Below are 52,647 nucleotides of genomic sequence, written 5' to 3' on the forward strand. Positions count from 1 at the left end.
AACAGAAGCTTCTTTTAGTTTAAAAAAATCTTTTATGGAACCCGTGAGTAAAAAAACATTCAAAGCTCCAAAGGCAAAGATAGCAATGCTCGTGTTTCTTAATTTTTTGTCTCCGGTCCAAATCTTTTCTGTAACAGTTCGAAACCAAATGATAAAATACTTTTCAAAGAGCCCTACGGGTTCTTGTTTCATACATTTCCCTTAACTTTTAAATCCACTTCAAACGAGTGGAGAAAATTCCTTCATATGGTCAATTCCGTGGTAACGGAGACCAGTATCCAAATTATAACCACCGAGAGATTCCAGAATTTTCGATCTGCTTTCCGGAGAAAAACTATATTCGTAGGCTCTCGTTAAAATTTCTTTGCAGGCCTGGCTTGCTTGGTTCAAAAGATCAATAAAGGAGTCATTGAACTTCCGTTTTGGGTCTGCGGGATAAAACCATTCCCTTTTTTCCTCATTCATGATCTTGGGGTTGATGGCTTCAATGGCAGGAAGCATCAGCACACTGGCATTGTATTTATGAAAGGTAAGTGTATCCACTACACTCACAAGGCCCCGCATCAAGGCACTCCTTGAATCCAAAGTGGAGGTAAATCGGTAAAAACCTAAGTAAGATTCATTTAAGATATCACCGGGGATGATTTTTTTTTCGGAACCCAAATAGGAAGTCGCAAACTCTGTTGGAAAGGTATCTTTGAGAGACTGTAACCAAAAATTCCAAAGTACCGGATCCATTTTGTTTTTAATTCCTACAGTTCTGTGCCGGATATCGATGTATTGGGGGAAATCGTATTCTCTGGCACTCATTCCCCAACGATGGTTAAGAAGCAAGGTATCGAGTCCAAACTCCACTTTCATATGGTTTACTTGTGCTTGGTAAGAAATCTTCTTATCGTTGTTATAGTAATCCCCAGAGATATAAAAAATATAAGGATGGGTTTGGATGTCCACAACGCAGTGGCAGATATATCCTAAAGTGAAGGCAAGAAAACGGTCCCGGTAAAGACCCATCTCCGTATCATACACTTGGTCAAGAAAACTAAGTACAAGTTCGGCCACTCTATGGTGGTGGGCAAGATCACCAAAGAAAGCCGCTTTTTTTGTCAGTTTTGGTTGTAACACATGATAGAAGTAGAATATATCAGGAGCTACCGCTCCAAGGTTGGCATAAGAGGCAACATCGGGCCGAGAGAGTAAGGCAGCCATTCTACGTTGGGTTGCGTTTCCATGTTCCAAATGTTTTTTCACTTGGGAGAGTGCTTCAATATGTGTAATCTTTCCTGCCATTTTCTACTTTTTTGACTTTATGGAATGGAACCTATTGAAAGGTTTATCTTAAATCCTATGACATCAATCGAAAAACTAAAGTTTTTGAAAGAAGACCAAGTACGGTCTTTAGCAAAAGAATTCGGCACGCCACTCTTTGTCTATTCCGAGAAAGAAATTGAACAAAAATGTGACGAGGCTTTGGCATTTCCCAATGCTTTTGGCTTACAAGTCCGTTATGCCATGAAGGCAAATCCCAATTCCAATATCCTTCAGATCATGAAAAAGAAAGGTATCCTGATCGATGCTTCCTCGGAACATGAAGTGGTGCGTGCCCTCCACTTTGGATTCAAACCAGAATCCATCATGCTCACTTCCCAAGAGTTTCCCAAAGCCTTCACCGAACTGATAGGAAAAGGGGTAAAGTTCAATGCTTGTTCCCTTCGCCAACTTGAAGCCTTCGGAAAGGCCTTTCCTGGAAAATCGGTTTCCATCCGTTTCAATCCGGGACTTGGTTCGGGTCATACCAAAAAAACCGATGTAGGGGGAGTTACATCTTCCTTTGGAATTTGGCATGAAAAACTCAACGAAGTCAAAGCCATCGTAGAAAAATACAAAATCGTTGTGGAAAAAGTCCATACTCATATTGGTTCGGGAAGTGACCCAGAAGTTTGGAAGGCCGTAGCCAAATACACTTTAGAATATGCAGAAGCGTTTCCCACAGTCACTGTTGTGAGCCTTGGTGGTGGTTACAAAGTTGGAAGAATGGAAGATGAAAAATCTACCGACTTACAAAAGATTGGTGCTCCTGTAAAACCCCAATTTGAAGAATTTGCCGAAAAACACGGAAGAAAACTCATTTTAGAAATTGAACCGGGAACATACCTTGTTGCACTTTGTGGGGCACTTCTTACAACCGTCGACGACCTAGTGGACACTGGCCCTAAAGGTTTTCGTTTTATGAAACTCGATGCAGGTATGGATTCCAACACAAGACCATCGTTATACGGTGCAAGACACCCTCTTGTCACAGTAAAAAAAGATGGGGGAGTTCCTAAATCTAACGAAGAATATGTGGTGGTCGGTCACTGTTGTGAATCAGGAGATGTGTTTACCCAAAAAGAAGGGGGAGAACCTATCACTAGACTCATGGGAGAAGCCGAAGTCGGTGACTACGTTGTGATGGAAGCTGTGGGTGCGTATTGTGCGGGAATGTCGACAAAGAACTATAATAGTTTTCCAGAAACGGCAGAGGTTTTACTTCGCACAAATGGAGAAACAAAACTGATTCGTAAAAAAGAACCAGTTCTTGAAATCTTTCGCAATGAAATCCTCGTAGTCGAATGATTAAATGAACAATTTGTACGGTGTCCTACTGGCAGGTGGGACAGGCACTCGCATGGGAACGGAAGTTCCCAAACAGTTTTTAAAAGTGAGGGGAGAGTCTCTCCTTAGGCATTCGGTCAAACGGTTTCGAAAGTTTGGACTGATCAAATCCATCACTGTGGTTTCTCATCCCGATTGGATTTTGGAAACGGAAAAAGAGTTGGACGATCTATTGGAAGGAAATGATCGGATAGTTCTGGGTGGGGAAAGTCGCCATCTGTCTACGTTATGTGGGCTCCAGTCCATTTCTTATGATACAAAGGATATCATTTTTATCCATGACGTGGCAAGACCTAACTTCAAACAAAACGAACTGTACCAGTTAGTGGAACAAACAAAAATTTTTGGTGGAGCCAGTCTTGTTGCTAAATCTACAGAGAGTTTAGTTCGGGTTCGCCTTCATACAAACTATACAGAAGAACCATTAAAAAGAGACGAAGTGTATTCGGTGAAAACACCGCAGTCCATTGCGGGCTTTATGATTCAGGAATTGTTAGCGGAAGGATTGGATTCTGATCTCAAAAAACATCCGACAGACCTTTGTACTTGGATGGGCAACCGAAGGGTAGGGATTGTGGAAACGGATTTTCACAATATCAAAGTCACAAGTCCAGGGGATGCTGAACTTGCTGAATCTTTGTTTTGGGAAGATTTACCTTCCGTGGAATAGTTTAAAACGTTGTTTCCAAATCCAAATGCGAAATAAGTTTTTGTTTTCGATGGTATCAATTTGAATTCCAAATCCTTTGGGTTTTCCATATTTCCCTTGTGGGTTGGACCAACGAACCACACCTGATACAGAAATTTCTCCCGACCGAGTTTGGATTTTAACATTACAATTTTGATTTTGTTCTAATACGGAATCGGTTTCAATATACAAACCTTCCATCGAAACATTGAGTAAAGTGCCTTGGTTCACTTTGTTGTCTTTTCCAAAAAAGTTTACTGGATTAGAAACAGGATATCTCGGAGCAAATACGCGAGCTAAAAAAGCCTCGTAAATTTGTTTTTCTTCTTTTTGGTGGATAGGAAAAAATAGTTGTACACCTGCAATTTCACCCCCATCACTTTCTTTGTCGATTCTAACAATCTTTGCTTGGACAGAAATCGAAATGGGTTCTCTATTTTCCTTTTCTAACTTTAAGAGAAGATTGATTGGGTCTCCTACACTAAGAAAGTGATGTTTGGGGATGGGGATTAGGATTCCGTTGCGAGAGATATTGATGGTTTGTCCGTCACCTTCTCGTTCCCCGTCTGAATTGGTCCAATGGAAGGGAACGGGATGTGTTTCTCTATACTTGGTTCTCCAACCGCGTCGTATTCCACTTAAGTATGGTGCTGCGATTTCTCGACGTAAAAAATAAAAAATAGTCCCTAACAAAATAGTAGTAGTGACCATATTCCAGATGATGTCGGCCGTATGAATGCGAATCCCTGCTAGAAAGATTTTTTTACCGAGTGTTACGGAAAGAACCATCCAAACATTGTAAGTTAGAATCAGTAAGGCAAAACATAAGAAAAGGTAATAACCAAACTTTCTTTTGGCAAAAAGTCCGTAGGCGATGATGGCACTGAGGCCCGAGAGTACATATTGTAACGGTTGGATTCGAGAAAGAATCATTGTAAAATGGTCTAAATCCAAATCATATAAGGATGCCGTAATATAAACATTGAGAAAAGGAACCGCTAGAAAACCAAGGGTTACGAGTAAAACGGGAATGGGATAATTGAAGAACCGCAAAGTCACCCGCAAATGGAACTCGATTTTAGGGATTTAGTCAACTTATTTTTAAAAGGAAACTCTAGGAGGAATCAGGATTCCTCCTAGATATTGACTTACCTTTATTCAGAATCCTGTGTTTTCTCCTCATTGGTTATGACAGATTCTGTGGAAGAGGGATCCATTTGGAGAGAGGCCATCCCATTGATGATGGTATGTAACTCTTGTTGTCTTTCGGTGATCATGTCTTCGACAGAAGTTAGGCGACCAATGATGCTATGTAAAATGACAGATAAAAATCCAGGGCTTTCTTTTCCCATTGCAAAAAATATCTCTTTGGTGATGGTTCCCACTTTTGTATCTTCGGCAGTCGCCACAACAGTAGCAGCTCTTGGGGAAGGAAAAACCAGTGCCATCTCCCCAAAAAATTCTCCTGGTTTGATATTTCGGACAAAATGGTCTTCACCGTTTGCTTTTCGTTTGAAAACTTTTAGTTCCCCCGCAAATACAAAAAACATTTTTCCATTACAGTCTTCGCCCTCCGAAAAGACCTTTGTTCCTTCAGAGAAATGATCAATCCTTACTTCGGTGATGTACTTTCGTAAATGTTCGACGTTCATTTCTCTTCTTCCTTTTTGATTTCTTCTAAAAGTTTATCTAGTTCTGTTAGCCTTGCTTCAGCTCTATGAAGTTTTTCTACGGTACTTTTTGTGAGTTGGAATAAAAAATGTGTGTTGATGCGAGCCAATTTTTCAAATTGGTCCTCTCTTAAAATTCCGACCCTTGCATTGGTGGATACCACACTAATGGTCATGGCCCTCGGTCTTCTTGTGAGAAGCGAAAGTTCGCCAAAAAACTCTCCAGGGCCTAGGCCTTTGATGATCTCTTGGCTTCCATCTGGCAGTCGTTTGGTGACAGCAAACATTCCACTCATCACACAATACATACTTCCATCATGTGGATCTCCTTCACGAAAAATCACATCGCCCCGCAAATAGACTTGCGTAGAGATATTTTGCATAAATTCCAGAATGTTCATCGGGGTTGTCCTATGGGTATCTGACATGAGAATAAAAAATCAAAACAAAGGCAAGTGAATCATAAAAACTCACTAGACAGATTTCCCTAGTACAAAAACCTGCTTATACAACCACAATGCGGGCGTGGCGAAATTGGCAGACGCACCAGATTTAGGTTCTGGCGCCGAGAGGCGTGGGGGTTCAAGTCCCTCCGCCCGCAGACGATTATTGGGACAAAAACCCACCACAAGATTGTAGCCTAACAGTTAACCTTGCTTTGCAGTTTTCCCGTTAAGCGGCATTAAAAACTTCTTCACTGATAGTCGAATAACTTTAGATACATCCATTTCATTTGCCTGAGCATAACTCTGGATTTGTTGGATTGTTTCATTGTCGAAAATCACTGAAACTCTAGTTTCTTTGTTAGTTGCCGCCATATATACCTCCTTGAAGGATACCCGAAATATAAATCAAAGCCGAATTATGTCAATATTATTTTTGATTATTTTATCATATTTTATTCCCATGTCGGCATGTCGGCATTTTTAGAAAAACTTATCCAAACAGAAAAAATACTTTTTGAGACCATTCAGGGAAGAGAGAAGAAAAATCACTTTCCCGAAAGCCAAAATTAAGATTTCAATAATCTAACGAGGTATTCTACGGTGGATGAATCAAAATTTAAAGATGATAAGGGCTTTGGAAATTGGTTTCGTGCCCAAGCTATCAGAGACTTGTTTATGTTCGATGCAATGCAAGATTTGATAAGCTCTGGAGAGCTTAACGATTCATTAAAAACTTATACTGATTTTTACGACTTCTTTAAATCTGAAAGAAACCATGCCCATGTGATTGAATCACTCGATTCCGCTTTCTCTGAATACTGCAAAGCCAAGTCCAATGGAATTCCAAAGCTTTCTATTTCGGAATTTGAAACGATATACCAAAACCTGAGAGAAGGCCAAAAATCAATCATGGTTTCGTTCGATTCCATTAACTCATTGTTAATGATTGCCGATAAAGAAGACGTAGAAATCTATGAAAGTTACAATCGGATTTGCTCGGAGTTGGAGACTCTCAATAGCCTTCTAGTGGATCTTGCTCACAGAAAGTTTGATTCCTCTTCTGGCATTGCCGAAATCGAAAATAGGCATGATTACCCAGGAAAGGTCAATCGGGTCCAATTTGACGAAAGTCTCTTGGACGTGCCAAAATCGGTTTTTGGAAAGGGGAAAATGAGTTTTTGAGGATAGGGTAAAGGGAGATATAGAAAATTTTTCTATATTACATTCTTGACTTTTTTCATCATGGGTCGATTCTAATTACATGACCGGAAAGATTGAATTTACTATAGCGGCAGTTAAGGCCACAGAAGCAATCGGATATACAATGAATCCGAAAATTCAATATGTTTATTTTAAAGATGAAGAAGCGACTCATTCTATGGATATCATGGATCATTTTCTTTCGGATGTTCAAAAAGGAAGACAGGCTCTGAAATCTTCAATTGAGGAAATTAAAAGTTATTCATCCAGAAAGGCTAAAAAGATTCTTGCCGAGCTATATGCTTTTGAAGATCTGATTGAATCACTGTTAGATGTCGTTAGTCAAATTAACCCAGAAAACCAAAAAGAAAAAAAACTTTTGCATGAGTTCGCTTTATTTGGAAATGAATTCATCGGTATTATCGGATTGCTTGAAGTAATGAGTCTGGATTCCAAAAGAAGAAACCAAGTATTAAATAATAACGGAAAACCATCTAAAGGATCTATCGAGGTCAATCTTGACCTTCTATGAAATTCAATAAAACTGCATTAGATAACCTTAATGAAATTCAGAATCCGTTCAAGAAGCAAATAATTAAAAAAATAAAAGAGTTCGAAAATGGATTACGGACAAATACCAAATCAATTCAGGGTGTGAAAGGAGTCTATCGAATAAGATCTGGTGATTACCGGATTATAATCCAAAGTTTGGCATATGGAGAATTTGAAGTAATTGAAATCGGGATACGGAAAAGTATTTACGATTGATTTTAATAAACATTAAGACTTTACTTTCTTTACTTTCTTAACTTTCCTTGTTACTTTGTCTTTGGCATTTTTCAATAACGCATCAAAACAAACATCAAATTCTTCCTGGTTTAAAAGTATCTGAAATTTCATTGATACGATTTTTCCTCTCTGTTTCAATAATGGATTTATTTTTCCAATTGATTTTCGTATAATAGTCTTTCTGTTTCCCATATGAAAATCTTTTTGTGATAAAAATTAAGCGGTTTTCTTTTTCTTTGGAAGACTTCTGTGCTTTACAGGAGAACCGTCTGGATGTTTCGCCTTCTTATAATCCCAAACGACTTTCTCTTTATTTTCTTTCTCAACTTCTGCTAATAATTTTTTGATCTTCTTATCTTCTGCTTTCGATGGAATAACGACGTTAAAGCTGGCTTTAGTTTTCATGGTTATAACCTTCTAAATTTATATGCTCTAGTTCTGATAGGATATATGGGAAGGCAGTAATTATAAAAAGATGTTTCTTTTTCTTTGTGTTCATCTTTTTTCTATAAATCACTTTAATTTCCTTTGATCCTATTATACCCACTGCCTCAAAGCTACCATCTTTTCTATTATATTCCAAGTAATTTTCTTGTTCAAAAAATTGATAAATCTCTTTCAGGGAGAGTCCATGATCTTCGACGTGAGTCGTGTTAATTGCCAAGTCGAAATAAAAATCTAATATCCATTCCATTTTATTCTGCCATTAAAAAAAAGGGATCTTTCGATCCCCTGTTAAGTTACCAAATAGAAACTGCCAAAGCCTAAGCAGGTTTCAGAGGGGTTTGTTGAGTCTCAATGAGCTTCGCTAATAAACGATTGTTTTCGTTTAAAGCTTCTGTGTGTTCTTTTAAGACTTGTAGATCTATGTCTACTTTGATCGGATCGGAAGTGGTTCCAGGTCTAGAAACCGCTTCTTTGATTTCTGTCAAAAGGGTAACGATCCCTTGTGCAATTTGAGTAATATCCATTGTTTAATCTCCTTTTTGTAATTCATGGATTGCGTTTGTTATGTTTTGATATTGAGGAGTCTTCTTTACTGCAAAGGAAAAGAGTTTCTTCTCTTCTATAATATCCAAAAGATTGAATACTATAGTCTTTAGGTTCTTGTTGTCCGATTTTAATTTATCGATATCATTCATAATTCTTGTCCTTAGTTAGTTGCCTTGGATCTTAGTAATGAAAAAACTTCTGCAAAATCACCTGGATTCTCTTTTGCCCAAGCGATTGTTTCTTTAATTCCCGAACCGATCCCAACAATAACAGATTCAAGTAATTCGGTTTTCTTTTTTTGAGACATCTCTACTTCTTTGATTCGAAGCTCGATTTCTTTTCTTTGAAGTTCTGTGAAAACTTTGTCTCTTTCATCATACATAACTCTCGTAGCGTTCAATTGTTGGTTAAAAGAGTCTGTTAAGAGTTGAGTTCTTTGCCGATTGATTTCTTCACTAGCAGTAAACATCATTTTCATTTGAGTGACCAAACTTTCTAATGAGTTTCCGAAGTCTCCTGTAGGTGCACTTTGTTTTGTGGGAGTAGGATCTGTGTTTACCGTTTCAGTTTCTTCAAAAAGAATTTGTTTGTGTCTCAATCGATCTGAAATATAAACATAACCGATTAATTTTTTGGATCCTGAAAAAATTTCTTTGATTGCTTCAGAAGTTGGAACGGTTTCAAAGCTATATTCTTGAATTCCATTGTCTCCTTCTATTGTTATGGAAATTTCTTGGTCCGATTTGGACTCATCTAGGGCTTTTTTGATCCTTGCCAAAGTTGTTCGAAAACCTTTCCAACTGGAATCTAATTGAATCATTGCTTAAATCTCCGTTTCTAAGTTGATTTTAGTTAATGCTTAGTTGTGTTGTAGTACGATTCCAGTTATAAGTACAAGTATTTTATTTTGATTTTAGAAAATAGTACGTGTTAGGCTTGACTAAACAAGTTGTGTTTGGTTGTATACGTGCATGGGCATGAGTGCATTTAAGGTTCAAGCAAGTTTGAAGGAAGAGGAACGCCAAAAGTTTTTACGTGTTAAATCTAAATTGGAAACTTCTCTTATGCAAAAGATTTCGGATGGTGTAGCGATTCGTTATATTATAAACAATTTTGATCCGGACAAAATGAAGTCATCGATGCAGTGAACCATACTATGAAGGTAATTCAGGTAAAGAAGTACCAAAAAAATCCACCTTGCTTTAATTGTATTTATCTCTGTCACGCTTCAGTAAGAAAACCACAAGCCTATCCAAGTCTTATACCTGATGACCATGTAGTCTTCTGCAGATACTTTAGTGGGGATAAGGTTTCCTCGTTTGGTTTCGGAGGATCTCAAAACTTATTAGTTGAGTGTGATTTTTTTAAGGATCGAAAAGGATCCTTGGTTTACGGAGTTTTTATGAAACTTTCCAAGGAAAGGAAATCTTCTCTTTTATTTTATAACCGAATAAACAGACCATGCAATTGCTAGCGAGATAATTAGGTTTCTAATCCCTTTCCATTTGCCAGAGTCTTCAGACTTCTCTATTGCCATCTCCTGGCTTTTCACAGCTAATTTTTTCGAATCTGATAAAGCTTTATCTATGATCTTATCTTCTTGGATTAGATTTTCTTTAAACTTTTGAAATCGTTTCCTTTCTGGTTCAGGCAGATGAGCTTCGATATCTTCGATTAGTGATATTTGCCTTGATATGCTTCCCTCCTGTTTCTCTAGAGAAGAACAAAAGGGAAAGAAGACAATTGAAAATACAATGTAGCCAATTATTAAAATAGGTTTCATTATTTTTTCATCACAAAGTAAGCAGCTGCACCAACTCCAAACCAAAGAAGTAAGGAGGATCCACTTTTTGCCTCTGTCTGAGGTTTATCAGGTGTTACTACATACGGTGGCATTTGAACGGGTGGAATTGAAATCGGAAGGGGAGATGTAGGGGGACTGGTATTCGTTGCTGGAACTGGATCCGTTGGCTTTGGTTGTAACACCATTGTGTTATAAACTGCAGTTACTGGATTCACATTTGAAAGTTCGGATGTGATCTTACTATTTGTAGCAGGGCCAACGATTCCGTCTTGAACAAGACCGTGTTTTTTCTGGAATGCAATGACCGCTGCTTTAGTTGCAGTGCCAAAGATTCCATCTGGTTTTAAAATAAAACCTAAGCGAGTAAGGTTGTTTTGTAAAGTGGCAACTAATGGGCCTTTTGATCCAAGTGATAGTAACATTTTATTCTCCTTTAGAATTTTGTTTATCAATCCAATTCTTTGTTTCTTTTTCTTTCTTATAAATATCGTATCCCATTAGAATGTAAGGGATTATGAACATTATAAGGCCAACAACTCCCAAAGCTAAGAAACCTGGGAATGATATGTTTTCTGTTAAATGAACTTGTGAGGATCTTCCTAATAGTATGATTGTGAATTCCGCAATTATACAAAAAGTTAGAATAACTATTCCAGGGATTCTGAAGCTTAGATCATTAAAAGAAAACTCTGTTTTTTTATTTCTCTTTTTCATTTAAGTTATCCTTTCTGCATTAACTATAACCACAGGAAACTTCTGTAATTTATAAAGAGAAGTTTTGAATTCATTCCAATCAGTTGAATTCCAGAAATGCTTTAAGACTAGACATCCTGCAGAATTGCCATAAACTTTCCCGTCTCTATACATTGCATGGATATTAACTCCGAATTCACCTGGATAAGCTTCTGTAACTTGTAGGTCTGCAGAATTCCACTTACCATCTTTGTTTGAATCACGGGATCCAAATAGTTTCGACATAGCTCTGAAGGCAGGTTTGTTATCATGTAAACCAGGGCCAAAGTAATGTAATCCTTCACCTATTCGGAAAGTTCCTTTGGGATTCATTGGAGCATCGATCCATTTCTTGCCTGCGTCTAGTGTGCCTTGGTATGCTAAGGCAGTATCATTCTTAATTCGAATGATTGTATCATTCCACTCATCATTTGCATTTGAGTTTTGAATAATGATTCCATTCTCATTCGGAAGGCCACCTCTAATTCCGACAACTACCCACTCGTTAAAGTTTACATTATATTGATTGGCTATGAAAGATTTGATTCTTTCTCTTTGTTTAGGATCTATCACTTTGCGGATCCTCCTTTGTGAGTTTTGCAAAAAAAAAACAAGGAAACAATTCCTATCGGTATCCAAGCGTTCATTTATCTCTTTCCCTTCTTTTTAAATAATTTTTTTAAGTAAGGTCTTCCAAAGTAGAGACCACCAATAATGAGAATTGGAAACCCAAAGGATTTTAATGTGTTTGAAAGCTCATCCATTCCCGTTGCAGAAGTTATATCATCTTTGTTTGGAACTAAAGGAATGTCTGTTCCTGACTCATCGAATACATAGTAACTGATAAGGCTTGTTACTAGATTTCTTTGAGGAAGGTTTACTAGTTGAGAATCAATGAATTCATTAAAAAAGATTTCTGCAATAGGATCCTCTGTCATAAGTTTAGTTGTGAAATCACACCTTCTTGTAAGTTGAGGATTTACTAAAATTGACATTCTTTTTTTATCTCTATTGTCTACGAATCCATACCTTGATCTCATTGAAGAGGTAATCACTGGATTGAAAGGAAAAGATTTATAATCAATTGCAAATCTTACCTTTCTTCCGGTTTGAACCGCTCCGCCTGGTAAACAAATCCCCCATGATAAAGCCATTACTTACTCCTCCTCTGAGATTTATTTTTACCGATTCCCATCACTTCTTCATATATTTTTATAACTAACTCTCTTGTTGCCGAAGATTCGCCTGCAAATGTTTTGATTGAGTTTTCAGTTCTTTTTACATCATCTTCTATGTTTCCAAGTTTCGATATGACTCTTTCGTTTGATTTCTCATTCTCATTTTTGACCTCAATGATTAGGTCTTTGTTAGCTTGAATCTTTTCGTTTGTTTCTTCTTTTAATTTAAGGATTCCTTTTAGATTCTCGTTTCTTACAAAATAAATTGAGACTCCGATAATGATTCCGATTAGTTCTTTGATTCCTATTTCCATTTTATTGGTAAACCGGTGTTCCTATAAGATTTCGTTTTGTGCCGGCTGTGACATCTGCTTGGAGTGAGTTCCATTCTGCTAATGTTTTGTAACCAACATCACCACTGGGATTCCAATTGATTGTTTCAGGTATCCATCGTCTTCCCCACTGATTTGAACCTGGATAACCTGAGATAGTAGTAAAGATGGCCGGGTAAGCTCTCCATACTTCGAGTCCAAGAGAAGGGTCGTAAACTTCGTAAGGGGAAACTGTTTGAATGCCAATCGTTCCCATATTTTCACCAAAGGTTGTAAAATGGGTTCCTTGAACAGGGACAAAGTATTCGTAGTGTCCAGGGGTAACACTTTTACTTTCATAGGATACATTTGAATATCCGATTAATGCTTGTGATACTGTTAAAAGGGCAGCTAACATCTAAGACCATCCCTTCTTCCAGGAACCTAAATAGTTTGTTCCATCGAAATACATTGTAAGAATTGATTTCTTGTTTGCCCCAAGATCAGGAGCTTCACCCGTTGGAATCTCTACATAAGATGGAAAACTTATAGTTCTTCCTCCTGTCGAGTCCTGAAGGAAAACCATTAAATAAACATTTCCTTCTACTCCACCAGAGATTTCATCAAATGTTGTATTGCCTATAATGGTAGCTTTATACGTTCTATTAGAATTGAAACCCGCGAATAATTGAGAACCAGAAATATTCCCAGCGTTATGAATTGTATTATTCCATAGAGTTTTTTCCGAATCACTAACAAAGCGGTGAGTTGAGTTCTGATCGATTTCGTTTCCAGGAATATTCCCAAGCCCACGTTTTGCATCTAAAGCGATTTGTAATCCAGTGATGTTAGCTATTGTGTGGCCATGTGGATCGGGTGGAAAAGTTGTTGGTTTATCAATAATATTAAACCAGGATTGGATAATGTCCATTGCTTCCATTTCGGAAAGTTTTATCCAAGTTGTCGAAGTTAGTTCATAAAGATAGAATGCGCCACCTGTTAGAACAGTTGGATCAGCCGTTGCATTTTTTACATACACAGGAAGATTTCCTGTTGGTGAAAGTGCGTTTCGTTCGGCTATCGTATTTACGATTTGTAAAGTAGGATTAAAAATAGGAATCTGTGAAGCTGGAATTTTACCAGAACCATCTAACGAAGCAACACCGTTTGTTGCTCCTTTTTGAGTTAAAGGTATTTTTGCATCTAACAAAATTTGAAGATTAGAAATATCATCGATAACGTGATTATGTAAAATCGGTTGGTATGCAGCCGGTTTGTTTCTGATCTCATCCCATAAAGGTCTGTTTTGCGTAATTATAGGAAAGGCTGGATTCGATTTATCAATAATAATTCCAGTTACTAAAGAAGCAGTAATGTCAGAGATTTTCCCGTTTAAAACATTTGTAAAAAGTGCAAATTTCTGATTTAAACCGTCCACTTGATCCGTTGAGAATACTTCAATAAAATCACTTACATATTTTCTTGCACCATCCATGATATCTGAATTGTCAACAGGGTCATAAAGTAAGTTGTTTATTCTTTCATCTAAAAGGAATAGCTGCTCCTGAAGAAATTCATCTCCTTCCGAACGTGCTGAAATTTCATTTCCAAGAAGCGTTGAAAAGTCAGTAAGTGCATTTGCTAAGGATAGGTAGTCTGTTTCGTCTAGAATATATCCAGAAAAATCTCTACCAATTGGAGTTCCGTTTTTATCTGAAAAAACTAGATCTCCCCACTCAAAAACGTAAGGAATGCCTAGTCCTTCATATTCAAAGAATATCATCTTGCATACTCCAACATGAAATTTATTCTTCCCGAAAGTGTGATTTCTGTTCTTTGCAAAAGGTCTATGTATGGAACAAGATAGAGAAACTCAAAACCGTCTGTATTCTCTACTACAATGTCACTATTAGTGGAAAAGGTAGCCGATTGAATCTGATGAATACTTACAAGGTTTCTCTTTTGATTATTGTCTAAAACAATCTTACTTGTTTTTGCTTCCAATCGATTGTTAATTGAATTTGTGGGGAAGTCTGCAAATTCAGGAATTGTATTATAACAAACTATAAATGGTTCTTGAGATTGAACTACTTCAGGTTTTATTATATTTGGAAATTCTTCACCTGGATTTAGAGTGATTGCATAGGCTCCTAAATTTGGATCCAAAAGCTTTTGAAATGAATCGTTGAAAACTTGTTCTATATTCTCATTCGCTAAGAACATAGCTAGTTGAACTCCTGTTCTAACTGCTAACTTAGAACGAAAGGTGCTCACCATGAAAATGGGATTACTTACTCTGACTGATTTTGCTTTTTCTACAGATACTTTTGTTATTGAAGAAAATTCTGTATATCTAGGAAAATCATCGGGTGAAGGCAATTGGTCTTGCCTTCTGTAAGATTGACCGTAAACAAATTGATGTGAAACACTAGCTTGCATTAGATAGCCTCTACGATTAAAGCAATTCCTAATTCCAAAGCGTTCAATTGAGTTGTAGAGCTAGTAGTAACTTGAATCTCTAAACTATCGCTTGTTTCAAAAACAGGTTTTTTACCTGGTATAGGAAACATATCAAAAGCAGGGGATCCAAAAGGAGCACCGCCTACGGCAAATGACATTGGCCCTTCAATAATTCCGCCTGTTCTTTGTAAGTTTGATGAATAGATATCAAATTTTAACTTATCAAGGTTTTCTTTGTATCTCATTACCCATCCATGAATTTTCACGTCCGAACTAAAGTCGTTTGCAAGGAGGATTGCTTTCTTGTCGGTTTGATTTAATCCTACGCTATCGGAAATACCTGCTAGAATATAGAACGGGTTTTTCTTCTCTTGCTCTCCATCATCGTGAACAATTTCCTCGACTAACAAAGAACAAGAAACATCGTCTTCCTCGATGGCCTGGCCTTTTGTTTGGATTTTTATCTCAATTTGCTCGTTTCCTTTAATGATGGGTTTTCGACCTAGAAAAGGAAATATCCGAAAGCCTGGTGTATTAAATTGGGATCCAAGAACACCTAACGGCAAATATCCTTTGATTAAATTTTTGATAGAAAATGATTCTATTTGGACTCCACAAGTTTCAAGTCCTGGTTTGTAACGAATTACAATACCGTGAACTCTTTTCCTTATGTTCTTTGCACTACTTAGAACAATTGCCCTTTGGAAAGAATTTGAGTTTGCTGGAATCGCTTTCGATGTTCCAGACATAAAATTAAAATGATTTAGTGATTTTGAATTTGAGTCTTTCATATATCCTCGTAAAAGGTGAGCCTTGTCTTGACTCACCTAAGTTAAGTTACTTGTTTTCTGATTTCTCTTCGATAACAAAGAGTCTTGCTACCAAGAAAGTGTTTGCAAGAGCAGCTCCTGCTTGGATTCCTCCCAAGAGTTCACCCTCAAATTTAAGGGTAAGTCCATCTTGAAGTTTTAAAGGTAAACGAATGATGTTTCTTTCGTTTTCAATAGAACCAGGAGGCGGAAGAACGGCTGCAGTTGTTACGTTTGCAGGTGTGATACCAGCTCCAACTCTCAAGTGATTTACTACTTGTGGAATTGGATCGTGAGCTTCTGCCAAGAAGAATGAACGAACTTCATCCTTGCCAAGAGTCACTTTCACTTTTGAAAGGTTGAGAACTTTGTTGAGTGCTTTCAGTGGAGCAAAATCAAAACTAGGACCAGCTAAATCAAAAGGCTCAAAGTTTTCACCCATTGAATAGAATTTGATTCCTAATGTGGATCCTTTGTTCCCATCGAAAGGGTTTTTACCGCTCGTATTGTATAGAGCAAGTTCAGGATAGTTTTTACGGATTTCTTCACCGCCAAAAACGTTGAACTTTGAAGATGTCGCTTCCCATTTGAAAGCCGATTGTTTTGTATCAAACAGTTTTCCTTGTTCGATTACACTACGAACTTTGTCTGTGTTTTTTTTTTCTTGTGGATTCATTTTGTTACCTTACTAGGTTATTTGCAACCAACACCTAACACTTGAAGGGAACCGAACCGAAAGCGATTAAAGATCTATATCATTGAGGAATAGATATCTTCATCTTGTCCAACGAAATAGATATCATCATCACCATCTACAGTTGATTCAGATACTGAATCTGTAATTGTAGGTTGTGAATGATTTTGATTTTCTATGACAAAACCTGCATCGGTTAAAGCTTTGTTTGCAATTCGATGAGCTTCTGCACTTACCATTTGTTCTAGTTCACCAGAACCAACGACAACTGCATTGGAAGGAGAACTATCACCAGCTAAAAGATTTTGAAGTGAAGGGGGTAGGTTTGCTTTTACCTTCTCAACGTTTGCAATTGCAATACCTGTTGCAACACCAGTTCCGACGATAACGCCTGTTCGAATAGCACCATCTTTGATGTTTTTTCCCATCTTGACTGCACCAGCGAAAATTCCGCCAGATACCAAAGCTGGGGCCACACCAGGATATTTATCCTCACCCATTTTTCTTACAGCGTCGGCTTTGGCAATTGCTCTTGTAATCAAGAATGAGATAGTCCCTGAAGTTGCGAGTTTTACTGATTCAACTACTTGTTTGCTCATCTTATTTTACTGCCTTGGCCTTGTTGCCTTTCTCGATCAAAGATTTGATACGATCGTTTTTCTTTTTCCATTCGGAGTATTTTTTATCATAGTCCGATCGGAGTTCACTACACCGCTTTACCCATCGCTCAAGTGCTTCAGGATTATTCGATTTAGGTTTTTTGGGGAACTTTGGTGTTCTTGGTTTTCTAGCACTCATTCCTTGTGTCCTTTGTTTAAGATTTTTTTAATAGCAAGACACCGACTAAAGCCAATGCACCTAATCCACCGAACATGATAAGGTTTTTGTTATCATCTGATTTGGCTGGTTGAGGAGGAGGAAGAGCCGGTAAAGATCTTGAAATTACATTTGTATTTTGACTTTGAACTTGCGGTTGTATCCGAGGAGGAGGTGTAGGAGCCTTTCTCACTGCTACAGGTTGGTTATTTTGCTTAGCCGCTGTCAGTTTATTAAGAGTTGCAAGTAACAAAGCTGAGTTATCAGGCTTCTTTGGTTTTTGCACTGCAGTTTGAATTGCAGGCATCATATTTTGCATCATTGGCATTGCAGCCGACATCATAGGAAGTGCAGCCGCCAAAGCTGGAAGAAAGCCTAACTCAGCGTTTTCCCCGTAGAGGTATTGTGAATCAGTATAAATTTGCTCATAGGATTGATTTGTAGAGCCGTAAGGAGTTCCATCCATGTTAAACCATTCATTGGTCTGAGGATTGAGAAAACCCGTTCCATCGTTTAAATAATACATCCCATCGCTGGCAGTGTATCCTTGTTCGTCTTGGTATCCTGGAACTGTAAAGTCCATTGGCTGTTCCTGCGTTTGCCCTGCATAAGGATCTTCTGCGTATGGATCTTGGGCATAAGGATCTTCCTCTTCCATTGCTTGTTGTTGTCCACCTGGCATCAAATTGGATACGACATTCATACCAGTGGAAACGATACTGCTTGCGAATTCACCAGCCTTTGAAACAGCTTCGCCAACTTTTTGAAAATGAGTATCGACAGCTTGACCAATCTTACTTCCAACTTTGGAAATACTTTTACCAACATTTGAAATCCCTTTAGTGATTCCACTTGTGTTTAATTTTGGCATACTGATCTTAGGTAATTTTGGAATTGATATCTTTGGCATTGAAAACTTAGGCAGGCTAATTTTCGGAAAGCTCATCTTAGGCATACTGATCTTAGGAGCCTTAAAAGAAGGCATTTTAAGACCTTTAAAGAATCCGAGTTCATCAACACCGGAAAGCGTCACATAACGTCCGCTTTGGTCTGGCAAGGAATAACCTGCCATTGATCCATCTAAATTGAAATGGTAGAAAATTTCAGGTTCGTCACCTGCAAGAGTTTGATTGCTGACACAAACAGAACATCCTAAAAGAAATCCATTTTTGTCTGAATGCCAAAGAACTCCATCCTCATCCATAAAGGATTCTTTAGCTTCGACGTATCCATTGTTTGAAGGTAGATACTGACGATATAGCGGAGAGTATTCAAGCTGTTTGATAGAATCGCCATTAAGAGAAACTTTAAATTGTTTCCCTGTTTGGTTATCTCCAAATAGATAAACACCCTCCGCCTTATGTTCTTTGGTCTGAGGGATTAGAATCAAATCGCTTTCGGATCGATTCCCTTCAAGTGTCATTAGAGTTGGTTGCATGACTTAACATACCTATAATCACCAACACAAATAGTACAAGGAATAAAAAACCTAACAGCAGCTATATATAATTTTGATAAAAATAATTATTTATATAATCTATGTTTATAGATCGTTTTCGTAAAATATTTTTATAAAGCCGGGTGTGAAAGGTGTTACTCCAAATACATTATAAGGGTATGTCGGATCAAAAGGAATCCAATTCGAATCTGCTTTATTTTTGAACTCTATGTATATGTGATGAGGCCTATCTGTCTTGCCGACAACTAACACTCTATAATCAAACAACTCATCTCTTCCTAAAAGTTTTTGTGTATAGTTTCTTAGTTTGAAATAGGCAAGAGAAAGAATGGTTCTATCATCGCAATCGAAAGGATGACCGCTACCAGCTAATAACAAGGATATCTTGGGCCTGTTTACGAATTCAATTCCAGGAGGATCCTTTACATATTCGCAATCTTGAACGTATTTGAAAAATTCAATCGGTTCAAATGATGCAATTGGTTTTCCGTTCTTGTTGAACTCTAATAGATCTTTGAAATATTTATTCGAAAGCCTAAAGACTTCTTTAACAGTTTGAATGTAAGATTCTAGGGGTTTTTGTGTGAGTTTCATTTCCATTGCCTAAGTCCAAGGCAATGGATGAAATTCTGTCAAGTAGAAAGCTACTTTGGTTTGTTGTTGTTTAGATATTCATCTAAAGCTAAGATGAAAAAAACTGAAGCGATTAGGCAGGAAATACGGAAAGTATTCCAATTTAGAAGATCATTCGGCGACATTTATTTCACCTTCCTTTTTTGGTAATGTGAGCAAATGGAACTTCTCTAGAGTCTTTTTTACTTCATTATTATTTGATTTTAATTTATCAATTTTTATGAATAGGTTCCATTGTTTGTTCCTTTCTGCATTTTCGATAATTTTCTTTTGGTATTCGTAAACAGTCCTAAGTCCCAAAGTAATATGATATAACTCTTGTTCAGATAAATCGACGTTCATGCTTTTAAACCTAACCCTGGTTGTTTCCTTTCCTCTAGGAGCTTCGTTCTAAGTGCTATTAGCTTTTCAAGTTCAACCTGAGTTGAGTTGAGAGCATAAATCAAATTACCAACTTTGTTACGAAAGACTTCGATATTGATATTGATTCTTTCCAATTCATTGGCCCATACTGGTTTTAGTTCGGATGATTCCTGATAAGCCTGTTTGCTTTTAGTCTTTGTCATGCGTTACTCCTTAATGATTACTTTGAAAGTTTGTCCTATGAGACCGTTGTAATATTCGAACTTGCTTGGAGTATATCTCCGAAGGGTAGGAAACAAAGACCACCATCCTGATTTTTGAAATAGCAATAGCATATACTCGCCAAAGTCAGGAAGCGGATATTTCCCTTCTGGATGGATGCAATCAAATGTTTTGAAAGTCTTTGGAAGATCCTCAAGATCAATTCGAATAACGGCAAGTAAATGAGCCTCGTCTACATAGCCACCAAGAGTCTTTAGTTTAAAATATCGATGACTAAATCTGATTTCCTGTTTTATTTCCATTTTTCAAATCCTAGAGTTTTTCTGAAAATGCCGACATGCCGACATGGCTAATTTTTTTGATTTTGGATTGAAACGAGAAATTGTTTACCATTTGCATTGGTTCTTCTTTTCTCGAATTTTAGTTGCATCAATCCTCTTCCAATCCAGGCAGTGTTCATTTTAAAAGTTGGATGCTTTGAGTGGATGAATAAAAAGATATCTGTTGCACTCAACCATTGATGATTTTTGTTTTTAGAATCATATTGGTTTAAAGGAAGCATTTGGAAATATTTAAGAATGATTTCATAATCATTGTTATGATATTCGTATTGTAAGTTGTTAGCTGCAATGGCTAACTTCTCTTCTGGTGACATATAGATCTGAGAAGTTTTTGCTTTTTTGTATTTGCAGTAAACTTGTGCCCAAAACTTTTCAATCGGTATCTTTTGGAATTTGTTTATCTTGATAGCTTCGGCAAGTGAGAAGACAATAAACCTCCTGTTTCCAGTCTCATCGATGAGAAATTCAACTTTGTTACATGCACCTAGAAAATTTGATATCCTAGTCCATGATTGCATATTGCGACCGTAAGCCGCTCTTTCGATGGCTACCGAATTGGATAAGAACTGTTTAAGTTCAGCCGCTTCCTTTTTTCTTGTGATACTGTCGATTTCATCGAGGTTCCAAATGAAAACACTTGAAGCCATGATTACCAAGTCTTTTGATTTTAAATTCTCTGGAATTCTTGAGTTATAATAAGGTGCGAGTGCCTTTGGAATTAGTCCATCGATGAAAGTAGATTTAAACCAGCCTTGCGAACCTTGGAAGATCAAGCAGTATTCATTCTTAAATGGTCTCTCTGAATACAATGTATGCAAGGAAGCGAAAAGCCATTTTTCAAAGAATTGTCTAAACTTGATATCATTCGTTACATTGACACATGAGCAAACTTGACCTATGTAATCAGTCTTCCCATCCCATTGGTCTGCAATAGAAGGGAAGTATTCTCTAACTGGATGGAAAGAAGGAACAAAACTAGAAGTAAGTATAGCAAGGAGAGTATCTCTCGAAACATACTTAAATTCTTTCTGTCTTCTTAGGTTTAAATAAAGGTCGGAGAAATCCCGATCACTCCAAAGGATATAATCTTTCATTCCTTTTGGTTTGTGTTCGAGACATCGATTTAAAACATTATAACGAATCGTAAGATGATCTTTTAAATATGATTCTACCTTGTGAACTTCGCCGTCATAATCGATTTTATCAGATTGCTTCGGTGTTTTCGTTGTATCTATTTTTTCTAATACAAGGATTTCAATTTTCCTTTTTCCAACCGAAGAGGAAACGGCTGATTCAAGTTCATTGAAATATTTGTTTTCAATATGCTTCTTTGTTGTGGAAGCTCCCGATCCTTCTAATCCGAAAACAATTCTAGACTCATTCATTTTAACAAGAGTCATCCTTGAGAAAAAGCCTTCGTAATATTTGGCTGGGATCGATTTTTGAAGTTCTTTTTGTACGAGTTCAATCATCAGAATGTTACTCCATGCTTTGCAAATTCTTCTTTGATATCTTTGAAATCTTGATTCAGACAAACCCTACATAGATTGTATTGAAATAGGTTTGTTACTCTCTTACATCGAGAGCATGGCTTTAAGGCGTTATGTCTCATTGGAAAAGACAGAAGATTCCCGTTAGTTTCTATTTTCATTTTTTTTGTTTATCCTTTGTTATGCTATACGTTGGTATTGGTTCATGATTGAGTCTGCTTTCATAGATGAGTGGAGATATACCCTTACTAAGAGTTCAGGTGAGTTTCCCATAAATTCGGAGATTGCTCCGATATCGATACCAGCTTTGATTTGTGAGGTGGCAAAGGTATGTCTGAACAAATAGGGGAAAACTCTTCTTCCTAAGATCCTTACTCCATAACGAGAAAACATTTTGTTTAGTGCGTTCTGAGTAAGTTGTTCTCCCTTTAAATTTGCAAATAGATAGTCTTTGGATTGGAAGGTAGGGAATAGCTTTGCGACAAGTTCAGAAGGTGCTAAGATATGTCGGATCCTTTCTCCCTTGCCCTTTAATGTGAATTCTACAAACTCGCCTTTTTGAATTCCGTCTTTCCATTTTAGGTTTAAAAGTTCGTGAGGTCTAAGGCCAGTAGTCCATAGGAAGTATGCAATCAGTCGTAGCCGTAAAGGGGCTTGCTTCATAAATAATTTCATTTCCGATTCAGAGATTAAATCGGTTTCTCTAATTCTGGTAGGTGGGCAATGGAGTTTTACTGATTCATGCACAATGGATCGGATCTTAGTCAGTTCGAGTTGTGATTTTTCTGAACCAAGGGAGAGGATTTTTAGGCAGTGCAAAATAGCAGATTTGTCTGCCTTCAAAGTTTTAGAAGTGATACCAGCTTGTCTTCGTGTGAGAAGATAACGGATGATAGCTTCTGAGGTGATTTGTTTACCGTTAAGCGACTTATAAAAGGATAAGAACCTGTTGAGTTCTCTTTTGCTAACAGGAAGATTTAGAATATTAGAGAGTTTTAATTTTTCCATATTTAAAATACGGAAAAACGCTAACCATAGTTAACTTCAATTTTATGCTACATAATCCCAGCCTAGGAATTCAAGTCCCTCCGCCCGCATAACAACACTTTCTCAAAACAATTATAACATTCAAATTGGTACCAACTGAGGGAAGGGAACAGTGATGCGATCAGAAACTATAACGAACGATAGGAAGTCATAGTTTGTGCAAGTTTGCCAGGAAGGCAAACGAAAGGAAGTGTTTGCAGCGAAAGAGGTTAGTTCTGGAGCAAAATTGAAATGATACTTAAGTTCTATCATTTGCGAAAAGAAAAACCATTCCGCTTCAAACGGGAAGCCTAACTCGGTTGATTTCTTAATTCAGTAGAAACCTTACAGTCCCTAAGAAACCTATCTCATAAAAATATAGATCATTCCTTTGTGTCTTTATTCCATGCTCGGTTAAAGTTAAGTTGTTTTTGTGAAATTCCATTTTACCCGCATAACGAAATAATTTGTTGTTTTGTGTGTTAAAATGTTTGTCTTTGTGCGGAATCGTTGACATGGTTTCTTGTTCTATTATAGAATGAATGTTTTTTTAAATTCTATTGATAGTATCTGTTTTTAAAGTAAAAAGATATATATGTTCGGATTCAAATTGATACTGCTATTGTTTGTCGCTTTTTCTGTATGTAAGTCACCAGATGATTCAGGTGTAGGCTACTGGTCTTGTGCGGAAGCAATGAAATTATATTTTGTGAGTAATATCCTGAATGATAATAATTCGATTGTTCGTAAAGTTCAGTGGGATGGTGCCGTTTTATCTTGCAAAATGATGTAAGAATATTTAACTGAAAAGTGTAACTTTTAAAACATGAAAATTTTCCTCATAGCGAGACTTGTTTGATTTACGAGACATTTTCTCCATCACTTGATTTGAGTTCTTTGATAAAATGTTTTTGGACATTGGTTGTAGAGGATTCGAGTCCTTATTCCAAACAACGAATTGTCCCTGACGGTTGTATGGAATTGGCATTTAATTTTGGAGATCCAATTAAGCGGTTTACGAATGACTATGAATTTGTGATTCAACCGTGGGCTTGTTTTATAGGCCAAATCACGGAACCGTTTTATATAAAACCTACGGGATCTGTGAACACTTTTTCTGTGAGATTTTTTCCTTATGGCATCGCTAATTTTTTAGATAAACCAATGGATCATTATGCTAACCGGGAAATTACTCTTGATCAATTGTTTGGATTCAACTCTGCAAGAGAACTAGAGAATCAAATTCGTAAGGCTTACGATACACCCACTCGCATTCGAGTTATGGAAGATTCTCTTACAACAAAACTCCGAGATGAAATTACTTCAGATCGAATCCTAAAAAATACCATCGATACTATTTTAGAATCTAAAGGTTATGATTCCATTGATTCAATTTTGGGTGAAGGAAATTTAAGCAGAAGGCAACTAGAAAGAAAATTTAAAAAACAAATTGGACTCAGTCCCAAAAAGTTAGCAAAAATTATTCGGATGCAAGCAGCATTAAAAATTCTGATTCACAGGCAATCTGGAAAATTAACTGATATTGCCTATGAAAGTAATTATTTTGATCAGGCTCATTTTATTAAAGATTTTAAGGAATTTACAGGTTTAAGTCCAAAACAGTTTATTGGCGATGATGGAATGTTGCTTTCTTCATTATTTTATAAAAACGATAGATATGTCGTTTTTTTACAATTTGTAGATTACTTTCTATTGTATCATAATGCAATCAAAAGGATAAATAATTAATGAAACAATACATCACAACGACCATTATATTATTGTGGGGATTGGGATTGACTTCTTGTAAAGAAGAAAGTCAATTTGGTGCAGTTACAGAGAAAGTTGGAGATTACAGAATGAAAAATACAATATCAATTGTGGAAATTCCCGCCTCTGATTTATCCAGAGCCATAATCTTTTATCAAGCTATCCTCAGCGTTACTATAGAAAGAATGACTATGGGTGGTACGGAAATGGGTGTTTTACCAGCAGAAAATGGATCGGTCAATGTTGTAATTGTTAAAGGAAAAGATTATACTCCTACAAAAAATGGTGTATTAGTTTATTTGAATCTTGGTATGGATTTACAACCGGCTTTGGACCAAGTAGAGAAAAGTGGTGGTAAAATTCTTTTATCAAAAACCTTAATTGATCCAGAGATGGGGTACTATGCTTTAGTCATTGATTCTGAAGGAAACCGGGTGGGGTTCCATTCCAAAAATTAAGGATGATCTTGGTTTGAGGCCCCCGCCAGCGATTGCAGCGGAAATCCTTTTGCACTAGCAAAAGATTGGAGCGTAAAGCGCGGTCGCTTAAGCCCGGTGGATTAATGGACCACCAAACGACCGCGAGGCGGCCAGAGGACACGATGCAATCTACTTTTAACTAAATCCATCCGAAATATACTTTCGTTTTAGTTACCAATGCCCAAAGATAATCTTCTGCCTTGATTCTCAACTCTGCAATCGTATTTCCCAAGGAATTTCCTGCCGGTGGGGCGAGGGTTTGGCTTGTCACGCCCGTTGGTCCATTTAAGTTTTGGCTTGCGGGAACACCACCTCGTATGCTATGAAAAGTATACACTAGATTTGTGGTAAGTGGTTCTGAGATGACAATGTCTTGGAGGCCATCCGCATTGGTGTCTTGGAACTGAAGTCCCTGAGAAAAGTTACGATTCGCGATCGAACCTGAAAATAAACTATCTGCCGCTCCCCCAGCACTTAGATTCATATTGCGTAATCCTGTGTTTGGGTCATTTAACACTAAATAAACGTCACCGATCCCGGAACTAGCACCTGTGGCTCCTATTAGTAAATCGGGCAATCCATCACCATTGGTATCGCCGGAAGCTAGGTTACCTCCGAAGGAACAATTATTACCGTTACAACTATTTGTGGGAGGGCCAATGAGTGTTGCTACTGGTGGATTTGAATAGGGATTTGTGGCATCACAAGAGGAATGGTATACGAAGACAATTCCTTGGTTTGAATTGAAGGTAGGTGCACCAACAGCTAAATCAATACATTTGTCGGAATTGAAATAATCTAATGCGAAATTAGTTCCAAACCGACAACCTCCCGCACATCCTGGTGCTGGATTTGTGGGTGGGTATAGAAATTGTTGTGGTTGGTTCGGCAAAGTTCCTTGGTTGGATACAAAAATATAAATCCTACCTAAATCAGAGGAATGGGTTGCTGCACTGACAACTAAATCTAGGAAGCCGTCTCCATTGACATCCCCTGCATAAGCGTACGTGCCAAAATTATCATCTGGATTTGCTGGGAAAGGATTTTTAAAAACAAAATTCGCTGAATTCGTGTTTAGTGATGAAAATGCATTTGTACCTTGGCTATAGAAAATAAATAATTCGTTTTCCCATGGCGATGCAAAAATCCCGTCATCATAACCATCGCGATTGATATCTGCTCCGATGATATTTGTTCCAAATCTTCCACCACCAGTCACTCCATCCAGAATCGCATCGGCAGATCCCCCTGTATTTAGATTTTGAGAAGGGATGCCTTGCTGGCCCTTGCTTAAAAATACATAGACCCTTCCTATTGCACCAATAAAGGCTTGTGCACCAACTAAAATATCTGCATATCCATCTCCATTAAAGTCTCCTGATCCAATACGACATCCGAAATAGGTTGCAGTAGTTTGTCCGTCCGTTAGCGTAGTCACGGGTGATGTTGTTAGTTGCTTCGTTAACGAATTAGTTCGATACACATAACCATATCCTTGGACATTATTAGCAGGTGTCGCCGACACAATCAAATCGGGATACCCATCTCCATCGGTATCATGATTGGTTCCCATTCTTACTTGGATGGTTTTTGGTTTTTCGAATGGTAAATGAACTGAAATCGAATGGAGACTTCCGTAGGTCCAAAAGGTGTTTGTGACTGCTCTTGCTGGTAAGGGATAACGCCAGGTTCCATCGATAATGGGAACTTCTGTATGTCGAATATCATCGGTCCAAACATTGACGAAGGGATGGCCGGCCGGTGCTGTCCCCACAACAAAACCTGTTTCTACAATGGAGTGGTTTGTTAGGTTAGAGATGGTTACACTAGATTCAGGAAGTAGAGATAAAAAAATATAAGGTGACCATTTTTCCAAAAGATTTTTATCTGGGCAGAACGAATTGGAAAGTTTCATCAAACATTCGATTGGTGGATGAGTGAGGGGATTTGCCCAACAATTAAGCAGAAATAAAGAGATGCCTAGTGTTATTAGTCGTAAGTTCAGTATTTGGTTGGATGTTCTATATTTCATAATTCATTACAACTAACATTGGATTGATGTTTCGCTTAAGTGAGTGGGAATGCAATAAATTATTGGGTTCTTTAAAGAAAAATACTTAGGAAACTGCGCCGAAATTTTTAAAAAAGAACTTTCTTTTACAGATTTTTGAATCATCGTTTTTTCTATGAGTTTTTTTGAAAGTTTGAAAGCCGTCGCAGCTCAGGCAGTGGAGCTAGTCCAAAACAATCCTCAAGTTGTATCTGGAATCCAAAAGATCATAGAAGAGAATGGCGGAGTTTCTGGAATTGTCCAAAAGTTCAAAGACAAAGGGTTTGCAGAAGCCGCAACTTCTTGGGTTGGAACTGGGGAAAATGTGAATTTAAATGCATCCGATGTTATGAAGGTTTTGGGGAGTGACTCTGTTCAGGAACTTGCAAAAAAAGTAGGTTTGGATTCAGAAGCTACAGCAGGCCTCATTGGAAATTTATTGCCGATGGTGATTGATAAACTTTCTCCTGATGGAAAAGAACCAAGTGGAGATATAACTTCTCAACTATCTTCTTTGGCTTCCTTATTTACCAAATAGATCTTGCCATTTAATATTTAATATATACCACCTATTTAAAATTAGGTGGTATTTCTTCCGAAAAGGAAACACATTTTTTCTTGCCAAATTTTCTCACAAAAACCAATCTTTCCTTCATGAAGAAACTGTTTCTAATTTTTTTTACCTGCCTTTTTTTGTTTCAATGTAAAAAGTCTCCATCCATTGAAGTGGGTAAAAATGCTTTTATTTCTGCCACTGTCCTCAATGCGAGAAAAACACCAAGTTTAGATGGAGAAAAAGTGGGGAAACTAAAACTAGGTGATGAAGTAAAGGTTTTAGAACGTTCCGAAAGCGATATGGATATTGATGGACTTACCGCTTACTGGTATAAGGTGCAATCCACAGAAATCACAGGATGGGTTTTCGGTGGCTATCTTTCCCACACCAAAGTTGAATCACGAGATGCCATGATTGCGGCTGTGCAGGGAAATTTTGTTTTCTGTAAATTGCCCGATAGAATGGAATGTACAGATACTATTGAGTTTGATGGGGAAAGTTTCGTTTATAGAAAATTCAATTCGTATTCCGGAATCAACGAAAAGTTAGAAGGTGTGTTTGATGTTTATGCCGACCACTTAGTTTTTGATACAAAATCTAGGTTGATTCGCCCATCGGTTTTTATCCAATTTCCGCAAACGGAAGAAGAAAGAACCGCCTATAATAATGCTTATTTTGAATATACCGATTCTGACGAATATTTGGTTTCGTTAAGCACCTATCCTGTCGCTGGAAAAGAGGAGATTTACTTTGCGGTTTGTGGTGACAATCTTTTGTTGATACATGAAAAAAAGGAAAAAGAGGAAATTTGTAAAAGCGAATATGCTTTTGCTAAATCTTCTTATTCTTCACCTTAAAAGACTCATTGCGTAACATCGTACTCGTTCGATATGTATGCGGATTTTTCCAATTCAAAATTCTTTTTTTCGAATCGGCAGGAAGTTGTGTTAAAAACTCCTGCCAGCTACTTTCCTCTAATACAGAATAAAATCCAGGTAAATATTGAATTTTGGTTCCGTGAGGAAGATACTTTTTATATTCAGAGGCGGATACTCCATACGCGATTCTAAAAATAGTTCTATTTTTGTGTTTCTTTTCGGGTAAAAAATGAAAGGCATCTCCCGCCTTATTGTAACAAATAAAATAATCAAAACCTTGGTGAACGATGATAAGTGACTCTTTCGGAATCTGTAATAAGGGAAGGAGAATCGAATAGAGTTTATAGTCTTGGTTGTTAAAATCTTTTTCTCGGTTCATTGTGAACCATTGGTAAAAAAATAAGAATAAACACAAAACTCCAATGGCAGATTTCGATTTGATTTTTGAAAGAGTTGGGAGTAGGAGAAGGTTTGCAGGAATAAAAATCAAAAGAAACAAACGAAATGGAAAACTAAATGCCGTATAACTAAAGATAGGCAGTGAAAGGAAAAAAAATAAGACAACAACCTTGTCGTAAAAAACTTTTGATTCATTGTCTAAATTTGGTCTAGTAATCCAATATAGCAAAGGTGAAAAAAAGAAAAGAATTTGTTCCCACAAAAATTCGTGAAAAATCTGCGAGTACTTATAAAAAGGAGAAAGGAATTGAAATTCTAAATCTTCTAGTAAAACAGTTTTTAAGTCCTTCCAATGCAAAACATTGGGAAATAAAAAACTAACTCCAACCAAACAAAGAGGTAGTACCAAAAGGATGAGGATACGACTGTGTTTGGAAAGGGGAACTTGTTTCCAAACCCAAGGCAATAAAAGAAGTAAAGAGATTCCTGCTGTGATTTTATGGCTCAGGAAAACCAAAACAAAACAGAGTGCCAATCGTAAATAATTGATTTGTTTGGCTTTGTTCTTTTGCTTTTCTAAAATCCAAAGTTCTGTTAAAAATAAGATAAAAAAAACAATCCCACCTAGATTTTTAATAAAGTTAAAACTGAAATGGGGAATATAGGAAGAAGAGACAAGAACGAGTCCAAAAAGGACAGATAGGAAAAAATTCTGGCTGAGTGAGATTGCCAATCTATACCCTGCTAAAAACAAAAACCCAACGAGTAAAGAAACAAAAACTTTGTTTGTGATGACGATGTTTGTTCCCAGTTTGGAAAATAAAACCAGTCCATATAAAATAGGAGAGGAGTCGGGGCTAAAGAACCTTCCTTTGGTTAGATAGGAATTGACTTGGGCTGCATAATAATATCCATCAGCTCCGTAAGCAAATGGAGAACTTAGTTGGACTGCTAGTTGTAACGAAACAATCAAAAGAAAAATAAATAAAACAAAACCTGGTTTTTTATAATTTGTAATCATCAGAGGAACAAAGAATGGGTTTGTCATCTGTTTCTGAATGTACAAAAACTTGAACATTCGAAAATCCATTTTTTTCTGTTTGTTTAAAATATAATTTATTACGTTTGATGGGTAATGGAGATTGGATGCGAAACGTAAGTTCAGATTCGTTCAGATCCCAAGAAAAATACAGAGGAAAAGACAATGTATTTTTGATACGTAAATCTTTGGTCGGGTATACAACGGATGCATCCGTTCCCAGAGGTGTAAACCTTGTGTCTTCATTGTATAAATCGCGGGAGTGGGGGAAACGTTCTAAAATTTCTAAACCAAGTTCTAAGGATAAATAATAAATAATTCCTGACAATTGACAAAGGCCACCTGCAATTTCTGAACTGACTTGACCTCCTCGGATCACCCTTCCTTCTTTGAATCCTTTTTTGATTGAGGGTTCTCCCATTTCATACCAAAAAGAAAAAATTTTCCCTGGAAACAGAACCTTGTTGTTCATTCGTGTAATGGCAATTTGAAGGTTATGGAGTTTTCCTTCTTTGAGCGGAGAAGAAAGTATAGGAAGTGTGAGTTTCGATTCTTCGGACCAAATGCAAATGGTTCTACTACTGCTATATCTTTTTAATCCAAAGCGGAAAGGTCCTCCCTGCAAAAGAATTCCAAACCATCGGAGTACCACTTTGATTTTAAGTTTAATAAATGGAATCAAAGTTAGGTGTTATTCTTGGGAGTCTAAAAATACTTCTGTAAAACTTCTATCTGGATTCATGATATAAGAACCTTTGTAGGAATGTGGAGGATGGTTTCCCCAATCTTTGGGAGAAAGGAGAGAAAAATAAGAACCATTTTCTTTTTCATATAAATGAATGGTTTGCCCTGGTTTTTTTTCGAATTGGCAACGGGCTTTGTGAAGTTCAATGTCTTTTTCCGCACGTTTTAAAATGAGTTCGGCTTCTTCTTTTAGGCGACGGATTTGTCCTGCAATGACTTCCAGTTTTCCATGCAAATGAAGTTGGACAGATTCTTCTGCCAATTCAATTTCTTTGGCCCGGTCGACAAGACTGATTTTAGGTGCAAGCCTACTGGTTCCATAGGTAAGACTATGATGGGGAGTTTCCTCTGTTTCCATTCTAAGGATTAGACAATCGTGAACTTACGAATTGGCAATTCATTTCTCTTGGGAAGTATGAACTAGGATAGAAAAAGGCTCTCCTAAGATTTTTAGGAAAGCCGAAGGCCAAGGTTTTTGACGATCTCTATTTTTATGATAACGGTTGGTAACTCACCACCATTGCCTTGGATTTAATTTCTTTTGGCATGGAAGTTTTAGAGAGAACTTTGGAAAGAGATCCTTTGTCCTTGGATTTTCCCATTTGTACCACAAAGAATCCATTTTTTACAACGATAAAAGACTTAGCGGGCAACTTACCGTTGTTATCTGCTTTTAATTGTGATAAAAAAGTTTCCGCAGACTGTCTGCTAGTAAAAGCAGCCAGTTGGATGGTAAACTGTTTCCCTTCTGTTTTGTTTGTTACAGTCGTTTGCGACGAAAGTTTTTGTGATTTGGAGGCCTTAGAACTGGGAGCCAAGTTTTTAAATCTTTCTTCTTTGGCACTAACCACTTGTTTTTCTTTACGTTTTGTCAAATCAACAATTTGTTGTTTTTTCTCTTCTTCCTCATCTTTTGCAGTAGAAGTTTCTACAAAGTAAGGATGGTTTCCAACATCCGCCATTGGAATTTCTTGAGAAGCGATTGCCTGTTCTTTGGATTTGGTTCCTTGGACAAGAGACGAGGCTGCATTCGTTCCAACTTGTACTTCTGCGCCGTTTGTTGCCACTGGCGCAGGGATTGTGGTCTCCGTTGTCTCTGGGTTCGTTTGAGTCAGTTCACTCTTTTTTTGAAGAGTTTGTGCCTCTTCTTGTTTCCCTCGCCCTACAGAAACTCCAAGGAAAAAAATAGAAAAGAAAAGTGCAAAGAGAAAGAGGGATAAAACTCCAATTCTTTGTTTATCTAGGTTGATTACGTAAAATACTCTTTCTTTCATTTTTTAATCCTTTTTTTGATTTCTAAATCGATGATGACAATTTGTTCTTTTAACTTCTCCCTTTGATTATCGTTAGTTACGACAAAATCAGAGAGAGACTTTTTTTTCTCTAAATCCATTTGAGATTGGTTTCTTTTTTGGAAATCTTCATAATCCATTCCCCCGCGGCTTTGGACTCTTTCCCATGCCACTTCTGGGCTTACTGCCACAGTCACTGTAAAATCACAGATAGTATGAGCATCGGTTTCGAATAGAAGGGGAACTTCCCAGGCAATGATACTTCCATCCTTTCTGGAATTTAAGAAGTCTAAGAAAGTTTTGCGAACCAAAGGGTGGAGGAGCTCATTGAGAGCTTGTAGCTTTGATTTGTCGGAGAAGGCAAGTTCTGCAATTTTGGAACGGATGGGTGCGCCGTTTGTATCTAGGATAACATCTCCAAAAATTTGAACGAGTTCCTTAATGACAGGACTTGTTGGTTCTGTGAAAGTACGTGCGATGGCGTCAGAACTAATCGTTTCTGCACCTAACTCACCAAACATAGCAAGGACAGTGGACTTTCCTGATCCAATGGACCCGGTAATTCCGATTAATGTTTTATTGTTATGTTTTGGAGTCACGGGTTTATAACATAAAAAACCCGTGAAAGTACAAGTATTTTTTTATCCAAATTTAGAAAAAAAATACTAAAGTATTTTGTAAGTTATTTTGCCTGTCGACCCAGTTTCCAAATCCAGTCTTGTACCAGTTTGGCGGACAATTTCGGATCTTCAATCATCGGAGCATGTCCTATATTTTCTAAAAGGACCGTTTCAATACGGGGTTTTAGTTTTTGTTTTAAAACATCCATCACCGTATAATGAATGACTTTGTCTTCCTTACCCCAGATGGCAAGAGTGGGTGCTTGGATTTCGATTAGTTTTTTTTCTAAAAAATACCCTTCCTTTCTAATTTGTTTTAGGATGGAGGCATTCCATTCCCTGTTCGCAAAAGATTTGTTAGCAAAGTATGTTTTTAAAAAACCCGGAAGATAAGGTGGTTTGACAAAAGTAAAACTAAGAAGCCTGTCAAAGTCTTCGGGACTTGTGACAAGAAGTGGGCTTGGTTTTCCAGACAACTCGATGGTTTGCATTTCGCTCGGAGTCGGACTTTTAATTCCGGCATTGTCAAAGAGGATTAGTGATTTTACCTTTTTCGGGTATTTGGCTGCAAAAATTCCTGCAATCCCACCACCCATTGAATTTCCAGCGATATGAAACTCTTTTAATCCTAGTATTTCAGTAAATTGGTAGAGCCTATCTGCCTGTGCTTCTTGGGTATAGTTTAGGCCTTCAGGTTTGTCTGATTCCCCAAAACCAGGAAGGTCGGGTGTTATAACATGGAAATCTTCTGGCAGGTATCTAGAAAATCTGGTCCAATGGTCCTTGTCTCCGCCAAATCCATGTACAGCGAGAATGGTTTCTGTTGTTCCCGTTTTTTCTGTATACTTCCATTGTAAACCTTCTACCAAAACGGATTTGGTTTCTAGATCGGACCGGAAACGCTCTAAACTAATTCCTGTTTTGTGAAGGGTGGCAGCACAATGAATTTGTAAGAATATAGAAAGGATTAAGGTGGTAAATGGTTTCCAGTTTGTTTTCATAGTGTCCTCGCAAAAAATATAAAGGATCGTTGACAGAGGGATCAGAAAAAATACTTTGGTCGTAACCGAAGGCCCTGTAGCTCAGTCGGTAGAGCAGAGGACTGAAAATCCTCGTGTCGGCAGTTCGATTCTGTCCGGGGCCACGGTTGCCTAATTTCCAACCTTTCTTTCTTCTCCCATCGTCCAAAGACCCAAAAATTCGTTTTCCTCTACTTTTTTGCAGAGTTCCGGCTTATAGAGTTTTTTTACCGGTGGTTTGGGGTAAATATGGATCTCGTCATTGTCTGGGATAAAGGTGAGCATTCTTAAAATTGTATCCTGGCCTTCAATTTCATACATGGTGTAAGACATCCCTTTGGAGGGAATGATTTGAGATGTTTCCAAATACTTGCGTGTGTTTTCTGACATAGAATAGACCTTGTTTTCGATTCCTCTTCTGGCAACCAAAAACTAAAAAAGTCATTGTTTTCGTTTTTTTAAGAATAACTTGGAGAATTGTATTAGTTTTTCTCGAATCTTCGGTGAAAGACCTACGGATACATTGATCCGAAAATGTTTGTCCCAATGTTTGGAAAGCCCAAAAAGAGATCCTGGGGCAATGGCCATTCCGATTTTTTTAGATTCACTTAGTAATTTGTCACCATCTAACGGTGATTTGATCCATAAGACAAATCCTCCATCAGGTTTTTGGATCTCAAGTGTTTCGGCACTGTGGAAGGATAAAAGTTTTATATATTCATCTGTGAGTTTTTGGTATTCCGAACGTAAAAATTTGAGATGCCTTTCGTAGGTTTGTAATTTTAAAAATTGTAGGACTGCCATTTGGGTGGGGTTATTTTCTGAAATTTTATAAGCTCTTGTTTGTTTACTCAATTCACGAATTCCCGTTTTGGATGCCACCCAACCCATCCGAAGTCCTGGTGCAATGGTTTTAGAAAACGAAGAACAAAGATAAGATTTGGGACCTTTGGGTTCTGTGGGAAAATAACTCACTAAAGGTTTAGGCCTTGTGCCTGAAAAATATAAATCTCCATAAATATCATCTTCTACTAAATGAATCCCATACGAATAAGAAATTTTTGCAAGGTTTTGTTTTGTTAAATCACTTAAAAGAATTCCATTCGGATTATTGAAGTTAGCTGAAAATAAAAATACTTTAGGTTTGTGTCTTTTGATTAATTTTTCATATTCATCGCAAGAGATCCCTTCTTCTTTTCTATAGGGAATTTCTACAACTTTTAGCTTGAGCACTTCTAAAATTTGAAATAATCCAACGTAAATGGGAGAAGGAACAATCACTGTATCCCCCGATTCTGTTGTACTCAGTAAGGAAAAGGTAATGGCTTCTGTACATCCACTCGTGATTTGGATTTGTTCTGTGTTTGTTCTATACCCGTGAATGGAAGTGCGTTTGCTAATCCATTCTCGTAAACCAAGGTTTCCTTGTAAGTCACCATAGGTAAAAATTTCTTTGTACCTAAGTGCTTTTTTAAAAGAAGAGGTAAGGGCACCGAGTGGAAGATAAAAATCAGAAGGAATGGCGGCACCAAAAGAGATCAGTTTGGGATCCATCACTGTATTCATAATTTGCTGGATCCGATCATCCGCTTCTACTGCTGGATAAAATTCATTTTGTGGTCCAGAGATGACTGTGCCAATATTGGGATGTACGAAGTATCCTGACTGGGGAACCACAAAGATATAACCTTCTTCTTCTAAAATTCGATAGGCCTCTTTGGCAGTGGTGAGGCTACAGGACTTTAAACTTTGGATTTCTCTAAGGGAAGGAATTCTTTCTCCTTCGGAATAATACCCCGACTTAATTTCAGTTTTAAGATTGGTGGCTAATTGTTTGTATTTTGTCATGAAACTGTATACTAATAGATTGAACTAACTGTATATGGACAGTTGTCTCTATGTTTGATATTCTAATACTATGAAAACGGAAATGCCAAGTATTTTTTCTGCTAAACGAACTTCTTTTGTTCGCACTTCGGTCATTCGTGAAATTTTAAAACTGACTGTTGAAAATTCGGATATTCTTTCTTTTGCGGGAGGACTTCCCAATCCAAACTTACTTCCGAAAGATGTTTTAAACACAGTGATGGAGTCTGTGGTAAAAGAAAATATTTCGACTGCGTTTCAATATGGTGATTCCTCTGGGTATCTCCCACTTCGAACAGAAATTTCAAATAAACTAACTGATGTTTATTGGTCAACTCCAGAATCCATCACCATCACTCACGGATCCCAACAAGGGCTTGATATTTTAGGGAAAATGTTTATGGATTCCGATACCAATGTATTGTTGGAAGACCCAGTGTATTTGGGAGCATTGCAGGCATTTTCTCCATACAATCCTAATTTTTTTAGTGTTCCCATCGAACCCGATGGACCCGATTTATATCTATTGGAAGAAATTATATCTCAAAACAAAATCCATGTTTTTTATATTAACCCATCCTACCAAAATCCTTCCACTTACACTTGGTCTTTGGAAAAAAGAAAACAAATCGCAAAAATTCTAGATGATAATGAAATTATTCTCCTTGAAGACGAAGCGTACAGGTATTTGGATTTTAGTGGAATTGTTTATCCTTCCGTCAGTTCTTTTCGAAAACGAAGTGACCTAACATTTGTTCTTGGAAGTTTTTCTAAAATTTTATCTCCTGGGTTTCGGTTGGGTTGGACGGTTGTGCCAGAGGTATACAGGTCTCTTTTTACTGCGATCAAACAAGGAAACGATTTGAATTCCAACCAATTTTCACAAGTGGTTGTTTCTAAACTTTTGAATGTTTTGGATTGGAAGGGTCACCTTTATTCCATTCAAAACTTTTATTCAGAAAAAAAGGAAACCTTGGTTTCTTTGTTAAGGGAATATTTACCAGAAGCTCGGTTTACGATTCCTGAAGGAGGGATGTTTCTTTGGGTAGAATATCCGCAAGTTTCCTCCAAAGAATTTATGAACCGTTGTCTTGCCAGTGGTGTGGCGATGGTTCCAGGTACAGAGTTTTCACCCACAAGCCGATCTTCTTCTTTTTTTCGAATGAACTTTAGTTTTTTGGAAAAAGAAAATTTAGAACTGGGTGTGAAACGGATCACAAAAGCCTACCGAGACATAAATACGTGACAGGTGTTTAGTATTTTTCTCTTGACACTACTATTCGTATGTTTACTTATTGGGTATGAAGCCTGCTGTCACAAAAGCTTTGTATCCTAAATTTTCTGTTTTGAGTTTGGAAGAAAAACTAGAGGTCCTAAAAGAAGATCCTACCTTTCGTCTATTGGTAGACCAGATCTATCAAAACTATAAGGAAAACCGGTCCACTGTCATTCTTTGATTTGCCTAGACTAAGGATTCGCGCTTCTATGGAAACAAAGTAGGTAATCATGAATTTAGAACTAAATCCCCAAGAAACAAAACACCTTTTGAATGCGTTAGCTGTATTCGAATGGGTGAGTAATTCCCCGCATGAAGAAACAGATCCTTCTGTGGACGAGTTCATCCAATCCATCTTAAAAAAACTTTCTGCAGAAAAGGAAAGTCCCATCGTTTCTGAAAACGGACTTTATACCATTTCAGAAGAATACTTCCAAGAAGTTTTTGAGTCTTATATCGAACCTTATAACGACGATATATTCTGGACAGATCTTTCGACAGAACTTGCCCAAAGAGATTTGGAACAAAAAGTATCCGCAAAAGATTTGGAAGCACTGAGCCCGGAAGATTATGAAAACAAGGTGGCAAAAGAAGCTGAAAAGTATGATACGGAATTTGAAAAAAATGGCGTAGATAATTTATTCTTAAAAAAATAAAGAAAGTTTGGGAAAAGGTTTTATGAAGTTTTTTCCCATTCGATAAGAACCATCGTTTGGTCATCCTCTTGTTCTTCTTTTCCTTGGAAGAGGAAAAGTTGGATGACAAGTTCGGCAAGTACTCTTTCCGATTCTTTCTCTGAGTAATCCACAAGAATCTTTTGGATTCGTTCCATTCCAAATTCTTCTCTTGATTCATTTTTTTGTTCCAACATCCCGTCGGTAAAAAGTAAAATCCTATCTCCCATGGCCATCTGGAATTGTTTTTGTGTATAAGGTTGGTCTTTTTTGAGACCAATGATATTTCCTGTACGATCTAAAATGATTTGTTCGCCTGAAGATTGAAAGATTTGGTTCGGGTGACCCGCTGACGAATAGTAGACGGTCTTTGTTTTTGTATCGATGTCTAATAAAAATCCAGAAAATACAATTTTAAGACCAGAGAACTTATTCTGAATCTTTTGGTTGAGATGGTTCATTAAATCATCTGTTTTGGTGATAAAACGTTTGATGGCTTCATATTCAGATTTGATGGCCATTGTATATAATGCCGCTTGGATTCCGTGCCCTGTTGCATCAGCGACAAAAAAACGAACCGTTCCATTATCCAATTCAAAGATATCATAAAAGTCTCCACCCACTTCTCCTTGTGGTTGGAAATAAAGATGGATCTTTAAATGTTCAAATTTGATTCCATCTTCTGGTAGGATCTTTTGTTGGATTTTTTTGGCTAGAAGGAGATCTTTTTTAATTCGATTCAAAGAAGAGTTTAATTGAAACGTTCTTTCCGAAACAATTTGTTCCAAATTTTCTGTGACAGCAAGAAGCGATTCATTACTAATCTTTAAACTTTCCGCAAGTTCTTCTGCACGAATAAAAGCGTTGGCAATGCGACTCGAAAGAATCAGAGATTGGATAAAAATAAAACAGAGTAGGGCATAAGGGGTAAATCCAATCCCCCGGTTATTCAAACTGTGACGCAAAATATCCAAGGCAACAGAAAATGCTAAAATAAGAAGCCCTAAAAAAAATAATTTGGAATTGGGCCTTTTGTTAAATACAGCTTTTAGGTTGATATGAATGACATAACCGATGGTGAAAAATGCCAAAATTTGGAATCCATACAATAAAATCGTAAATACGGATATCGGTAAAAACAATGTTAACGCAAATGCAATGCTTGCAATGAGTACAAAACGTACATATTTGGGATTGGATTCTTTAGGAAACAGGGAATAAATAAAAAGTAAGAAGGTGGGAACTGCGAAATAAAAAGAGGCAAACTCGATCCGAAATGCAGTAGGCCAATGAAAGTTGGGAAAAAGTTCTAAAACATATCTTTCCCCGGTAAAGGCAAGCCGGATCCCCAGTAAAAAACAAAAGACAGCAAAATAAAAAATAGAAGTTTCTTTTCTTTTGTAAAAGTACAATCCAAAATGATAAAGACCAATGAGAACAAGAGCTCCGAGCAAAAAAAGTTCCCGTGCATTGGCGAGCATCTTCTCCCGGTCCAAAGCATTTTTATTTCCCAGGCTTGGAATGGCCCAAAACCCTCCAAAGTTGTTATCATAGTTGGCAATATGAAACACAAGTTCGATGACTTCTTTGTCAGGAATGAGGGTATAGTATTTGGATTTAATCCTTGGCGTATCATCAAATTGGTTGATTCCCGGTTTCCCTTGGCCGCCAATCAAAATCCCATTGGCAAAAAATCGATAGGAGGAAGCAACGTCGGGGATATAAATTCTTAATTCTTGCCCTACAGTTTGTTTGCTAATATGGATGAACGCGCGTAAGGTGACATGGCCCGTTCTTGGTAATTCCTCCCCACCAAATTCCTCATCTTGCCAGGAGCTGGGGATGGCCAAGTACCCTGTGAGTGGTTTTTCTCCGTGAAAGGGTGGGTAATGGAATTCACCAAAATACAATTCCCATTCCCCTTGTAAGTCTACAATGGTATCTTCTTTGAAGGTAATATCTTTTAAGTCGAGAACCCCTTGGCGGAACCTGTGAGGTTCTTCTTGTTCAGGGTTCTGACAGGCAAATTGTAAGACTAGGAGAGAAAAAACTCCCGTTAGTAGAATTAGTTTTCGCATAAACGGATTTTAGTTTTTTCTTTGTACAGGATAGAACTAATTTCGTCCAGAATATCCTATCACATCCATAAAAGCGGAAACAGAAAATACTGCCTTTCCGGGACCAGGTTCCCCGTATCCTGGAGGAGTGGGGAGACCATAGTGTTCAAAGGTTTCTTTCCAAGCCCGTAACAATTCGCAAAAATATACAAGAGGTGGGCCTGCTTGTTGGCCAAGAGTGGTATATGGTTCGGGACACCATGCAGTGAATCTTGGAACAATTCCTTTGGACATAAAAAAATCTAAACCTTGTTTTGTGGAAGTGATGGCTTCTGCGACTGTTTTAAATCCCCAGGGTTCGGAAAGTTCCACTCCACCCACAAAGTTAGGAATTACATTTTCTGGACCAAAGACTTCTGCCGAATCCACCACACGGCGAATCCAATTTTCATAACCAATCCAACTAGACTTACCAGGACAGATCTTTTCAAAGAGAGCCTTGTCCCAAACTTCGTAATTGGGGTGGTAAATTTGGATCCCCGCATCTTTGAACTTCTGACAGTCTTCCTTTTCAAAGGCTTGGGCTACCAGTTTCCCCATCCATCGTTTCGGAAATCGTTTTTCAATGGCCTCAGGATACTGGAGGTAAAAATCCACCTCGGATTTTTTCTTTAAGTTGGTAAGGACGGATCCACCGGTAATGGTATACACCTTGGCAATTTGGTCTTCTGCATCCACCCAAGATAAAACTTCTAAAATATCTTCTACGTCTTTCACACCCGTGTAAGGCCTGCCCGCCCCTTTTTGTTGGCGGTAGTTGTGGTTGATATCACAATAAGCACATTCTTCGTCTTTTCCAAAGTATTGGCAGTTTCGAAATACGGTGAGATATAAAAGATAACCCCATTCAATGACAGGTGCCACCTCTCCCGGTAACTTTCCTGATTTGGTTTTGTGTCTGTACCAAGAAGGGATAGGAGGATACTCGGCACTCCCAATCTCTGTTTCTTCTAAAAACAAAGTAGGAATTCCATCTTTCAATTTCATTTTGTAAGGTGAGTTCGGGTTGTTTCTTGTGGAGATCACTGTTTTCAAAAGACCAAAATGGCCTCCTGCAATTTTGATCTCCTCGGGTGCTTTGGTGTCTGCACCGTCTTTTAGGTCTGCAAGTGGGATATGATCGAAGGAAAAGATAAAATAGTCTTTGGATTTATAAGGATCTTTCACCTGGAAGGATTCCGGTAAAAAGTGAATGCCCTGCCTTAAGATGTCTTGTTTGACAATGGCTTCCATTGGTAGGTCTTTGTACAACCTTTCCATTTCTTCCAGAAGTTTGATGGAGGAGGCGGGTCTTTGGTTCAGTGTAGAGGTTTCAGCCATAATGGGAGTTTTTTTCTTCCTTCCTCTTAGACAAAGCGATTTTCCAAAGGAAAACCTTTCTTTTCCTTGGAAAAACCCTGGTTTCGGGGAAAAATACTGAATATTCGTTTACAAATCTAATCACTAAATTATTTTTTTTCCGAACTAATGAAATTTTTTTCATTCTGGAAAAAAATACAAAAAAGCTGGGAATTTATAAACCCTCAGTTTGTTGATTAAAGTAACGAAAGTTGAATTTCACTAAGGGACAGGACGATATGAAAGCATCGAAACTAACCATAATGGGCCTAGCACTTCTTTTCACTGGTCTTACAGTTTGTAAGAAACCAGACGCAGAAGTGTCTGAAGCACCAAAAAAACCAGCAGATTTATCTGCGGTAGTCGTATTTGCGGTGGGAGATTCTAAAATCCAACACGCAGACCAAACAGAAGAAAAAGCACAGCTTGGTGCCCTTCTGAAATCCGGGGATAACGTAGTCACAGGCGACAATGGGAAAGTAGACATCCAATTTGCGGATGGATCGAGCATTCGTATCTCTCCTAAGTCCGCAATTGACTTTGCAAAACTTTCTCAAGACAGTTCAGGAACAACAGACACTCAAATTGCTCTCGTTTCAGGAAAGGTATTTGCGAAAGTCAACAAAGCTAAGAAAGAAGACAACTTTACTGTCGTAACACCAACTGCGATTGCGGGTGTGCGAGGAACGTCTTTTATCGTAGAAGCTGCTGATGGAAAACCTGCGAAAGTAAAAGTAGTAGAAGGTGCGGTTGCATTTGCTCCACGTGTTCCTGCTCTAGAAAAACTTTCTACAGAAGAAATTTCTAAAAACGCTGACTTGAAAAAACTCCAAGAGTCAATTGCAAAAGCAGAAGTCATCCTAGAAAAAGACCAAGCATCCACTCAATCAGCAAAATCTGCTGATCTTGCAAAGGCTGCGGACATCCAAACTTTGGATTTGAACAAAGCATTCAAAACAGCTGAGAAAGAAAAACTCGTTGTTGAAACTGCAAAACTCACTAAGAACGAAGAACAAGAAATCAAAACCATCGTAACAGTGGACAAACAAACTGCACAAGAGATTGCTAAACTTAGCGAATCAGCTCAAACTGAAAAGTTAGATGAGTTGAAAAAACAAGAAATTGATGCTAAGAGACAAGCAATTGAAAGTGAAGTGGTAAAACGCCAAGAAGAAGAGAAGAAAAAATTCGAAGAGTCTTTGGCTAACCAACCTAAAGAATTTAAGTCTAAAAAAGACATCGTAAACTACTACGAAAGAATTGAAAAAATCGTTTTAGTAGACGGTAAAACAGTGATTGGAGCGATCATCAACCAAGAAAACGGACAGTTGATTGTTCACACTGAAAATGGTGTTAAGAGAATTGATATGGACAATGTAGAAGAAGTCATTTATGACCTTCAACAAAAATCCAAATTCTAAATAAACCAACCCTTACGTAGAAAAGAAGCCTGGAGGAAATATCCTTCGGGCTTTTTTTATGTACTATTGTTTTATTGTTATTTAAGCACTGATCAACTTTCTCTGGATTTATATTCGTTCCAAAGGATGCGGATGGTATTTATCAGGGGACTCACTTCAATCACAAGTAAATTGGATTCATATTTTACAAGTAGGGTATTGTTTCCAAATCGATCCACTTCTCCCCATTCCACTTGTAGATCTGGTGAGTGAGCCAGGGCTTTTTTTATGAGTAATTTGACTTCAAAATCAGAAAGGGTTTCTCCGATTTCACTTAAATCGGAAAGAATGGAATAGAAGAAGGTTTTAGTTAGTTCCTCCTTAAATGCCTCCAATTGTTCCTCGTCCATAGTTTATCCTTCGGACCAATCAGTTTGCTTCGTCTGAAAAATATTCCTCAGCATGATAGGAAGAACGAACAAGTGGGCCGGAGGCAACTGTTTTAAATCCAGTCCGGTATGCAAACTCCTTCCAAAACTCAAACGTTTCTGGTTTCACGAATTCTTGGACTGGGTAGTGAGTGGGGCCTGGTTGGAGGTATTGGCCGATGGTTAACATCCGAACCCCGTGTTGATAAAGATCTTCTAAACATTGTTTGACATCTTCTTTTGTTTCCCCAAGCCCTAAAATAAGGCCACTTTTGGTAAGGAAACCGTGTTTGGCAATGTGTGAGAGGACTTCCAAAGAACGTTTGTAGTTTTTCTGGGGAGTGATCGTGGGAAAAAGCCTTTCCACTGTTTCGATGTTATGATTGATGATATTGGGTTTTGCCGCATAAAGAATTTGTAAGGATTCCTCTTTGGCTTTAAAATCGGGGATGAGGACTTCGATGGAACAAGTAGGGCGATAGGATTTGATTTTAGTGATTGTTTCTGCAAAGTGTGCCGCACCCCCATCTTTTAGGTCGTCACGGTTGACGGCAGTCAAAACCACATGGCGGAGTTTGAGTTCTGCCACGGACCTTGCCACTCGTTCCGGTTCTTCTAAATCAAGGGGATTTGGTTTTCCAAAGGCCACATCACAGTATTGGCATCGTCTTGTGCAGATATCACCAGACAACATATAGGTGGCAGTCCTTCGGTTCCAACAGTGGTTGAGGTTCGGGCAACTGGCAGATTCGCAGACAGTATGTAACTTTTTGGATTCCACCTCTTCCCGCACTTTGGATAGGGCATCTCCTTCCGTAGGAAAACTCACTCGCACCTTCATCCACTCGGGAAGGTCCACCCGGGGACTGATATTTTTAGAGCGAGGTTTCTTTTTTAACGGATTCATACCTTCTTTAGACTTTTTGAAATGAGGCCACTTTGTAAAATGGAAAATCATGAGGATCAACGCATTTCTAGCTAAATTAGGTCTCGGTTCCCGTAGGAAAGTCGAAGAGTTGGTCCTTGCTGGCCGAATCAAAGTAAACGGAAGCACCATTACTGACCTTTCGTTTCAGGTTTCTGAAAAGGATTCGGTGAGTTTTGACGGAAAACCCGTACAAATAGAAGAGGAGTCCCTGAAGCGACCCAAAATTATTGCCTTCAATAAACCTGCGGGTTACTTAACCTCTCACGAAGACAAGTTCCACGAAAATACGATATTTTCCCTTCTTCCAGAGGCTTTTCAAAAATACAATTATGCAGGTCGTTTGGATTTGGATTCCCGCGGACTTTTACTTTTATCGATCGATGGAGATTTTATCCAAAAAGTCACACACCCACGGAATAAAATCGATAAAGAATATATCATTAGTTTAAAACAACCTGTGGCTTGGAAAGCCATTGCCGATGAATTTATGTTAGGTGTCAGGGAAGGTGGAGATACTCTTCGTGCTCTTTCTGTTAAACCCGCCAATGTAGTTCCTGAAAAAACGAACCCAGGTTTCACAAGTTACTTAAGCATCATTTTGAAAGAAGGGAAAAAACGCCAAATCCGTAGAATGTGTAAAGCTAAAGACTTAGTGGTGCTTGACCTCTATCGAATTCGGATTGGAAAATTGGATTTACGAGACTTTGTTCTAGACGAAGGCAAATACAAAGTTGTGACCGAAGAACAGGTTCTTGGAAAACCAAGTTCTTAAATTAGTTGAAGAATCCAATCCGGTCTTAAAATAGTGAGGTTAGGGGATTTGTGTTTTTGAAATCAAAACCGTTTTTATTATATCCAGTCGTTCTTTTTTTATTTATCTTTCTTGTAGATAAAATTTTCCTTTTGCCCATCTTTCATGATGAATTTCTTCAGGCAGGAAACTCTGTTTTTTATTTCCAAAGAAAGGAACTTGCCAAGCGTCTGTTAGCTGATAAGGAAGCGAGTGAGAAAAACTTAGCTCTTGTTTTTGGAGACTCACGTTCCTATCCTTTTTCGGAACTAGGGATTCCTGAACCTTACCGTAAAAACTGGACACTATACAATTTCAGTAGTCCACAAGGTATTCCTATGAATTCCTATATTCAATTGAAAAAACTTTTGGATATGGGGATCAAACCAGAGTTTGTCATTCTTTCACTCAGTCCCGAGGCTTTTGATGACAACAAAGGATTCATTCTTTCCCCATTTTTACGAATGGGATGTGATAAAGAATGTTTAGACATTGTATGGAAAGACATTCCAATCAAAGAAAAATGGAACTTTTTTTTAGATAAAGTTTTTGTAATACGTAGTTTGGAATTAAATCTATCGCTTTTCAGTTCTCGACTCAAACGTGGAAAACTAAGGGAATACAAATCTGCATACAACGAAGAATTCCAACTGATCAATTATACGAAAGGTGAGTATTTGATGTATGGGGTGCAGTCCAATCCCATTGAAAAAATCAAAAAAGACACAGTTCGTATCGGAAGTTTGTATATGAGTTCTTATACTCCTGGTACGTCGCAAATACCTTATGTGGAAGCCTTTTTGGACCTGGCACAAAAAAACCAAATCAAAACTTTAGTCCTTTGGCCTAAGGTTTACGGCGATTATTATAAATACTTTGAGAAGTTTCATATAAAGGAAGTTTGGTGGGAGCCAATGGAAGTTTTAGCAAAATCCTATGGAGCTCATACTTTAAATTGGAACAAAGAAGGCACTTGTGATTTATTTAATGATGCTTCCCACCAGTCTGCTTTTTGTTTTATTGACCAAATGAAAGAAATTTGGGTAAATTACGCTGAAAGATAGACTTAAGAAAATTCCATATAAAATCAAAGCACCACTGCGGACAGTCCGCCCGAAACGTTCCTTTCGGTTTGCGATTTGGAGTTTGATTAGTAGTACAGTATCCATTTGGTCAATATTAGCTATCACAAACTGGTTTGGACATTCTCTTCTCATCGGTTCTTTTGGAGCTACTGCTGTGCTTTTGTTTGCTGTACCAGAGGCTCCACTTTCTCAACCAAGAAATTTAATTGGTGGGCATTTGATTTCTGCAACCATTGCAGTGATCCTTGTGGCAATTTTTGGAACCAATTTTTTCACTATTGGTTTTTCTGTAGGACTTTCTATTTTTGTGATGTATTTAACTCACACCTTACACCCGCCAGGTGGTGCTACGGCTCTTATTGGAGTCATTGGGGGAGTGGGAATTGATTTTATTATTTTCCCTGTTTTGATTGGAGTGTTGATCCTACTTGTGAACGCACTCGTTGTGAATAACTTTGTCCACCACCGAAAGTATCCGGTGGTGTGGTTTTAAGTTTTTACCAGTTTAGTTTTTTTGAATCTTCTACAAACTTTGCAAGACCACTATCTGTGAGTGGGTGTTTGAAAAGCATTTCAAATACAGAATAAGGAAGGGTGACACAATCTGCTCCGCGAAGTGCTACTTCTTTGAAGTGGATGGGATGACGTACGGATGCGGCAAGGATTTGTGTTTCAATTCCATAGTTATCATAAATATCTCGGATCTCAGAAATGAGTTCCAATCCATCATACCCAACATCATCCAAACGACCCACAAAAGGGGAGATAAAACTCGCGCCAGCTTTGGCAGCAAGTAGGGCTTGGTTGGCAGTAAAACAAAGGGTTACGTTCGTTCGGATTCCTTTTTCAGCAAAAGCATTTACGGCTTTGATTCCTTCTGGAATGAGTGGAACTTTTACCACAACGTTTTCTGCAATTTTTGAAAGTTCTAAACCTTCTTTGATCATGGTCGGAGCATCTGTTGCAAGAACTTCAGCGCTCACAGGCCCTTTTACGAAACTACAAATTTCTTTGATGACTTCCGTAAATTTACGGCCTGATTTTGCAATGATGGATGGGTTTGTGGTGATCCCGTCAAGGAGGCCAAGTTCATGGACTTTCTTGATTTCGTCTATGTTGGCTGTGTCTAAAAATAAATTCATTTTGCCTCGTATGAATGGCTTGGACGAACCAAGCCTCACGAGACAAGGTAACTACGGGATTAAATCCCGCAAGGTTTTTGTTTCTTGAACACTGAAGAAATCAACATAATCCTTAGCGATGACCTCTTTTAGGTTCGCAGAAAAATAATCAATCCGGCGTGTGTAAGGAGCCTTTTTGTATCCTTCTCTCCAGACAACGGCAAATCCACCGCGGGGCGGATTTTCTCTTCTTTCCACAAGTTCCCAAATCGCAGCACCAGAAACTTTATCATCCCCAATGGATTCTTTTCTGGGTTTGCCATATTTCTTTTCCATCTTCTCTTTGATTTTTTCAGAGGGAACTAAATTGAACGTCACTCCCACAGAGAAAAGGATACCGTTTTCTCGAAATTCCGTTTGTCCATCGATGGAAGGATCGGACTCAGGTGCACCTTCTCGTTTGGGACGAACTTCTTTGAGTAACTCTGGTGTTTTATAAAAACGATAGAGATAGAAAATTCCATTTCGTTTGATGAGAAGGCTTTCCTCTTTTTTTTCATTTAAGAGTTCGATCTTTTCCTTGGAATCTGGATTGGTTGCCATTGACAAAAATTTTTCACGGATGGATTCAAAGGTCATTCCCCAAGAGGCTTCTGCAAATCCATCCAAACTATTGGGAATTTCAGTTTGGGCGTTAAGAAGTCCAGGGATTAGGAAAAGAAGGAAAACCAGATATTTCTTCATACGATTTCTATCGGTCAAAATTTCAAAAAAGAGAACTGGTTTCTTACTTAAAATCATCCTGAAAGGGGTCGTCACCCAAACCAAAATCCTCTGCTTCATTGGTAAAGGGTCCTTCCTCGTCCTCATCCCAGCCATTACTGGAAGTCGGTTCTGGGGAGGATGGTGCTCCCCAATCCTCTTCTTCTTCAAAGGAATAGGAAGGACTCTTGTCCTCAAAACTCACACCAAGGATGGGTTCCCTGTTCCAAAGGAAAATAAGAACTGGGATTTGTAAAAAAACAAGGAGTAGGTAAAACAAAAAGAAAAGGTCTCGGTCAAGGCCGTAGTGTACAGCTCCCGCCGCTAAATTTCCCAGGGCCAGACCAGAAAGTGTGGGTTTGGCAAGTGTTAGGTAACGCTCCCCCCGGTAAGCCTCTTTTAAGAAGGGAAAGGAAAAGAAAAGTGCCAAAAAGAAAATGGGCATATGGAAGATATGTTCGAAAGGCCCAGGCCCCTTTTCTCCGAGGACGGAACCAAGAAGAGACCAAAGCCAAACAAAAAGGGCACTTCCGAAAAAGGCCCCAGACCCATAAATTAAATTTCCTCCCGATTCCAAAACATCCAAACAAATGCGGAACACATCTCCGCGAATCTCTGTTAGTTCTTCTCTGCGGTAATTGGTTTTTTTAGAAAAGAATAGAATCTTTACATAATAAACAATAACTGCAGTCACCAAACAAAAGAAGGTGAGAAATAGGAGGAAAAGAAAAAATTCCATTAGTGACGGAAATGCCTCATTCCAGTAAACACCATAATCAGACCATGTTCGTCAGCGGCTTGGATGACTTCTTCATCACGGATCGATCCACCTGGTTGGATGATGGCTTTTGCTCCCACTTTGGCAATGGCATCAATTCCATCCCGGAAAGGAAAAAACGCATCACTACCTACATAAGAACCCACAACTGAAAGTCCTACTTTTTGAGCTTTCATTGCACCAAGTTCTACGGAATCCACACGAGACATTTGTCCGGCTCCAATTCCTAACGTTGAGTTTTGGTCAGTGTAAACAATGGCATTGGATTTGATAAACTTCACACAGTTCCAAGCAAACATCAAACCTTCTAAGTCATCTGCGGTTGGTTGTTTTTTCGAAACCACTTTTAGTTTGTCTTTTGTAATCAAATCATAATCACGATTTTGGATGAGAAGTCCATGGTGGAGGGAACGTAAATCAAGTTCATCCAATGCTTCGTCAAACTTAGCAATAGGAATTAAGCGGATGTTAGGTTTTTTCCCAAAGATTTCGAGTGCTTCCTCAGAAAAACTTTCTGCAATCACACCTTCCACAAAGTTCTTTGTGATTTCTTCTGCCGCATCTTTTTCCACACGACCATGAATTCCAATGATTCCCCCGAAAGCAGAAATAGGATCTGTTTTTCTGGCAAGTTCAAAGGATTCGAGAACGTTTTCGCCAAATGCAATTCCACATGGGTTTAAATGTTTTACGATCGAAACTGCATTTTTAGGAAGAAGGCTTGCCACATGAAAAGCCGCATCAAAATCCAACATATTATTGAAGGAGAGTTCTTTTCCTTGTAATGCTTCAAACTGTGATTTGATGAATAGCGGTTCATAAAACGCGGCATCTTGGTGTGGGTTTTCACCATACCTAAGTTTTTGTTTTTTATTAAAGGCAAAGGTGATTTTATCAGGGTATTTTATATCCAACTTTTTATTAAAGAAAGTGGAGATGGCTGAATCATAAGAAGCAGTTTCTGAAAAAACTTTTGCAGCATATTTAAATGCAGTTTCACGAGATACTTTTCCTTTGTTTGCCGTAAATTCGGCTTGGAAAGATTCATAATCTTTTGGGTCCGTGAGAACCACTACGTTTTTATGATTTTTTGCCGCCGAACGGAGCATAGACGGCCCACCGATATCAATATTTTCAATCGCATCTTCAAGGGTTACATCTGGTTTCATCACCGTTTTCACAAATGGGTAAAGGTTCACGATCACAAGGGTGATGGGAACAATTCCATTGGCTTCCATTTGTTTCACATGGTCTGGGTTTGTTGTGTCACCAAGGAGTCCACCATGAATTTTGGGATGGAGGGTTTTGACACGACCATGTAGGATTTCTGGAAAACCAGTGAACTCATCTACCTTTTTCACAGGAATTCCTGCTTTGGAGAGGGCATCATAGGTTCCGCCAGTGGAAAGAATTTCTACTCCATTTTTGGCAAGGAAGGAACAGATCTCGGTAATTCCGGCTTTATCAGATACGGATACGAGTGCTCGTTTGATTTCGATCATTTTAGGATTTCTACCTTTCGTTCTTTGATTTTTAATTTATCTTCACAAAACAGTTGTATAGCGAGCGGAAGTATTTTGTGTTCTTCCGCAAGGATTGCAAGGGATAGTTCTTTTTCATTCCATTCAGGGGCAATGGCAATCGCTTTTTGCAAAATGATGGGACCTGTATCTACACCTTCTTCTACAAAGTGAACGGTACATCCTGCAATTTTGACCCCGTAGTCCAAAGCTTGTTTTTGAGAGTCGAGGCCTGGGAAGGCGGGGAGGAGGCTCGGGTGGACATTGATGATTCGGTTTGGGAACCTACGTACAAATTCTGGTTTTAGGATTCGCATATAACCGCAGGCTACAATCAGGTCTGGGTCGTAACCTTCCACGATCTGGAGTAAGTCTTTGTGATACTCTTTTTTCTCCGAATAGTTGGCGTACGGAATGGTTTTTGTGGGGATTCCAAAGGATTTGGCGATGCCCAGGGCCTTCGCCTCTGGGTTGTCTGTCACAAGGGCCACCAGGTCAAGCTTTAGCTTTTTTTTACGGATGTACTCGACAGAAGCGGTAAAATTGGAACCTCTTCCCGAGGCCAAAAAAACTACACGTTTTATTTTTCCCATGTGATAATCTAAGAATATTCACTTGGGTCATTAAGCAAGTATCCTTTTTGGTCGATGGGAATACTCAGGAGAAAAAAATGTCGCTTGCGAGAAAAACCGGTGCCTCTGCTTACAATGAATACAAAGCCAATGAGATATCTACCGTTAGCCAGATCAAACTGATCGTGATGCTCTTTGACGGAGCCATTCGATTCCTCGGTGTGGCCAAAGACAATATGACTCCCCGAAAGTATGATGTTGTGAACAATAATATCATCAAAACCCAAGATATCATCACAGAACTTTTACTCTCTCTCAATATGGAAGAGGGGAAAGAAGTGGCAAACAACCTCTTGTCCTTATATGTTTATTTGAAGAAAAGATTACTCGAAGCCAATATGCGTAAGGATAAAGCTATCATTGAAGAATGTATCAAAATTCTGATTGAGTTAAAAATGTCTTGGGAAGAGTTAGAAAAAAAAGAAGCTCCCTATCCAAACACAGCTCCTGGTGCACGCCCCACGGGAATCTCCATCACTGGTTAGTGGATTTTTCACCAATTTATGATTTCCTCAAAAAAAACTACCAAACAACTTCTCCAAAAAAAGATTCAATATTTGGAATCTCTCATAACCAATCTAAAACGTGAAGAGGAATTACTTTCTTACCGTGATGCCGATTCTGCTGTGAAGCTCGAGTTTAAAAACGAATCTTTAGTGAAGAAACTAGAGGAAGTGGACCGTGAACTTTGGGAAAGGCAAGAGATGGAAGTTTATACAGAAGAGGAAATCGCGATTTCTGAAACTGTATTTGAAAGATTAGATGAAGCAAGAAACCTACAACAAAAGGTTCAAGAATTACTTGTTTTTGAAATGAATGAGAGTAAAAAAGAGTATTGGGAATTCAGTATCAAACGTAGATTGAAATCACATTTGATCCAGTCTTCCGGCCTCTCATGGACAAAAAACTACTGTTAAATGATTCCCTCCATTTTTTAGGCCTTGGCCTTGGGTTTTCTGAATCGGAACTCAAAGAATCCTACCATAAACTTGCCAAAAAATACCATCCTGATTCAGGAGAATTTACAAGTGATGTGATGTTTTTGGAATTGAAGAAACATTACGAATCCTTAAAAGACTATCTTCTCATTCATCCAGAAGAGGAGTCTTTTCTCTCTGAGAACCGAGAAAGTGGGGATCTGTTTGAAAAAGGCAATCCACAAACAAAACCTTCCAAAGATCCCGTCTTTCATGAATACAAATTGGCCAAGGAAAAAGAAACCCAGGCCATTTTACGTTATTATGAGAAACGAAACCTACATCCCATTGAACTTTCAGAAAACGCAAACAAAGAACTTGTACAGTTACGAAAAGACCTAGAACCAGTTTTATCAGTATACGCTGAGATTTTAAAAAAACATCCATCTAGCCTTTGGGCCAGTGATGCAAAAGATTCTTTAGATCGACTTCGTGTTTGGTGGAGTTAATAAAAACGCCAGAGAAAAACTCTCCGGCGTTTTCGAACTAAAGACTCTTTGGTTGCGAATCATTTCTTTCTTCGCAGAATCAAATTACCTTTGTTTCATTTTTAAAATCTTATGGTGTAGGTGCCGCTGCTTCTCCACCGAGGAGACCTAAAGAGATATCTGGAATCCAGCTGATTAGGATGAGTCCAATAAGAAATAGTCCCACAATGGGGGCTACTGATTGGATGACCTTCCCTAACGGTTGTTTGAAGATTCCGGATGCCACAAATAGGTTCACTCCCACTGGAGGTGTTAAGTAACCAATTTCCAAGTTCACAATCATAATGATTCCGAAGTGAACCGGATTGATTCCATAATTGATAGCCATTGGCGCAAGAAGAGGTGCTAATACAAGAATCGCACTCATAATATCCATAAACATTCCCACGATGAGTAACAAAATGTTCACACCGATGAGGAAAGTCACAGGGCTCGAAATGAGTTCTGACATGGTCGCTACGAGATTTTGCGGAATTTCGTTTTCGATCATGAACTTATTTAAACTCACGGCAAGGATCAGGATGAGGAATAGAATTCCCAACATCTCTGCACTTTCTGCCATGATTTTTGGAATCTTAGGAAAACTAAGTTCTTTGTGGATGAATACTTCCACAAGGATGGCATAAAATACAGCAATGGCTGCTGATTCTGTTGCTGTAAAAAATCCTGAGTAAATTCCTCCAAGGATCACCACTGGCATAAGAAGGGCAAGAACTCCTTCTTTCCAAGCTGTGCGGATTTCTGCCCAGTCCCATTTTCCACGACCAACGTTACCAGCACGTAACACGGAGTAGATCATTAGAAGTGACATGAGTAAAATACCTGGGCCGATCCCTGCAATG

69 protein-coding genes and 2 tRNA genes (2 of these 71 running past the window's edge) are annotated in these 52,647 nt (G+C 38.2%); 23 read left to right on the plus strand and 48 right to left on the minus strand.

The features are described 5' to 3' along the window. On the minus strand, positions 1–192 hold the start of the coding sequence (locus EHR07_RS04710; protein WP_135744010.1) for a penicillin-binding protein 1A. Its footprint begins 2,361 nt before the window's first position; only the first 192 of its 2,553 coding nucleotides appear in the window; it begins with the start codon at positions 190–192; the stop codon falls past the left edge of the window. Between the two features lie 27 nt (positions 193–219). Further along, entirely contained in the window at positions 220–1,290 is a 1,071-nt protein-coding gene (locus tag EHR07_RS04715; protein WP_135744011.1) for a zinc dependent phospholipase C family protein, read from the minus strand. 57 nt (positions 1,291–1,347) lie between these two features. Between EHR07_RS04715 and EHR07_RS04720 the strand changes: the two genes are divergently transcribed. After that, complete coding sequence (locus tag EHR07_RS04720; protein WP_135744012.1) at positions 1,348–2,616, plus strand: diaminopimelate decarboxylase; 1,269 nt, start codon at positions 1,348–1,350, stop codon at positions 2,614–2,616. Positions 2,617–2,620: 4 nt separating this feature from the next. After that, entirely contained in the window at positions 2,621–3,325 is a 705-nt protein-coding gene (locus EHR07_RS04725; protein WP_135744013.1) for an IspD/TarI family cytidylyltransferase, read from the plus strand. Here EHR07_RS04725 and EHR07_RS04730 read toward each other — a convergent pair. From EHR07_RS04730 to EHR07_RS04740, 3 genes are all read right to left on the minus strand, one after another. Beyond that, a complete protein-coding gene (locus EHR07_RS04730; protein ID WP_135744014.1) occupies positions 3,308–4,402 on the minus strand; it encodes a PilZ domain-containing protein in 1,095 nt (364 codons plus the stop codon). The genes EHR07_RS04725 and EHR07_RS04730 overlap by 18 nt on opposite strands. A gap of 95 nt (positions 4,403–4,497) precedes the next feature. Continuing rightward, complete coding sequence (locus EHR07_RS04735) at positions 4,498–4,995, minus strand: Crp/Fnr family transcriptional regulator (RefSeq protein WP_135744015.1); 498 nt, start codon at positions 4,993–4,995, stop codon at positions 4,498–4,500. Next, positions 4,992–5,414 carry a cyclic nucleotide-binding domain-containing protein gene (locus EHR07_RS04740; RefSeq protein ID WP_135570006.1) on the minus strand — a complete coding sequence of 141 codons (423 nt, stop codon included), beginning with the start codon at positions 5,412–5,414 and terminating at the stop codon, positions 4,992–4,994. The genes EHR07_RS04735 and EHR07_RS04740 overlap by 4 nt, the downstream gene beginning before the upstream one ends. 118 nt (positions 5,415–5,532) lie before the next feature. Between EHR07_RS04740 and EHR07_RS04745 the strand changes: the two genes are divergently transcribed. Continuing rightward, positions 5,533–5,614 (plus strand) — tRNA-Leu (locus EHR07_RS04745). A 46-nt stretch (positions 5,615–5,660) separates the two neighbouring features. On the opposite strand, the gene EHR07_RS19065 is transcribed toward EHR07_RS04745, so the two are convergent. Beyond that, positions 5,661–5,831: a hypothetical protein gene (locus EHR07_RS19065; protein ID WP_165780941.1), complete on the minus strand. Its 171-nt coding sequence runs from the start codon at positions 5,829–5,831 to the stop codon at positions 5,661–5,663. 228 nt (positions 5,832–6,059) lie between these two features. On the opposite strand from EHR07_RS19065, the gene EHR07_RS04750 reads away from it, so the two are divergent. The 3 genes from EHR07_RS04750 (at position 6,060) to EHR07_RS19325 (ending at position 7,427) form a co-directional block, all read left to right on the plus strand. Continuing rightward, entirely contained in the window at positions 6,060–6,641 is a 582-nt protein-coding gene (locus EHR07_RS04750) for a hypothetical protein (protein WP_135744016.1), read from the plus strand. 142 nt (positions 6,642–6,783) lie between these two features. Next, complete coding sequence (locus EHR07_RS04755) at positions 6,784–7,191, plus strand: hypothetical protein (RefSeq protein WP_135744017.1); 408 nt, start codon at positions 6,784–6,786, stop codon at positions 7,189–7,191. Further along, positions 7,188–7,427: a type II toxin-antitoxin system RelE family toxin gene (locus tag EHR07_RS19325; protein WP_135744018.1), complete on the plus strand. Its 240-nt coding sequence runs from the start codon at positions 7,188–7,190 to the stop codon at positions 7,425–7,427. Before EHR07_RS04755 ends, EHR07_RS19325 begins: the two co-directional genes overlap by 4 nt. Positions 7,428–7,664: 237 nt before the next feature. Here the strand turns inward: EHR07_RS19325 and EHR07_RS04765 are convergent, their stop codons facing one another. From EHR07_RS04765 to EHR07_RS04780, 4 genes are all read right to left on the minus strand, one after another. After that, positions 7,665–7,853 carry a hypothetical protein gene (locus tag EHR07_RS04765; RefSeq protein WP_135744019.1) on the minus strand — a complete coding sequence of 63 codons (189 nt, stop codon included), beginning with the start codon at positions 7,851–7,853 and terminating at the stop codon, positions 7,665–7,667. Continuing rightward, entirely contained in the window at positions 7,843–8,142 is a 300-nt protein-coding gene (locus EHR07_RS04770; RefSeq protein WP_135744020.1) for a hypothetical protein, read from the minus strand. Before EHR07_RS04770 ends, EHR07_RS04765 begins: the two co-directional genes overlap by 11 nt. A gap of 70 nt (positions 8,143–8,212) precedes the next feature. Beyond that, the gene (locus EHR07_RS04775) at positions 8,213–8,419 is read right to left on the minus strand and encodes a hypothetical protein (protein WP_135744021.1); all 207 of its coding nucleotides are present in this window, start codon (positions 8,417–8,419) and stop codon (positions 8,213–8,215) included. Positions 8,420–8,601: 182 nt separating this feature from the next. Next, positions 8,602–9,261: a hypothetical protein gene (locus EHR07_RS04780; protein ID WP_135744022.1), complete on the minus strand. Its 660-nt coding sequence runs from the start codon at positions 9,259–9,261 to the stop codon at positions 8,602–8,604. Between the two features lie 157 nt (positions 9,262–9,418). Here EHR07_RS04780 and EHR07_RS19075 point away from each other — a divergent pair, with 157 nt between their 5' ends. Further along, the gene (locus tag EHR07_RS19075) at positions 9,419–9,589 is read left to right on the plus strand and encodes a hypothetical protein (protein ID WP_167483352.1); all 171 of its coding nucleotides are present in this window, start codon (positions 9,419–9,421) and stop codon (positions 9,587–9,589) included. A gap of 287 nt (positions 9,590–9,876) precedes the next feature. Here the strand turns inward: EHR07_RS19075 and EHR07_RS04785 are convergent, their stop codons facing one another. From EHR07_RS04785 to EHR07_RS04875, 19 genes are all read right to left on the minus strand, one after another. Continuing rightward, positions 9,877–10,224 carry a hypothetical protein gene (locus EHR07_RS04785; RefSeq protein WP_135744023.1) on the minus strand — a complete coding sequence of 116 codons (348 nt, stop codon included), beginning with the start codon at positions 10,222–10,224 and terminating at the stop codon, positions 9,877–9,879. Then, on the minus strand, positions 10,224–10,667 hold the full coding sequence (locus EHR07_RS04790; RefSeq protein ID WP_135744024.1) for a peptidoglycan-binding domain-containing protein: 444 nt from the start codon (positions 10,665–10,667) through the stop codon (positions 10,224–10,226). Before EHR07_RS04790 ends, EHR07_RS04785 begins: the two co-directional genes overlap by 1 nt. A 1-nt stretch (position 10,668) precedes the next feature. Continuing rightward, positions 10,669–10,959: a hypothetical protein gene (locus EHR07_RS04795; RefSeq protein ID WP_135744025.1), complete on the minus strand. Its 291-nt coding sequence runs from the start codon at positions 10,957–10,959 to the stop codon at positions 10,669–10,671. Continuing rightward, complete coding sequence (locus EHR07_RS04800; RefSeq protein WP_135744026.1) at positions 10,960–11,550, minus strand: hypothetical protein; 591 nt, start codon at positions 11,548–11,550, stop codon at positions 10,960–10,962. A 74-nt stretch (positions 11,551–11,624) separates the two neighbouring features. Continuing rightward, on the minus strand, positions 11,625–12,131 hold the full coding sequence (locus EHR07_RS04805) for a hypothetical protein (protein ID WP_135744027.1): 507 nt from the start codon (positions 12,129–12,131) through the stop codon (positions 11,625–11,627). Continuing rightward, on the minus strand, positions 12,131–12,469 hold the full coding sequence (locus EHR07_RS04810; protein WP_135744028.1) for a hypothetical protein: 339 nt from the start codon (positions 12,467–12,469) through the stop codon (positions 12,131–12,133). The genes EHR07_RS04805 and EHR07_RS04810 overlap by 1 nt, the downstream gene beginning before the upstream one ends. A 1-nt stretch (position 12,470) precedes the next feature. Beyond that, positions 12,471–12,884, minus strand: coding sequence for a hypothetical protein (locus EHR07_RS04815; protein WP_135744029.1), 414 nt, complete (start codon positions 12,882–12,884; stop codon positions 12,471–12,473). After that, the gene (locus tag EHR07_RS04820; protein ID WP_135744030.1) at positions 12,885–14,249 is read right to left on the minus strand and encodes a hypothetical protein; all 1,365 of its coding nucleotides are present in this window, start codon (positions 14,247–14,249) and stop codon (positions 12,885–12,887) included. Continuing rightward, positions 14,246–14,905, minus strand: a complete 660-nt coding sequence (locus tag EHR07_RS04825; protein ID WP_135744031.1) for a hypothetical protein — start codon at positions 14,903–14,905, stop codon at positions 14,246–14,248. Before EHR07_RS04825 ends, EHR07_RS04820 begins: the two co-directional genes overlap by 4 nt. Next, positions 14,905–15,717: a hypothetical protein gene (locus EHR07_RS04830; protein WP_135744032.1), complete on the minus strand. Its 813-nt coding sequence runs from the start codon at positions 15,715–15,717 to the stop codon at positions 14,905–14,907. Before EHR07_RS04830 ends, EHR07_RS04825 begins: the two co-directional genes overlap by 1 nt. Positions 15,718–15,763: 46 nt before the next feature. After that, positions 15,764–16,411 (minus strand): hypothetical protein, encoded by a 648-nt coding sequence (locus EHR07_RS04835; RefSeq protein WP_135744033.1) that lies wholly within the window; start codon positions 16,409–16,411, stop codon positions 15,764–15,766. Between the two features lie 74 nt (positions 16,412–16,485). Next, the gene (locus tag EHR07_RS04840; protein ID WP_135744034.1) at positions 16,486–17,028 is read right to left on the minus strand and encodes a hypothetical protein; all 543 of its coding nucleotides are present in this window, start codon (positions 17,026–17,028) and stop codon (positions 16,486–16,488) included. 215 nt (positions 17,029–17,243) lie between these two features. Then, a complete protein-coding gene (locus tag EHR07_RS04845; RefSeq protein ID WP_135744035.1) occupies positions 17,244–18,683 on the minus strand; it encodes a hypothetical protein in 1,440 nt (479 codons plus the stop codon). 105 nt (positions 18,684–18,788) lie between these two features. Then, the gene (locus tag EHR07_RS04850; protein WP_135744036.1) at positions 18,789–19,298 is read right to left on the minus strand and encodes a hypothetical protein; all 510 of its coding nucleotides are present in this window, start codon (positions 19,296–19,298) and stop codon (positions 18,789–18,791) included. Positions 19,299–19,448: 150 nt separating this feature from the next. Next, entirely contained in the window at positions 19,449–19,679 is a 231-nt protein-coding gene (locus tag EHR07_RS04855) for a hypothetical protein (protein ID WP_135744037.1), read from the minus strand. Next, complete coding sequence (locus tag EHR07_RS04860) at positions 19,676–19,903, minus strand: hypothetical protein (protein ID WP_135744038.1); 228 nt, start codon at positions 19,901–19,903, stop codon at positions 19,676–19,678. The genes EHR07_RS04855 and EHR07_RS04860 overlap by 4 nt, the downstream gene beginning before the upstream one ends. A 3-nt stretch (positions 19,904–19,906) precedes the next feature. Further along, positions 19,907–20,224, minus strand: a complete 318-nt coding sequence (locus EHR07_RS04865; protein WP_135744039.1) for a hypothetical protein — start codon at positions 20,222–20,224, stop codon at positions 19,907–19,909. A gap of 47 nt (positions 20,225–20,271) precedes the next feature. Then, positions 20,272–21,735: a VapE domain-containing protein gene (locus tag EHR07_RS04870; RefSeq protein ID WP_135744040.1), complete on the minus strand. Its 1,464-nt coding sequence runs from the start codon at positions 21,733–21,735 to the stop codon at positions 20,272–20,274. Positions 21,736–21,933: 198 nt separating this feature from the next. Further along, positions 21,934–22,761, minus strand: a complete 828-nt coding sequence (locus EHR07_RS04875) for a tyrosine-type recombinase/integrase (RefSeq protein ID WP_135744041.1) — start codon at positions 22,759–22,761, stop codon at positions 21,934–21,936. Between the two features lie 613 nt (positions 22,762–23,374). Here EHR07_RS04875 and EHR07_RS04880 point away from each other — a divergent pair. The 3 genes from EHR07_RS04880 to EHR07_RS04890 all read left to right on the plus strand — a co-directional run bounded on the left by EHR07_RS04880 (position 23,375) and on the right by EHR07_RS04890 (position 25,007). Continuing rightward, positions 23,375–23,572 (plus strand): hypothetical protein, encoded by a 198-nt coding sequence (locus EHR07_RS04880; RefSeq protein WP_135744042.1) that lies wholly within the window; start codon positions 23,375–23,377, stop codon positions 23,570–23,572. A gap of 62 nt (positions 23,573–23,634) precedes the next feature. Next, positions 23,635–24,528: an AraC family transcriptional regulator gene (locus EHR07_RS04885; protein ID WP_135744043.1), complete on the plus strand. Its 894-nt coding sequence runs from the start codon at positions 23,635–23,637 to the stop codon at positions 24,526–24,528. Further along, positions 24,528–25,007, plus strand: coding sequence for a VOC family protein (locus tag EHR07_RS04890; RefSeq protein WP_135744044.1), 480 nt, complete (start codon positions 24,528–24,530; stop codon positions 25,005–25,007). The genes EHR07_RS04885 and EHR07_RS04890 overlap by 1 nt, the downstream gene beginning before the upstream one ends. A 160-nt stretch (positions 25,008–25,167) precedes the next feature. On the opposite strand, the gene EHR07_RS04895 is transcribed toward EHR07_RS04890, so the two are convergent. Beyond that, positions 25,168–26,943 (minus strand): FG-GAP-like repeat-containing protein, encoded by a 1,776-nt coding sequence (locus EHR07_RS04895; RefSeq protein WP_341867199.1) that lies wholly within the window; start codon positions 26,941–26,943, stop codon positions 25,168–25,170. A gap of 271 nt (positions 26,944–27,214) precedes the next feature. On the opposite strand from EHR07_RS04895, the gene EHR07_RS04900 reads away from it, so the two are divergent. Beyond that, the gene (locus EHR07_RS04900; RefSeq protein ID WP_135744046.1) at positions 27,215–27,616 is read left to right on the plus strand and encodes a YidB family protein; all 402 of its coding nucleotides are present in this window, start codon (positions 27,215–27,217) and stop codon (positions 27,614–27,616) included. Between the two features lie 116 nt (positions 27,617–27,732). Continuing rightward, positions 27,733–28,491, plus strand: coding sequence for an SH3 domain-containing protein (locus EHR07_RS04905; protein WP_135744047.1), 759 nt, complete (start codon positions 27,733–27,735; stop codon positions 28,489–28,491). On the opposite strand, the gene EHR07_RS04910 is transcribed toward EHR07_RS04905, so the two are convergent. The 6 genes from EHR07_RS04910 to EHR07_RS04935 form a co-directional block, all read right to left on the minus strand. Continuing rightward, positions 28,466–29,989 carry a hypothetical protein gene (locus EHR07_RS04910; RefSeq protein WP_238777729.1) on the minus strand — a complete coding sequence of 508 codons (1,524 nt, stop codon included), beginning with the start codon at positions 29,987–29,989 and terminating at the stop codon, positions 28,466–28,468. The genes EHR07_RS04905 and EHR07_RS04910 overlap by 26 nt on opposite strands. Then, on the minus strand, positions 29,916–30,632 hold the full coding sequence (locus EHR07_RS04915; protein ID WP_135744049.1) for a VanW family protein: 717 nt from the start codon (positions 30,630–30,632) through the stop codon (positions 29,916–29,918). The genes EHR07_RS04910 and EHR07_RS04915 overlap by 74 nt, the downstream gene beginning before the upstream one ends. A gap of 9 nt (positions 30,633–30,641) precedes the next feature. Then, positions 30,642–31,052 (minus strand): DUF2452 domain-containing protein, encoded by a 411-nt coding sequence (locus EHR07_RS04920; protein ID WP_135693063.1) that lies wholly within the window; start codon positions 31,050–31,052, stop codon positions 30,642–30,644. Between the two features lie 133 nt (positions 31,053–31,185). After that, complete coding sequence (locus EHR07_RS04925; protein ID WP_135744050.1) at positions 31,186–31,968, minus strand: SPOR domain-containing protein; 783 nt, start codon at positions 31,966–31,968, stop codon at positions 31,186–31,188. Further along, positions 31,965–32,585 carry a dephospho-CoA kinase gene (coaE, locus tag EHR07_RS04930; RefSeq protein ID WP_135744051.1) on the minus strand — a complete coding sequence of 207 codons (621 nt, stop codon included), beginning with the start codon at positions 32,583–32,585 and terminating at the stop codon, positions 31,965–31,967. Before coaE ends, EHR07_RS04925 begins: the two co-directional genes overlap by 4 nt. Positions 32,586–32,668: 83 nt before the next feature. After that, the gene (locus EHR07_RS04935) at positions 32,669–33,607 is read right to left on the minus strand and encodes an alpha/beta fold hydrolase (protein ID WP_135744052.1); all 939 of its coding nucleotides are present in this window, start codon (positions 33,605–33,607) and stop codon (positions 32,669–32,671) included. Between the two features lie 70 nt (positions 33,608–33,677). Between EHR07_RS04935 and EHR07_RS04940 the strand changes: the two genes are divergently transcribed. Next, positions 33,678–33,750, plus strand: a tRNA-Phe gene (locus EHR07_RS04940). 7 nt (positions 33,751–33,757) lie between these two features. Here EHR07_RS04940 and EHR07_RS04945 read toward each other — a convergent pair. Continuing rightward, complete coding sequence (locus EHR07_RS04945) at positions 33,758–34,015, minus strand: hypothetical protein (protein ID WP_004788896.1); 258 nt, start codon at positions 34,013–34,015, stop codon at positions 33,758–33,760. Between the two features lie 51 nt (positions 34,016–34,066). After that, positions 34,067–35,473 carry an aminotransferase-like domain-containing protein gene (locus EHR07_RS04950; RefSeq protein WP_135744053.1) on the minus strand — a complete coding sequence of 469 codons (1,407 nt, stop codon included), beginning with the start codon at positions 35,471–35,473 and terminating at the stop codon, positions 34,067–34,069. Positions 35,474–35,543: 70 nt separating this feature from the next. Here EHR07_RS04950 and EHR07_RS04955 point away from each other — a divergent pair, with 70 nt between their 5' ends. The 3 genes from EHR07_RS04955 to EHR07_RS04960 are packed head-to-tail and all read left to right on the plus strand — an operon-like array spanning position 35,544 to position 37,423. Continuing rightward, positions 35,544–36,737: an aminotransferase-like domain-containing protein gene (locus EHR07_RS04955; protein WP_135744054.1), complete on the plus strand. Its 1,194-nt coding sequence runs from the start codon at positions 35,544–35,546 to the stop codon at positions 36,735–36,737. 55 nt (positions 36,738–36,792) lie between these two features. Continuing rightward, positions 36,793–36,948 (plus strand): hypothetical protein, encoded by a 156-nt coding sequence (locus EHR07_RS19080; RefSeq protein ID WP_020777551.1) that lies wholly within the window; start codon positions 36,793–36,795, stop codon positions 36,946–36,948. Between the two features lie 49 nt (positions 36,949–36,997). Then, the gene (locus EHR07_RS04960) at positions 36,998–37,423 is read left to right on the plus strand and encodes a hypothetical protein (RefSeq protein ID WP_135693069.1); all 426 of its coding nucleotides are present in this window, start codon (positions 36,998–37,000) and stop codon (positions 37,421–37,423) included. A 20-nt stretch (positions 37,424–37,443) separates the two neighbouring features. On the opposite strand, the gene EHR07_RS04965 is transcribed toward EHR07_RS04960, so the two are convergent. Both EHR07_RS04965 and EHR07_RS04970 read right to left on the minus strand, forming a co-directional pair. Next, on the minus strand, positions 37,444–39,519 hold the full coding sequence (locus EHR07_RS04965) for a PP2C family protein-serine/threonine phosphatase (RefSeq protein ID WP_135744055.1): 2,076 nt from the start codon (positions 39,517–39,519) through the stop codon (positions 37,444–37,446). Positions 39,520–39,555: 36 nt separating this feature from the next. Next, complete coding sequence (locus EHR07_RS04970; RefSeq protein ID WP_135744056.1) at positions 39,556–40,878, minus strand: radical SAM protein; 1,323 nt, start codon at positions 40,876–40,878, stop codon at positions 39,556–39,558. Between the two features lie 257 nt (positions 40,879–41,135). Between EHR07_RS04970 and EHR07_RS04975 the strand changes: the two genes are divergently transcribed. After that, entirely contained in the window at positions 41,136–42,317 is a 1,182-nt protein-coding gene (locus EHR07_RS04975; protein ID WP_135744057.1) for a lipoprotein LipL45, read from the plus strand. Between the two features lie 92 nt (positions 42,318–42,409). On the opposite strand, the gene EHR07_RS04980 is transcribed toward EHR07_RS04975, so the two are convergent. Together EHR07_RS04980 and lipA are read right to left on the minus strand one after the other, a co-directional pair. Further along, a complete protein-coding gene (locus EHR07_RS04980) occupies positions 42,410–42,706 on the minus strand; it encodes a hypothetical protein (protein ID WP_135744058.1) in 297 nt (98 codons plus the stop codon). A 19-nt stretch (positions 42,707–42,725) separates the two neighbouring features. Continuing rightward, positions 42,726–43,631, minus strand: coding sequence for a lipoyl synthase (gene lipA / locus EHR07_RS04985; RefSeq protein ID WP_208739701.1), 906 nt, complete (start codon positions 43,629–43,631; stop codon positions 42,726–42,728). 49 nt (positions 43,632–43,680) lie between these two features. On the opposite strand from lipA, the gene EHR07_RS04990 reads away from it, so the two are divergent. The 3 genes from EHR07_RS04990 to EHR07_RS05000 are packed head-to-tail and all read left to right on the plus strand — an operon-like array spanning position 43,681 to position 46,020. Beyond that, complete coding sequence (locus EHR07_RS04990) at positions 43,681–44,424, plus strand: pseudouridine synthase (protein WP_135744060.1); 744 nt, start codon at positions 43,681–43,683, stop codon at positions 44,422–44,424. A 56-nt stretch (positions 44,425–44,480) separates the two neighbouring features. Continuing rightward, on the plus strand, positions 44,481–45,506 hold the full coding sequence (locus tag EHR07_RS04995) for a DUF1574 domain-containing protein (protein WP_135744061.1): 1,026 nt from the start codon (positions 44,481–44,483) through the stop codon (positions 45,504–45,506). 34 nt (positions 45,507–45,540) lie between these two features. Further along, positions 45,541–46,020, plus strand: coding sequence for an HPP family protein (locus EHR07_RS05000; RefSeq protein WP_420871187.1), 480 nt, complete (start codon positions 45,541–45,543; stop codon positions 46,018–46,020). Positions 46,021–46,024: 4 nt separating this feature from the next. Here the strand turns inward: EHR07_RS05000 and fsa are convergent, their stop codons facing one another. Genes fsa through purN form a run of 5 tightly spaced genes read right to left on the minus strand, consistent with a single transcriptional unit; the run spans position 46,025 to position 50,301 of the window. Beyond that, entirely contained in the window at positions 46,025–46,669 is a 645-nt protein-coding gene (fsa, locus tag EHR07_RS05005) for a fructose-6-phosphate aldolase (protein ID WP_135744063.1), read from the minus strand. A 51-nt stretch (positions 46,670–46,720) separates the two neighbouring features. Then, positions 46,721–47,392 carry a hypothetical protein gene (locus EHR07_RS05010; protein WP_208739703.1) on the minus strand — a complete coding sequence of 224 codons (672 nt, stop codon included), beginning with the start codon at positions 47,390–47,392 and terminating at the stop codon, positions 46,721–46,723. Positions 47,393–47,435: 43 nt separating this feature from the next. Further along, positions 47,436–48,149 carry a hypothetical protein gene (locus EHR07_RS05015; protein ID WP_135744065.1) on the minus strand — a complete coding sequence of 238 codons (714 nt, stop codon included), beginning with the start codon at positions 48,147–48,149 and terminating at the stop codon, positions 47,436–47,438. Beyond that, positions 48,149–49,690 carry a bifunctional phosphoribosylaminoimidazolecarboxamide formyltransferase/IMP cyclohydrolase gene (gene purH / locus EHR07_RS05020; RefSeq protein WP_135744066.1) on the minus strand — a complete coding sequence of 514 codons (1,542 nt, stop codon included), beginning with the start codon at positions 49,688–49,690 and terminating at the stop codon, positions 48,149–48,151. Before purH ends, EHR07_RS05015 begins: the two co-directional genes overlap by 1 nt. Continuing rightward, a complete protein-coding gene (gene purN / locus EHR07_RS05025) occupies positions 49,687–50,301 on the minus strand; it encodes a phosphoribosylglycinamide formyltransferase (RefSeq protein ID WP_135744067.1) in 615 nt (204 codons plus the stop codon). The genes purH and purN overlap by 4 nt, the downstream gene beginning before the upstream one ends. Before the next feature lie 77 nt (positions 50,302–50,378). On the opposite strand from purN, the gene fliS reads away from it, so the two are divergent. From fliS to EHR07_RS05040, 3 genes are read left to right on the plus strand one after another with little or no spacing between them, the layout of a single operon-like run. Beyond that, a complete protein-coding gene (gene fliS / locus EHR07_RS05030; protein WP_135744068.1) occupies positions 50,379–50,825 on the plus strand; it encodes a flagellar export chaperone FliS in 447 nt (148 codons plus the stop codon). Positions 50,826–50,843: 18 nt separating this feature from the next. Next, a complete protein-coding gene (locus EHR07_RS05035) occupies positions 50,844–51,257 on the plus strand; it encodes a flagellar protein FlgN (protein ID WP_135744069.1) in 414 nt (137 codons plus the stop codon). Beyond that, positions 51,236–51,766 carry a DnaJ domain-containing protein gene (locus EHR07_RS05040; RefSeq protein WP_135744070.1) on the plus strand — a complete coding sequence of 177 codons (531 nt, stop codon included), beginning with the start codon at positions 51,236–51,238 and terminating at the stop codon, positions 51,764–51,766. Before EHR07_RS05035 ends, EHR07_RS05040 begins: the two co-directional genes overlap by 22 nt. Before the next feature lie 109 nt (positions 51,767–51,875). Here the strand turns inward: EHR07_RS05040 and EHR07_RS05045 are convergent, their stop codons facing one another. Continuing rightward, positions 51,876–52,647: the 3' portion of a TRAP transporter large permease gene (locus EHR07_RS05045; protein ID WP_135744071.1), read on the minus strand. 530 nt of this gene lie beyond the right edge of the window; only the last 772 of its 1,302 coding nucleotides appear in the window; the start codon falls outside the window, past its right edge — the gene reads right to left on this strand; the stop codon is at positions 51,876–51,878.

The sequence above is a fragment of the Leptospira bandrabouensis genome, from assembly GCF_004770905.1.
Lineage (GTDB): Bacteria > Spirochaetota > Leptospiria > Leptospirales > Leptospiraceae > Leptospira_A > Leptospira_A bandrabouensis.

What these genes read in the sequence shown, in the direction of transcription:
- EHR07_RS04850 (WP_135744036.1), bottom strand. Translation starts at nt 19,298, where the DNA reads ATGAAACTCACACAAAAACCCCTAGAATCTTACATTCAAACTGTTAAA.
- EHR07_RS04905 (WP_135744047.1), top strand. Translation starts at nt 27,733, where the DNA reads ATGAAGAAACTGTTTCTAATTTTTTTTACCTGCCTTTTTTTGTTTCAA.
- EHR07_RS04830 (WP_135744032.1), bottom strand. Translation starts at nt 15,717, where the DNA reads ATGAAAGACTCAAATTCAAAATCACTAAATCATTTTAATTTTATGTCT.
- EHR07_RS04780 (WP_135744022.1), bottom strand. Translation starts at nt 9,261, where the DNA reads ATGATTCAATTAGATTCCAGTTGGAAAGGTTTTCGAACAACTTTGGCA.
- EHR07_RS04865 (WP_135744039.1), bottom strand. Translation starts at nt 20,224, where the DNA reads ATGGAAATAAAACAGGAAATCAGATTTAGTCATCGATATTTTAAACTA.
- EHR07_RS04820 (WP_135744030.1), bottom strand. Translation starts at nt 14,249, where the DNA reads ATGATATTCTTTGAATATGAAGGACTAGGCATTCCTTACGTTTTTGAG.
- EHR07_RS04725 (WP_135744013.1), top strand. Translation starts at nt 2,621, where the DNA reads ATGAACAATTTGTACGGTGTCCTACTGGCAGGTGGGACAGGCACTCGC.
- EHR07_RS04795 (WP_135744025.1), bottom strand. Translation starts at nt 10,959, where the DNA reads ATGAAAAAGAGAAATAAAAAAACAGAGTTTTCTTTTAATGATCTAAGC.
- EHR07_RS04810 (WP_135744028.1), bottom strand. Translation starts at nt 12,469, where the DNA reads ATGGAAATAGGAATCAAAGAACTAATCGGAATCATTATCGGAGTCTCA.
- EHR07_RS04990 (WP_135744060.1), top strand. Translation starts at nt 43,681, where the DNA reads ATGAGGATCAACGCATTTCTAGCTAAATTAGGTCTCGGTTCCCGTAGG.
- EHR07_RS04960 (WP_135693069.1), top strand. Translation starts at nt 36,998, where the DNA reads ATGAATTTAGAACTAAATCCCCAAGAAACAAAACACCTTTTGAATGCG.
- EHR07_RS04980 (WP_135744058.1), bottom strand. Translation starts at nt 42,706, where the DNA reads ATGGACGAGGAACAATTGGAGGCATTTAAGGAGGAACTAACTAAAACC.
- EHR07_RS05010 (WP_208739703.1), bottom strand. Translation starts at nt 47,392, where the DNA reads ATGAAGAAATATCTGGTTTTCCTTCTTTTCCTAATCCCTGGACTTCTT.
- EHR07_RS04790 (WP_135744024.1), bottom strand. Translation starts at nt 10,667, where the DNA reads ATGTTACTATCACTTGGATCAAAAGGCCCATTAGTTGCCACTTTACAA.
- EHR07_RS04950 (WP_135744053.1), bottom strand. Translation starts at nt 35,473, where the DNA reads ATGACAAAATACAAACAATTAGCCACCAATCTTAAAACTGAAATTAAG.
- EHR07_RS04875 (WP_135744041.1), bottom strand. Translation starts at nt 22,761, where the DNA reads ATGGAAAAATTAAAACTCTCTAATATTCTAAATCTTCCTGTTAGCAAA.
- EHR07_RS04805 (WP_135744027.1), bottom strand. Translation starts at nt 12,131, where the DNA reads ATGGCTTTATCATGGGGGATTTGTTTACCAGGCGGAGCGGTTCAAACC.
- lipA (WP_208739701.1), bottom strand. Translation starts at nt 43,631, where the DNA reads ATGAATCCGTTAAAAAAGAAACCTCGCTCTAAAAATATCAGTCCCCGG.
- EHR07_RS04970 (WP_135744056.1), bottom strand. Translation starts at nt 40,878, where the DNA reads ATGGCTGAAACCTCTACACTGAACCAAAGACCCGCCTCCTCCATCAAA.
- EHR07_RS04775 (WP_135744021.1), bottom strand. Translation starts at nt 8,419, where the DNA reads ATGGATATTACTCAAATTGCACAAGGGATCGTTACCCTTTTGACAGAA.
- EHR07_RS04975 (WP_135744057.1), top strand. Translation starts at nt 41,136, where the DNA reads ATGAAAGCATCGAAACTAACCATAATGGGCCTAGCACTTCTTTTCACT.
- EHR07_RS05015 (WP_135744065.1), bottom strand. Translation starts at nt 48,149, where the DNA reads ATGGAATTTTTTCTTTTCCTCCTATTTCTCACCTTCTTTTGTTTGGTG.
- EHR07_RS04740 (WP_135570006.1), bottom strand. Translation starts at nt 5,414, where the DNA reads ATGAACATTCTGGAATTTATGCAAAATATCTCTACGCAAGTCTATTTG.
- EHR07_RS04735 (WP_135744015.1), bottom strand. Translation starts at nt 4,995, where the DNA reads ATGAACGTCGAACATTTACGAAAGTACATCACCGAAGTAAGGATTGAT.
- EHR07_RS04720 (WP_135744012.1), top strand. Translation starts at nt 1,348, where the DNA reads ATGACATCAATCGAAAAACTAAAGTTTTTGAAAGAAGACCAAGTACGG.
- EHR07_RS04845 (WP_135744035.1), bottom strand. Translation starts at nt 18,683, where the DNA reads ATGCAACCAACTCTAATGACACTTGAAGGGAATCGATCCGAAAGCGAT.
- EHR07_RS04715 (WP_135744011.1), bottom strand. Translation starts at nt 1,290, where the DNA reads ATGGCAGGAAAGATTACACATATTGAAGCACTCTCCCAAGTGAAAAAA.
- EHR07_RS04755 (WP_135744017.1), top strand. Translation starts at nt 6,784, where the DNA reads ATGAATCCGAAAATTCAATATGTTTATTTTAAAGATGAAGAAGCGACT.
- EHR07_RS19065 (WP_165780941.1), bottom strand. Translation starts at nt 5,831, where the DNA reads ATGGCGGCAACTAACAAAGAAACTAGAGTTTCAGTGATTTTCGACAAT.
- EHR07_RS04935 (WP_135744052.1), bottom strand. Translation starts at nt 33,607, where the DNA reads ATGAAAACAAACTGGAAACCATTTACCACCTTAATCCTTTCTATATTC.
- EHR07_RS05040 (WP_135744070.1), top strand. Translation starts at nt 51,236, where the DNA reads ATGGACAAAAAACTACTGTTAAATGATTCCCTCCATTTTTTAGGCCTT.
- EHR07_RS04920 (WP_135693063.1), bottom strand. Translation starts at nt 31,052, where the DNA reads ATGGAAACAGAGGAAACTCCCCATCATAGTCTTACCTATGGAACCAGT.
- EHR07_RS04900 (WP_135744046.1), top strand. Translation starts at nt 27,215, where the DNA reads ATGAGTTTTTTTGAAAGTTTGAAAGCCGTCGCAGCTCAGGCAGTGGAG.
- purN (WP_135744067.1), bottom strand. Translation starts at nt 50,301, where the DNA reads ATGGGAAAAATAAAACGTGTAGTTTTTTTGGCCTCGGGAAGAGGTTCC.
- fliS (WP_135744068.1), top strand. Translation starts at nt 50,379, where the DNA reads ATGTCGCTTGCGAGAAAAACCGGTGCCTCTGCTTACAATGAATACAAA.
- EHR07_RS05035 (WP_135744069.1), top strand. Translation starts at nt 50,844, where the DNA reads ATGATTTCCTCAAAAAAAACTACCAAACAACTTCTCCAAAAAAAGATT.
- purH (WP_135744066.1), bottom strand. Translation starts at nt 49,690, where the DNA reads ATGATCGAAATCAAACGAGCACTCGTATCCGTATCTGATAAAGCCGGA.
- EHR07_RS04955 (WP_135744054.1), top strand. Translation starts at nt 35,544, where the DNA reads ATGAAAACGGAAATGCCAAGTATTTTTTCTGCTAAACGAACTTCTTTT.
- EHR07_RS04785 (WP_135744023.1), bottom strand. Translation starts at nt 10,224, where the DNA reads ATGAAACCTATTTTAATAATTGGCTACATTGTATTTTCAATTGTCTTC.
- EHR07_RS04860 (WP_135744038.1), bottom strand. Translation starts at nt 19,903, where the DNA reads ATGACAAAGACTAAAAGCAAACAGGCTTATCAGGAATCATCCGAACTA.
- EHR07_RS04765 (WP_135744019.1), bottom strand. Translation starts at nt 7,853, where the DNA reads ATGAAAACTAAAGCCAGCTTTAACGTCGTTATTCCATCGAAAGCAGAA.
- EHR07_RS04840 (WP_135744034.1), bottom strand. Translation starts at nt 17,028, where the DNA reads ATGAGCAAACAAGTAGTTGAATCAGTAAAACTCGCAACTTCAGGGACT.
- EHR07_RS04770 (WP_135744020.1), bottom strand. Translation starts at nt 8,142, where the DNA reads ATGGAATGGATATTAGATTTTTATTTCGACTTGGCAATTAACACGACT.
- EHR07_RS04910 (WP_238777729.1), bottom strand. Translation starts at nt 29,989, where the DNA reads ATGTTCAAGTTTTTGTACATTCAGAAACAGATGACAAACCCATTCTTT.
- fsa (WP_135744063.1), bottom strand. Translation starts at nt 46,669, where the DNA reads ATGAATTTATTTTTAGACACAGCCAACATAGACGAAATCAAGAAAGTC.
- EHR07_RS04925 (WP_135744050.1), bottom strand. Translation starts at nt 31,968, where the DNA reads ATGAAAGAAAGAGTATTTTACGTAATCAACCTAGATAAACAAAGAATT.
- EHR07_RS04870 (WP_135744040.1), bottom strand. Translation starts at nt 21,735, where the DNA reads ATGATTGAACTCGTACAAAAAGAACTTCAAAAATCGATCCCAGCCAAA.
- EHR07_RS04815 (WP_135744029.1), bottom strand. Translation starts at nt 12,884, where the DNA reads ATGTTAGCTGCCCTTTTAACAGTATCACAAGCATTAATCGGATATTCA.
- EHR07_RS04895 (WP_341867199.1), bottom strand. Translation starts at nt 26,943, where the DNA reads ATGAAACTTTCCAATTCGTTCTGCCCAGATAAAAATCTTTTGGAAAAA.
- EHR07_RS19080 (WP_020777551.1), top strand. Translation starts at nt 36,793, where the DNA reads ATGAAGCCTGCTGTCACAAAAGCTTTGTATCCTAAATTTTCTGTTTTG.
- EHR07_RS04945 (WP_004788896.1), bottom strand. Translation starts at nt 34,015, where the DNA reads ATGTCAGAAAACACACGCAAGTATTTGGAAACATCTCAAATCATTCCC.
- EHR07_RS19325 (WP_135744018.1), top strand. Translation starts at nt 7,188, where the DNA reads ATGAAATTCAATAAAACTGCATTAGATAACCTTAATGAAATTCAGAAT.
- EHR07_RS04825 (WP_135744031.1), bottom strand. Translation starts at nt 14,905, where the DNA reads ATGCAAGCTAGTGTTTCACATCAATTTGTTTACGGTCAATCTTACAGA.
- EHR07_RS04880 (WP_135744042.1), top strand. Translation starts at nt 23,375, where the DNA reads ATGTTCGGATTCAAATTGATACTGCTATTGTTTGTCGCTTTTTCTGTA.
- EHR07_RS04890 (WP_135744044.1), top strand. Translation starts at nt 24,528, where the DNA reads ATGAAACAATACATCACAACGACCATTATATTATTGTGGGGATTGGGA.
- EHR07_RS04855 (WP_135744037.1), bottom strand. Translation starts at nt 19,679, where the DNA reads ATGAACGTCGATTTATCTGAACAAGAGTTATATCATATTACTTTGGGA.
- EHR07_RS04965 (WP_135744055.1), bottom strand. Translation starts at nt 39,519, where the DNA reads ATGCGAAAACTAATTCTACTAACGGGAGTTTTTTCTCTCCTAGTCTTA.
- EHR07_RS04835 (WP_135744033.1), bottom strand. Translation starts at nt 16,411, where the DNA reads ATGAATCCACAAGAAAAAAAAAACACAGACAAAGTTCGTAGTGTAATC.
- EHR07_RS19075 (WP_167483352.1), top strand. Translation starts at nt 9,419, where the DNA reads ATGAGTGCATTTAAGGTTCAAGCAAGTTTGAAGGAAGAGGAACGCCAA.